The sequence below is a fragment of the Streptomyces sp. CNT372 genome, assembly GCF_000377145.1.
Map to the genome: position 1 here is coordinate 1 of NZ_KB897788.1, position 55798 is coordinate 55798.

Annotated in this window: 50 protein-coding genes, 1 other RNA gene, 2 pseudogenes and 1 riboswitch; of the genes and pseudogenes, 25 read left to right on the plus strand and 28 right to left on the minus strand. The window is 74.5% G+C overall.

All coding sequences use genetic code 11. The features are described from left to right. Positions 1–75: 75 nt before the first annotated feature. From C593_RS0123475 to C593_RS0123490, 4 genes are all read right to left on the minus strand, one after another. Positions 76–891: a bifunctional DNA primase/polymerase gene (locus C593_RS0123475; protein WP_018849774.1), complete on the minus strand. Its 816-nt coding sequence runs from the start codon at positions 889–891 to the stop codon at positions 76–78. Between the two features lie 346 nt (positions 892–1237). Next, the gene (locus C593_RS0123480; protein WP_018849775.1) at positions 1238–1918 is read right to left on the minus strand and encodes a TetR/AcrR family transcriptional regulator; all 681 of its coding nucleotides are present in this window, start codon (positions 1916–1918) and stop codon (positions 1238–1240) included. 446 nt (positions 1919–2364) lie between these two features. Continuing rightward, positions 2365–3429, minus strand: coding sequence for a small ribosomal subunit Rsm22 family protein (locus tag C593_RS0123485; RefSeq protein WP_018849776.1), 1065 nt, complete (start codon positions 3427–3429; stop codon positions 2365–2367). 109 nt (positions 3430–3538) lie between these two features. Continuing rightward, a complete protein-coding gene (locus C593_RS0123490; RefSeq protein ID WP_020610378.1) occupies positions 3539–5011 on the minus strand; it encodes a Bcr/CflA family efflux MFS transporter in 1473 nt (490 codons plus the stop codon). A 141-nt stretch (positions 5012–5152) separates the two neighbouring features. On the opposite strand from C593_RS0123490, the gene C593_RS0123495 reads away from it, so the two are divergent. Then, positions 5153–6193 (plus strand): Gfo/Idh/MocA family protein, encoded by a 1041-nt coding sequence (locus C593_RS0123495; RefSeq protein WP_018849778.1) that lies wholly within the window; start codon positions 5153–5155, stop codon positions 6191–6193. 172 nt (positions 6194–6365) lie between these two features. Further along, on the plus strand, positions 6366–7124 hold the full coding sequence (locus tag C593_RS0123500; protein ID WP_199790078.1) for an SDR family oxidoreductase: 759 nt from the start codon (positions 6366–6368) through the stop codon (positions 7122–7124). A gap of 93 nt (positions 7125–7217) precedes the next feature. On the opposite strand, the gene C593_RS0123505 is transcribed toward C593_RS0123500, so the two are convergent. From C593_RS0123505 to C593_RS0123515, 3 genes are all read right to left on the minus strand, one after another. Next, complete coding sequence (locus tag C593_RS0123505; protein ID WP_018849780.1) at positions 7218–7874, minus strand: class I SAM-dependent methyltransferase; 657 nt, start codon at positions 7872–7874, stop codon at positions 7218–7220. 67 nt (positions 7875–7941) lie between these two features. Next, entirely contained in the window at positions 7942–8148 is a 207-nt protein-coding gene (locus tag C593_RS0123510; RefSeq protein ID WP_018849781.1) for a DUF397 domain-containing protein, read from the minus strand. After that, complete coding sequence (locus C593_RS0123515; protein WP_018849782.1) at positions 8145–8975, minus strand: Scr1 family TA system antitoxin-like transcriptional regulator; 831 nt, start codon at positions 8973–8975, stop codon at positions 8145–8147. The genes C593_RS0123510 and C593_RS0123515 overlap by 4 nt, the downstream gene beginning before the upstream one ends. Positions 8976–9151: 176 nt before the next feature. Between C593_RS0123515 and C593_RS0123520 the strand changes: the two genes are divergently transcribed. After that, the gene (locus C593_RS0123520; protein ID WP_026278005.1) at positions 9152–9742 is read left to right on the plus strand and encodes an ATP-binding protein; all 591 of its coding nucleotides are present in this window, start codon (positions 9152–9154) and stop codon (positions 9740–9742) included. Between the two features lie 425 nt (positions 9743–10167). Here the strand turns inward: C593_RS0123520 and rnpB are convergent. Both rnpB and C593_RS0123530 read right to left on the minus strand, forming a co-directional pair. Further along, positions 10168–10565, minus strand: an RNA gene (rnpB, locus tag C593_RS31095) — RNase P RNA component class A. A gap of 43 nt (positions 10566–10608) precedes the next feature. Continuing rightward, positions 10609–11187, minus strand: a complete 579-nt coding sequence (locus tag C593_RS0123530; RefSeq protein ID WP_018849785.1) for a Uma2 family endonuclease — start codon at positions 11185–11187, stop codon at positions 10609–10611. 177 nt (positions 11188–11364) lie between these two features. On the opposite strand from C593_RS0123530, the gene C593_RS0123535 reads away from it, so the two are divergent. Both C593_RS0123535 and C593_RS0123540 read left to right on the plus strand, forming a co-directional pair. Then, a complete protein-coding gene (locus C593_RS0123535) occupies positions 11365–12258 on the plus strand; it encodes a MerR family transcriptional regulator (RefSeq protein ID WP_018849786.1) in 894 nt (297 codons plus the stop codon). Continuing rightward, positions 12255–12965 (plus strand): hypothetical protein, encoded by a 711-nt coding sequence (locus C593_RS0123540; RefSeq protein ID WP_018849787.1) that lies wholly within the window; start codon positions 12255–12257, stop codon positions 12963–12965. Before C593_RS0123535 ends, C593_RS0123540 begins: the two co-directional genes overlap by 4 nt. 24 nt (positions 12966–12989) lie before the next feature. Here the strand turns inward: C593_RS0123540 and C593_RS0123545 are convergent, their stop codons facing one another. Further along, entirely contained in the window at positions 12990–14447 is a 1458-nt protein-coding gene (locus tag C593_RS0123545) for an RNB domain-containing ribonuclease (protein ID WP_018849788.1), read from the minus strand. Between the two features lie 370 nt (positions 14448–14817). Here C593_RS0123545 and yaaA point away from each other — a divergent pair, with 370 nt between their 5' ends. Further along, entirely contained in the window at positions 14818–15618 is an 801-nt protein-coding gene (gene yaaA / locus C593_RS0123550) for a peroxide stress protein YaaA (protein WP_018849789.1), read from the plus strand. Positions 15619–15932: 314 nt separating this feature from the next. Here the strand turns inward: yaaA and C593_RS33455 are convergent, their stop codons facing one another. Together C593_RS33455 and C593_RS0123560 are read right to left on the minus strand one after the other, a co-directional pair. Continuing rightward, positions 15933–16070, minus strand: a complete 138-nt coding sequence (locus C593_RS33455; protein ID WP_018849790.1) for a hypothetical protein — start codon at positions 16068–16070, stop codon at positions 15933–15935. Then, positions 16067–16642: a DinB family protein gene (locus C593_RS0123560; protein WP_026278008.1), complete on the minus strand. Its 576-nt coding sequence runs from the start codon at positions 16640–16642 to the stop codon at positions 16067–16069. Before C593_RS0123560 ends, C593_RS33455 begins: the two co-directional genes overlap by 4 nt. Positions 16643–16817: 175 nt before the next feature. Between C593_RS0123560 and eda the strand changes: the two genes are divergently transcribed. Further along, positions 16818–17462: a bifunctional 4-hydroxy-2-oxoglutarate aldolase/2-dehydro-3-deoxy-phosphogluconate aldolase gene (gene eda / locus C593_RS0123565; protein WP_018849792.1), complete on the plus strand. Its 645-nt coding sequence runs from the start codon at positions 16818–16820 to the stop codon at positions 17460–17462. An 82-nt stretch (positions 17463–17544) separates the two neighbouring features. Here eda and C593_RS0123570 read toward each other — a convergent pair whose 3' ends face one another. Genes C593_RS0123570 through C593_RS0123580 form a run of 3 tightly spaced genes read right to left on the minus strand, consistent with a single transcriptional unit; the run spans position 17545 to position 20545 of the window. Beyond that, positions 17545–18966: a bifunctional RNase H/acid phosphatase gene (locus tag C593_RS0123570; RefSeq protein ID WP_018849793.1), complete on the minus strand. Its 1422-nt coding sequence runs from the start codon at positions 18964–18966 to the stop codon at positions 17545–17547. Continuing rightward, positions 18966–19709 carry a CT398-like coiled coil hairpin domain-containing protein gene (locus C593_RS0123575; protein ID WP_199790080.1) on the minus strand — a complete coding sequence of 248 codons (744 nt, stop codon included), beginning with the start codon at positions 19707–19709 and terminating at the stop codon, positions 18966–18968. Before C593_RS0123575 ends, C593_RS0123570 begins: the two co-directional genes overlap by 1 nt. Next, positions 19706–20545, minus strand: coding sequence for a Nif3-like dinuclear metal center hexameric protein (locus C593_RS0123580; protein WP_018849795.1), 840 nt, complete (start codon positions 20543–20545; stop codon positions 19706–19708). The genes C593_RS0123575 and C593_RS0123580 overlap by 4 nt, the downstream gene beginning before the upstream one ends. A gap of 257 nt (positions 20546–20802) precedes the next feature. Between C593_RS0123580 and C593_RS0123585 the strand changes: the two genes are divergently transcribed. Beyond that, entirely contained in the window at positions 20803–22026 is a 1224-nt protein-coding gene (locus tag C593_RS0123585; RefSeq protein ID WP_018849796.1) for a hypothetical protein, read from the plus strand. Between the two features lie 534 nt (positions 22027–22560). Next, a pseudogene (locus C593_RS0123595) lies at positions 22561–22998 on the plus strand (response regulator); the annotation flags it as partial. Between the two features lie 97 nt (positions 22999–23095). On the opposite strand, the gene C593_RS0123600 reads toward C593_RS0123595, so the two are convergent. Further along, positions 23096–23503 carry a RidA family protein gene (locus tag C593_RS0123600; protein WP_018849799.1) on the minus strand — a complete coding sequence of 136 codons (408 nt, stop codon included), beginning with the start codon at positions 23501–23503 and terminating at the stop codon, positions 23096–23098. 119 nt (positions 23504–23622) lie between these two features. Between C593_RS0123600 and C593_RS0123605 the strand changes: the two genes are divergently transcribed. Next, positions 23623–24039, plus strand: coding sequence for a winged helix-turn-helix transcriptional regulator (locus C593_RS0123605; RefSeq protein ID WP_018849800.1), 417 nt, complete (start codon positions 23623–23625; stop codon positions 24037–24039). A 70-nt stretch (positions 24040–24109) separates the two neighbouring features. On the opposite strand, the gene C593_RS0123610 is transcribed toward C593_RS0123605, so the two are convergent. After that, a complete protein-coding gene (locus C593_RS0123610; protein WP_018849801.1) occupies positions 24110–25561 on the minus strand; it encodes a DHA2 family efflux MFS transporter permease subunit in 1452 nt (483 codons plus the stop codon). A gap of 484 nt (positions 25562–26045) precedes the next feature. Between C593_RS0123610 and C593_RS0123615 the strand changes: the two genes are divergently transcribed. After that, complete coding sequence (locus C593_RS0123615; protein ID WP_018849802.1) at positions 26046–29390, plus strand: RHS repeat-associated core domain-containing protein; 3345 nt, start codon at positions 26046–26048, stop codon at positions 29388–29390. 60 nt (positions 29391–29450) lie between these two features. Beyond that, the gene (locus C593_RS0123620) at positions 29451–29636 is read left to right on the plus strand and encodes a hypothetical protein (protein WP_018849803.1); all 186 of its coding nucleotides are present in this window, start codon (positions 29451–29453) and stop codon (positions 29634–29636) included. Between the two features lie 300 nt (positions 29637–29936). On the opposite strand, the gene C593_RS0123630 is transcribed toward C593_RS0123620, so the two are convergent. From C593_RS0123630 to C593_RS0123645, 4 genes are all read right to left on the minus strand, one after another. Then, positions 29937–30293 carry a hypothetical protein gene (locus tag C593_RS0123630; protein ID WP_020610380.1) on the minus strand — a complete coding sequence of 119 codons (357 nt, stop codon included), beginning with the start codon at positions 30291–30293 and terminating at the stop codon, positions 29937–29939. Between the two features lie 100 nt (positions 30294–30393). Continuing rightward, on the minus strand, positions 30394–30663 hold the full coding sequence (locus C593_RS0123635) for a hypothetical protein (protein WP_158686870.1): 270 nt from the start codon (positions 30661–30663) through the stop codon (positions 30394–30396). A 458-nt stretch (positions 30664–31121) separates the two neighbouring features. Continuing rightward, the gene (locus tag C593_RS0123640; protein WP_018849807.1) at positions 31122–31391 is read right to left on the minus strand and encodes a DUF397 domain-containing protein; all 270 of its coding nucleotides are present in this window, start codon (positions 31389–31391) and stop codon (positions 31122–31124) included. Continuing rightward, positions 31351–32199, minus strand: coding sequence for a Scr1 family TA system antitoxin-like transcriptional regulator (locus C593_RS0123645; RefSeq protein WP_018849808.1), 849 nt, complete (start codon positions 32197–32199; stop codon positions 31351–31353). Before C593_RS0123645 ends, C593_RS0123640 begins: the two co-directional genes overlap by 41 nt. A gap of 137 nt (positions 32200–32336) precedes the next feature. On the opposite strand from C593_RS0123645, the gene C593_RS0123650 reads away from it, so the two are divergent. The 4 genes from C593_RS0123650 (at position 32337) to C593_RS0123665 (ending at position 35373) form a co-directional block, all read left to right on the plus strand. Beyond that, positions 32337–33017, plus strand: a complete 681-nt coding sequence (locus tag C593_RS0123650) for a class I SAM-dependent methyltransferase (RefSeq protein ID WP_018849809.1) — start codon at positions 32337–32339, stop codon at positions 33015–33017. Between the two features lie 59 nt (positions 33018–33076). Next, complete coding sequence (locus tag C593_RS0123655) at positions 33077–33946, plus strand: N-acetylmuramoyl-L-alanine amidase (RefSeq protein ID WP_078521839.1); 870 nt, start codon at positions 33077–33079, stop codon at positions 33944–33946. Positions 33947–34104: 158 nt separating this feature from the next. Continuing rightward, on the plus strand, positions 34105–34914 hold the full coding sequence (locus tag C593_RS0123660; RefSeq protein ID WP_018849811.1) for a DUF5336 domain-containing protein: 810 nt from the start codon (positions 34105–34107) through the stop codon (positions 34912–34914). A 168-nt stretch (positions 34915–35082) separates the two neighbouring features. After that, on the plus strand, positions 35083–35373 hold the full coding sequence (locus tag C593_RS0123665) for a hypothetical protein (protein ID WP_026278010.1): 291 nt from the start codon (positions 35083–35085) through the stop codon (positions 35371–35373). Between the two features lie 485 nt (positions 35374–35858). On the opposite strand, the gene C593_RS0123670 is transcribed toward C593_RS0123665, so the two are convergent. The 3 genes from C593_RS0123670 to C593_RS0123680 all read right to left on the minus strand — a co-directional run bounded on the left by C593_RS0123670 (position 35859) and on the right by C593_RS0123680 (position 39203). Beyond that, the gene (locus C593_RS0123670; RefSeq protein ID WP_018849814.1) at positions 35859–36986 is read right to left on the minus strand and encodes a prenyltransferase; all 1128 of its coding nucleotides are present in this window, start codon (positions 36984–36986) and stop codon (positions 35859–35861) included. Continuing rightward, the gene (locus tag C593_RS0123675; protein ID WP_018849815.1) at positions 36983–37714 is read right to left on the minus strand and encodes a class I SAM-dependent methyltransferase; all 732 of its coding nucleotides are present in this window, start codon (positions 37712–37714) and stop codon (positions 36983–36985) included. Before C593_RS0123675 ends, C593_RS0123670 begins: the two co-directional genes overlap by 4 nt. A 178-nt stretch (positions 37715–37892) precedes the next feature. Then, on the minus strand, positions 37893–39203 hold the full coding sequence (locus C593_RS0123680) for a glycosyltransferase family 4 protein (protein WP_018849816.1): 1311 nt from the start codon (positions 39201–39203) through the stop codon (positions 37893–37895). A gap of 234 nt (positions 39204–39437) precedes the next feature. Between C593_RS0123680 and C593_RS30360 the strand changes: the two genes are divergently transcribed. The 6 genes from C593_RS30360 (at position 39438) to C593_RS0123710 (ending at position 47219) form a co-directional block, all read left to right on the plus strand. After that, entirely contained in the window at positions 39438–40196 is a 759-nt protein-coding gene (locus tag C593_RS30360) for a TetR family transcriptional regulator (RefSeq protein WP_078521825.1), read from the plus strand. A 149-nt stretch (positions 40197–40345) separates the two neighbouring features. After that, positions 40346–40417, plus strand: a riboswitch (cobalamin riboswitch). Positions 40418–40557: 140 nt separating this feature from the next. Continuing rightward, positions 40558–41811: an SCO2321 family membrane protein gene (locus C593_RS0123690; protein ID WP_018849818.1), complete on the plus strand. Its 1254-nt coding sequence runs from the start codon at positions 40558–40560 to the stop codon at positions 41809–41811. Further along, complete coding sequence (locus C593_RS0123695) at positions 41811–42494, plus strand: SCO2322 family protein (protein WP_018849819.1); 684 nt, start codon at positions 41811–41813, stop codon at positions 42492–42494. The genes C593_RS0123690 and C593_RS0123695 overlap by 1 nt, the downstream gene beginning before the upstream one ends. 863 nt (positions 42495–43357) lie before the next feature. Beyond that, on the plus strand, positions 43358–44512 hold the full coding sequence (locus C593_RS31080) for a CbiQ family ECF transporter T component (protein WP_078521841.1): 1155 nt from the start codon (positions 43358–43360) through the stop codon (positions 44510–44512). Then, positions 44509–46308: an ABC transporter ATP-binding protein gene (locus C593_RS0123705; RefSeq protein ID WP_018849821.1), complete on the plus strand. Its 1800-nt coding sequence runs from the start codon at positions 44509–44511 to the stop codon at positions 46306–46308. The genes C593_RS31080 and C593_RS0123705 overlap by 4 nt, the downstream gene beginning before the upstream one ends. Next, positions 46305–47219: an ECF transporter S component gene (locus tag C593_RS0123710; protein ID WP_018849822.1), complete on the plus strand. Its 915-nt coding sequence runs from the start codon at positions 46305–46307 to the stop codon at positions 47217–47219. The genes C593_RS0123705 and C593_RS0123710 overlap by 4 nt, the downstream gene beginning before the upstream one ends. A 179-nt stretch (positions 47220–47398) precedes the next feature. Here the strand turns inward: C593_RS0123710 and C593_RS0123715 are convergent, their stop codons facing one another. Further along, complete coding sequence (locus C593_RS0123715; RefSeq protein ID WP_018849823.1) at positions 47399–49498, minus strand: bifunctional glycosyltransferase 87/phosphatase PAP2 family protein; 2100 nt, start codon at positions 49496–49498, stop codon at positions 47399–47401. 415 nt (positions 49499–49913) lie between these two features. Here C593_RS0123715 and C593_RS0123720 point away from each other — a divergent pair, with 415 nt between their 5' ends. Next, entirely contained in the window at positions 49914–50585 is a 672-nt protein-coding gene (locus C593_RS0123720; protein ID WP_018849824.1) for an O-methyltransferase, read from the plus strand. 65 nt (positions 50586–50650) lie between these two features. Continuing rightward, positions 50651–50998, plus strand: a complete 348-nt coding sequence (locus tag C593_RS0123725) for an antibiotic biosynthesis monooxygenase family protein (protein ID WP_018849825.1) — start codon at positions 50651–50653, stop codon at positions 50996–50998. Positions 50999–51081: 83 nt separating this feature from the next. Here C593_RS0123725 and C593_RS31085 read toward each other — a convergent pair whose 3' ends face one another. Together C593_RS31085 and C593_RS0123735 are read right to left on the minus strand one after the other, a co-directional pair. Then, positions 51082–51951 (minus strand): hypothetical protein, encoded by an 870-nt coding sequence (locus C593_RS31085; RefSeq protein ID WP_018849826.1) that lies wholly within the window; start codon positions 51949–51951, stop codon positions 51082–51084. Beyond that, positions 51951–52604, minus strand: a complete 654-nt coding sequence (locus C593_RS0123735) for a hypothetical protein (protein ID WP_018849827.1) — start codon at positions 52602–52604, stop codon at positions 51951–51953. The genes C593_RS31085 and C593_RS0123735 overlap by 1 nt, the downstream gene beginning before the upstream one ends. Before the next feature lie 401 nt (positions 52605–53005). Here C593_RS0123735 and C593_RS33925 point away from each other — a divergent pair, with 401 nt between their 5' ends. Further along, entirely contained in the window at positions 53006–53470 is a 465-nt protein-coding gene (locus C593_RS33925; protein WP_026278012.1) for a GNAT family N-acetyltransferase, read from the plus strand. 20 nt (positions 53471–53490) lie between these two features. Here C593_RS33925 and C593_RS0123745 read toward each other — a convergent pair. Then, a pseudogene (locus C593_RS0123745) lies at positions 53491–55659 on the minus strand (MDR family MFS transporter); the annotation flags it as partial. Positions 55660–55798: the final 139 nt, after the last annotated feature.

Sequence of the window (55798 nt, forward strand, 5' to 3'; positions counted from 1 at the left end):
GGGGCGGGCGGCCGGTGGCGGGTGGCGGGGCGCGGGGCGGGCGCCGTATGCCGGGCGGGCGGCGCGACCGAGGGGCTAGCGGCGGCCGAGGGGCCAGGCCGGCTCGTGGTGCTCGGCGTCGAGGCCGTTGCTGCGCCGGTCGTCCGCGTACCGCGCGCACGCGTCGGTCAGGGTCTCCAGCAGGGTCAGCGGGTCGGGCAGCGGGTTCTCCACCCCGCGTACCCAGGCCACGCCCCGGTCGCCGTCACCCGGCAGCCGGGCGGGCGGTACCAGGACGTAGCTGCCGCGGCAGTGCCAGCGCAGGCCCGGGTGCTCGTCCATGGTCTCGGGGTGGCAGTCCAGCTCGCACGGCCACCACTCGTCCTCGTCCTCCGGGGTGCCGCGGGTGGCGGTGAAGAACAGCATCCGGCCGTCCTCGCCGTGCTCGTCGAGGACGGCGACCGGGCCCACCTCGACGCCCTGCTCCAGCAGCCTGCGCAGAGCACTGCGACCGGCCTCCAACGGAACGTCCAGGACGTCGTGGACCATGCCGGTCGCGGTGACGAAGTTGGCCTCGGGCTGGTTGCGGGACCAGCGCTCGATCTGGGCGCGGTCCGTGGTGGACTGCGTCTGCCAGGCGAAGGAGAGCGGATGCGTCGCGGGCGTGGGACAGCCGATCCGCTCGCAGGAACATCGGAAGCCGACGGGATGCGCGGCCGGGGCGAGCGGCAGTCCGGCGGCGGCGGTGGCCAGCAGCAGATCCTCGCGGCGGGAGTGCTCCGCCTCGGCGCTCCGGGCCTCGGCCCCGGCGCGGCGGCGCAGCCACTGCGCCAGCCTGCCCTCCCGGGACCGGCCGCCCTCCTGGGACCGACTGCTCTCCGTGCCGCGGATCCGACCGCTACCGTCGCCCATCTATCCCCTCACACCTCACGCATCGTCCGTGCGGACACTGCTGCCATGGTCCCACCATCCTGCGCCCCCGGTGGACACTGTCCCCAACCGGGGTACCGGCTCATCTGTTCCCGCGTGTTCCCGGCGTGTTCCCGGCGCGAGGGGGCGCACGGTGGCAGCTCCCGAGCGCACGGGCCGCGCCCCGGGACGGGAGGGGGTCGCAGCGGTGTCGGGGCGGCGGCGGGGCGGACCGTGCGCCGGGTGCGCGGGGCCGGGCACGGGGCCTGGGCGCGGAGGGGGCGCGCCGGGTCAGGAACGGGGCGCGCCAGGGGCAAGGCGGGGCGGGTCAGGAGCGGAACGGGGCGGGTCAGGAGCGGGGCGCGAGGCCGTACACGGCGTAGTCGACGATCGTGTCCGCGTACGCGTGCGTCAGGGGCAGGGTACGCAGCAGCCAGCGGTGGGCGAGGGGCCCGACGAAGAGCTCCAGGGCGATCCGGGGATCCAGGTCGGCCCGCACCCCGCCCGCGTCCCGGGCCGCGTTCAGCCGGTCCGTGTACAGCCGGAGCTGGGGTTCGAGGAGCTTCTCGACGAACACGGCGCCGACCTCGGCGTCCAGGATGCCTTCGGCGGTCAGGGCGCGGGCGGGGGCGTCGTAGACGGGACTGTTCATCTCGTCGACGGTCGCCCGCAGCACGAGACGCAGGTCCGCGGCGAGGTCGCCGGTGTCCGGGATGGCGTACTCCCCCGGCCCGCCGGGCTGCCCGGGGCCGCCCGCCTCCCCCGGCACCTGTGCCGCCTCGGCCGCTTCGGCCGCTTCCGCGGCGGCGCGGTCGGCCAGGTCGAGGAACGCCTCCAGCAGAACGGCGCCCTTCGACGGCCACCAGCGGTAGATGGTCTGCTTGCCGACGCCGGCCCGGGCGGCGATGCCCTCGATCGTGGTCCGGCCGTACCCGACCTCCCCGACGAGCGCGAGGGCCGCGTCGTAGATCGCACGGCGCGAACGCTCACTGCGGCGGGAGGAGTCGGGGGCGGTCCTGGCGTCGGTCATGGGGCCAACGTAGCAAGAGGAGAGACGAGACGTCTCGGACAGGCGGGCGGGCCGACGCGCATCCGCGGCGCGCGACCGGATCCGGCCCAGGGCGGGCCGGGGCCCGGGCCCGTCGGGCGTGGGCCCGGCCCGGAGGCCCGGCACCGCCCCGTCCGCAGCGGGCCCGGTGCGCGACGCCAGCCGGTCCAGGGTCGGCCCGGTCCGGACGCCCGGACGGGCAGGACGCCCACCCCGTCCCGCGTGAGCCCGGTCCGGCGTGAGCCCGGACCCGCGTGGACCCGGACCCGCGTGGACCCGGACCCGCGTGGACCCGGACCCGCGTGGACCCGGACCCGCGTGGACCTGGACCCGCGTGGACCTGGACCCGCGTGAGCCCGGACCCGCGTGGACCCGGACTGCCCTGAGCCCGGCACCGCCACGTCCGGAGCGAGCAAGGGCCCGCCCCGTCAGGCGTCCGCCGCACCCTCCGCCTCCGGAGGCCACGCCTCGCCCCACGCCGTGTCGCGGGCGGCCCGGTACAGCGGGCCGTGGCGCTTGGTCACGGTCTCCCGGCGCAGCCCCTCCGCCTCCGTGCACAGGTCGAGCAGGACCAGCCCCTTGCGGATCTGCGGTCTGCGCACGACCCGGGCCGGGGCGGGAGCCACCGGACCCGGAACCTCCGCGTCGCCGCCCGCGCCGCCCTCGCCGGCCCCGCCCCCGCCCCGCACCGCGGCCACATAACTGAACTTCTCGTCCTCGTACGCCAGCGAGCCGCCCTTGATCTGCCGGTGCAGAGAGGAGCGCGAGACGCGGGCCGCGAAGTGGCACCAGTCGGAGCCGGGCACGATCGGGCAGGCGGCACTGTGCGGACAGGGCGCGGCGACGGTCATACCGGCCGCGACGAGGGCGTCCCGGGCGCGGATGATCCGCTCGTAACCGTCCGGAGTGCCGGGTTCCACGATGACCACGGCCCGGGCGGCGCGGGCGGCCTCGGCGACGACCACGTCCCGGTCCGCTTCGCTCAGCTCCTTGAGCACGTACGACACCGTGACGAGATCACTGCTCTCGATACGGAGCGCCGCTCCAATACGAGAGCGCTGCCACTCCACGGCACCGAGCGACGGCACGCCCGAGGCGCGGGCCAGTTCACGGCCGAGGGCGAGCGCCGGCTCGGCCCAGTCCAGGACGGTCGTCGACGGCGGCCGCTCGGCCCACGACTCCGCCACGGCCCAGCTCGCCGCCCCCGTCCCGCCCCCGATGTCGGTGTGCGTCACGGGCGCCCACCCGGGCACGGCCTCCCGCAGCGCGTCCAGGGCCGACCGCACCGCCTCGTAGGTCGCGGGCATCCGGTACGCGGCGTACGCGGCGACATCCGCCCGGTCGCGGAGGACGGGGGCGTCGGTCGGGGTGGTCCCCCGGTAGTTGGCGATCAGCCGGTCGACGGCCCGGGCGGTCTGCGTGGGCGGCAACCCGGCCAGCAGCCCGGCGAGGGTGTCGCGCAACGTCTCGGCGGTGGGGGTGGTGGCGTTCACCGGAAAATCCTAGTCGTCCCCGTCGAATGACCGGGGCGCCCGCCCTCCGGTGCCCTGCTTACCCAGGTGGCTTACCCAGGTGCCCTGCTTCCTCAGATGCCTTGCTTCCTCAGATGCCCTGGTTCCTGCGCTGCCAGGGGCGGCACAGCACCAGGAAGCAGGTCACGGCGGCCAGGGCGCAGGACAGTTGGACCACCGCCATCGGCACCGCCGTCCGCTCCCCCGCGATCCCGACCAGCGGCGAGGCGACGGCACCGACCAGGAACGACGAGGTGCCCAGCAGCGCCGACGCCGAACCGGCCGCGTGCGGGGTGCGCAGCAGGGCGAGCGCGTTGGTGTTCGGCATCGCGAGACCCATGGCCGACATCAGCACGAACAGCCCGGCCGCCACCGGCACCAGGCCGACCTCGCCGAAGAGCCCGGACGTCATCATCAGCAGCGCGGTCGCCGCCAGGGTGATCACCGTGAGCCCGAAGCCGAGCGCCTTGTCCAGCGACACCCGCCCGACGAGCACCTTTCCGTTGATCTGACCGACGACGATCAGCCCCACCGAGTTGAGCCCGAAGAGCAGACTGAACGTCTGCGGCGAGGCCCCGTAGATCTCCTGCACCACGAACGGGGACGCGGCGATGTACGCGAAGAGCGCGGCGAAGGCGAGGCCGCCCGCGAGCATGTAGCCGGTGAACACCCGGTCCGCGAGCAGGCCGCGCATGGTGCGCAGGGCCTCGCCAACCCCGCCGGAGTGGCGTCGCCCGGGCGGCAGGGTCTCGCCGAGCCACTTGACGACGACCAGGGTCAGCAGCAGGCCGACACCGGTGAGGACGACGAAGATCCCTCGCCAGTCGGTGATCCGCAGCACCTGGCCGCCGATGAGGGGCGCGACGATCGGCGCGGCTCCGGAGATGAGCATCAGGGTGGAGAAGAAACGTGCCATCTCCACGCCGTCGTACAGGTCGCGGACCATGGCGCGGGCGATGACGATGCCGGCCGCGCCCGCCAGGCCCTGGACCAGCCGGAAGGCGATGAGGAGTTCGGCGGTGGGGGCGAGGGCGCAGACGGCGGTGGCGAGGACGTAGAGGACCATGCCGGCGAGCAGGGGCCGGCGGCGGCCCCACCGGTCGCTCATCGGGCCGACGACCAGCTGCCCGAGGGCCATGCCGGCGAGGCAGGCGGTGAGGGTGAGCTGCACGGTCGCGGCGGGCGCGGAGAGCGAGTCGGTGACGGCGGGCAGGGCGGGGAGGTACATGTCCATGGACAGGGGCGGGAGGGCGGTGAGCCCGCCCAGTACGAGGGTCACCACCAGCCCGGCCCGGCGGGCCCCGGCGCCGTCCCGGCCGGCCGCCGTCGTACCCACGCCGTCCCCGCCGGCGGTCCGGACGTCCCCGGCCTCCGGGCCGGACCCGGACGCCGCCGGACCGGACCCGGACGCCGCCACCGCCCCGCCGCCGGAATCGGCCCCGGGGAGGACCCCGGAAACGGCGGCCCCGGGGACGGCCCCGGGAAGGGCTTCCGTCCCCGGGACGGCGACCGCCCCGGGGAGGGCGGCGGCCTCGGCCACGGGCTCGGGGTGTACGGCGGACATCTCGGGGTGTACGGCGGGTACGGGGTGGTGTCCTTCGTGGCTCTGGCCGCGGTCCGGCATCGACAGCTCTCCTGTTCCTGGTTTCAACGAACTATGCTCTCAGCCCGATCGCTTGATCGAATCCATTCGGACGGGGCGCCCGTGCACACCACCCGCACCACCATCACCCCCGACGGAGCCGCGGCCACGGCCTCCGACCGGAACCGGCCCCTGCGCTGGGGCATCCTGGCCACCGGCGGCATCGCCGCCCGCTTCACCGAGGACCTGCTGCGGATGCCCGACGCCCGGGTGGTCGCGGTGGCCTCCCGCAGCGAGTCCTCGGCCCGGGCCTTCGCCGACCGGTACGCGATACCCCGCGCCCACGGGAGCTGGGCTGGGCTCGCGGCGGACGAGGATGTGGACGTCGTCTATGTGGCCACACCACACTCCGCGCACCGGGCGGCGGCCGGTCTCTGTCTGGAGGCGGGGCGTCCGGTGCTGTGCGAGAAGCCGTTCACGCTGAACGCGGCGGAGGCGGCCGAACTCGTCGCCCTCGCCCGCGCCCGGGGCACGTTCCTCATGGAGGCCATGTGGATGTACTGCCATCCGGCTGTCCGGAAACTCACTGAGCTCGTCCGGGACGGCGCGATCGGCGAGATCCGCACCGTGCAGGCGGACTTCGGCTTCGCCGCGGCGCCGGACGCCGCACACCGCCTGCGCGATCCGGCCCTCGGCGGCGGCGCCCTGCTCGACCTCGGCGTCTACCCGGTTGCCTTCGCCCAGCTCCTGCTCGGCGAACCGGACCGCGTCCGGGCGGACGCGCTGCTGAGCGAGGAGGGCGTCGACCTCAACACCGGGATGCTGCTCGGCTGGGACGGCGGCGCGACGGCGCTGCTGAGCTGCTCGATCACGGCCGCCACCCCGGTGACCGCCTCGGTGAGCGGGACCCTGGGCCGGATCGACGTGCCCGACGGCTTCTTCCACCCGGAACGCTTCGTGCTCCACCGGACGGGCGCGGAACCGGAGGAGTTCACCTTCACCGGGCGCCGCGACACGATGGAGCACGAGGCGGCCGAGGTGACGCGCGCGCTGCGGGCGGGCGAGACGGAGTCCCCGCTCGTCCCGCTGGACGGCACCCTCGCGGTGATGCGGACACTGGACGCGGTGCGCGCGCGGATCGGGGTGCGCTTCCCCGGCGAGTGACCGCGCCGGGCCGGGTCCGTTCCCCCCTCGCCGCCCCGCGTCCGCATGGCGCTCGGCCGCCCCGGCCCCCGGTGTCCGGCTGTCCGCCTCACCGTCCCTCCGCCCCCTCTCCGCGTCCGTATGGCGGTCGGCCGCGCCCCGCTTGCCGCGCCGGCCCGTACGCTGCGCAGCCATGAGCGCTGTACGGAAGATCGCGGTGGTGACGGGAGCGGGCTCGGGGATCGGCCGGGCCGTGGCGCTGGAGCTGGCGTCGGCCGGCTGGTCGGTGGCCCTGGCCGGGCGCACGGCCGGCTCCCTGGACGAGACCGCGTCCCTCGCCGGCCCGGACGCGGACGTCCTGGCCGTCCCGGCGGACGTGACGGACCCGGACGCGGTGACGGCCCTGTTCACCACGGTCCGCGAGCACTTCGGCCGCGTGGACCTCCTCTTCAACAACGCGGGCACCTTCGGCCCGGGTGGCATCGGCTTCGCGGACCTCCCGTACGGGGCGTGGCGCAAGGTCGTCGACGTCAACCTGAACGGCGCGTTCCTCTGCGCCCAGGCCGCGTTCCGCCAGATGCGCGACCAGGACCCGCGGGGCGGCCGGATCATCAACAACGGCTCCGTCTCCGCCCACGCACCCCGCCCGGACTCGGCCCCCTACACCGCGACCAAGCACGCGCTGACGGGCCTGACCAAGTCCATCTCCCTCGACGGCCGCCCCCACCGGATCGCCTGCGGCCAGATCGACATCGGCAACGCGGCCACCGACATGACCCGCGCCATGCAGCAGGGCGTCCGCCAGGCCAACGGCGACCTCGCCCCGGAACCGGTCATGGACGTCACCGACGTCGCCCGCACGGTCCGCCACATGGCGGACCTCCCCCTGGAGGCGAACATCCCGTTCGCGACGGTGATGGCGACGAACATGCCGTACATCGGGCGGGGTTGACGCCGGAGCGGGCGGCCCCCGGGCGGCGCGAGGCACGGCGGCGGTGCCGTCCGCTGCCCCCATCCCGAAATCCTCCGCCGGGGCCCGAGTCCGTCAAGGAGCCACCGCGCGGACGATGAGCGTTCCGATGTGCCCGGGGTGAGGCGCGTCGAGGACCCGCACCTCGGCCGTGGCGAACCCGGCCCGGGTGAGCAGTCGCTCCCACACCGGCGGGCGGTAGCTGTACCGGTACGTGGACATCGCCTTCCCGGCGAAGCCGCCCTTGTACATGCCCTGGGGCCCGTACGCGCCGGGGATGGCAGGCGGCTGCGAGAACACGAAGACGCCGCCCGGGCGGAGCCGTCGGCGGACGAGGGGGAAGAGGCGGCCCGGGTCGGTGAACCAGGCGGCACCGAAGATCGAGTAGACGGCGTCGTACGTCTCCTCGTGCGCGCTCAGGAACTCCAGCACCTCGGAGCACACGAACTCCGCGCCGGTTCCTTCCCATTTCGCGGTGGTCTTCTCGACCATGACGGGTGACAGGTCGACGCCCCGGGCGGCGATGCCGCGCCGGGCGAGGTGGGCGAGGGCCCGGCCGGTGCCGCAGCCGATCTCCAGCACCGAACGCGGGGCGCCCAGCAGTTCCGGGCCCGGTCCGTGTCCGGAGTACTGGGTCCAGCAGAAGCCCGGTTCCGCGTCGTCCTTGAAGGCGGAGGCGGCGAAGGTGTCCCACAGCTCCGTCTCGGCGGCGATGTCGTGGTGTGCGGGCAAGGCGGTTCCTCTTCGCAAGGGACCGGCCCTCGCCCCCAGGAAGTCGGGGGCGGGGCCGGCGCGTCCGTCAAAGGGCCGCGAAGTGGACGAACGCGGTCCAGGCCGTGGGGGCCACGGCGAGGGGGGTGCGGGTGGTGTCCTTGGAGTCGCGGACGTGGACGGCGTCGGGGCCGGTGGCGACCTCGACGCACTCGCCGCCGTCACCGGCGCTGTAGCTGCTCTTGATCCAGACATCTTCGTCCGGGCAGAGCCCGGCCGTCGTCTCCCCGCTCATCTCTCTCCCAACAGCTTCTCGATCAACGCGCCTGATTCTGCCGGAGTATGGGCCTGTGCACGCAGGGACCCATACGTGCGCTCAAGCTCACGGACCCTCTGACGATCCACGTGGACCCGACTGTCGCCCTGCACCTCCGCGTAGGCGATCCTGCGCCCGTCCTTCATCTCCATCAAGGTGAACGGGCCTGCCAATCCCGCATGCTCTTGGCGGGAGAGCGGCATCACCTGGATCTCCACGTTTCTCTTCTCTTTCAGAAGCAGGAGCTGCTCCAACTGCGCCCTCCACACCGTCAGGCCCCCCAGCGGACGCAGGAGCACGGCCTCCTCGATGACGAAGCTGACGTGCGGCGCGGGCCGCCGGTCGAGGACCTCCTGACGGGCCAGCCTGGCTACCAGGCGCTGCTCGATCACATCATCGTCCAACTGAGGACGCCACATGGAGAACACCGCACGCCCGTACTCCTCGGCCTGCAGGAGCCCCGGCACAGCCTGCGTGGCGTAGACGTGAAGCACAACCGCCTGAGCCTCCAGCTTGGCCGCGCCCTGGAAGAACGGCGGATACTGAGCCCGCGCCACCTCCTCCGCGCTCGCGCTCAGCACCCCACCCGCGCCGAGCACCTCGTCCGCCAGATCGATGAACGCCGTCGGCGGGATGCGTCTGCCCTGCTCGAAGGCGGCGATGGTCGAGGCCGAGTAGCCGGTCAGCGAGCCGAGCTTCGCCCGGTCCATTCCCGCCCGCTCCCGACACAGCTTCAACTGCCGGCCGAAGACGGACACCATGCCCGTCCCGGCCTCGTTCTCCGGTTGCTGCACCTCGTCGTCCACGCCGCAACTCCTCCCGTCCGACGACCACCGCCACGCCACCGAACCTGGTCCAACGTGCCGCCTGCGAACCGGTCACGCCCGCGCCGCACACAAGCGCGCAGCCCGCGCGTACAGCCCGTACTCGTCGGCGCAACGCTCCTGTTCAACGCTACGCACGGTCCGCGAGCGTTGGCCCCATGAAGTCAGCAACTCCCCCGAACGGGCATATGCCGCAGGAGCCCGCGCCCGAGCGCGAGTTCACCATGCGCTTCACCTCGACGCCCCGTGGCGCCCGCCTCGCCCGCCGGCTCGTCTCGCACCGGCTGAACGACTGGGGCCACCCCTACACGACTCCGGCCAACGAGGCACTCACGCTCATCGCTGCGGAACTCACCGCCAACGCCGTACGGCACGGACACGTCCCCGGGCGGGACTTCCGCGTCCGGCTCACCCTGACGGAGGGCACCTTCCGCATCGCGGTGACCGACACCCGGACCGAGAAGCTGCCTCCCACGAATGCCCCGTCACCCGACTCCTCGTCCGAGTCCGGGCGTGGACTGCACCTCGTCGCCGCCCTCGCGGACGACTGGGGCGTCAGCCCTCGCGAGGCAGCACCGGGCAAGACCGTGTGGGCGGAGCTGTGTACACGGCAGCAGGGCCACCCGCGCACAAGGCGAGTGGTTCCCGACACGACGGACGTCGATCTCCTGCTGGCTACTGCTTCACTGCTGCGCGACGGCCCCGGGTCGCGGCCGGAGGACGCCAGGCGAGGAGATCGTCGTCCGTGAGCCCGTGCTCGCGCTGCTTCTGCCCGGCGGTAATCGGCGGTGGCGTCGATGCGCTTCTGGACGATGCCGAAGCAGGGGGCGGGCCAGTGGGCGAGGATCTCCGTGAAGGTCCCCGGCCCAGGGGTGCGCGCCCGGCCTGCGGGCCGGGGCGTTCTCCTCGTTGGCCTCGATGTACTGGTGCTCCACGCCGCCGCACAGCCGCCAGAGAGCCGTCGGCTCGGCGGAAAGACCGAAGCCGAGGTGCTGCCTCAGCCGGGCGTCGGCGGCCCCGCGTGAGCGACAGGGGGCGGCCAGGACTGCGCGGGCCCCGTACCAGCCCCGGCCGCCGCCCTGCGGGCGCGGCGGAGCAGGTGGGCCCCCGCACCAGCCCCAAGGGCCTCCGACGCAGGTCGGAGGCCCTTTCCGGGGCAAAGCGGCCGGAGCGGCAGACGAGTCGGGCATACGCCGGGTTCTGTACCCCGGGACCTCGCGGTCGTCGGGGTGACGGCCATCCATCTAGGGCCGGCGTTGCCGCCGGCCTCGTGCGGTCTACCCGCGGACTCGGGCGGGCAGCCCTCGAACGTCCGCGCAGGAGCGCCGGGGCGCTCCCTCTTGACCTTGCTCCGGGTGGGGTTTACCTAGCTGCCCAGGTCACCCTGGGCACTGGTGGTCTCTTACACCACCGTTTCACCCTTACCGAGGACCGAGGTCCCCGGCGGTCTGTTTTCTGTGGCACTGTCCCGCGGGTCACCCCGGGTGGCCGTTAGCCACCACCCTGCCCTGTGGAGCCCGGACGTTCCTCGGGAGGATCCGGGGATCCCCACGCGGCCGCCCGCCCGGCTCGTCTGCCGTGCGCACCATGCTACCCGCCGGCCGGGGGCGGTCGGTCAGGCGAGGTCGGCGGTCTCCAGGTCGAAGCCGAAGGGCTCGGGGAGGGTCAGGGGCTTGCCGAACGGGAGGGTGGTGAGCTGGCGGTAGTCGCCGTTCTCCGGGTCGGAGAAGAGGGTCAGGGCGGAGGCGTCCCGGTCCACCAGGAGGTACAGCGGGATCTCCGCCCGGGCGTAGCAGCGGCGCTTGGCCTCGCGGTCCGCGTGGGGGCGGGTCGAGGTCACCTCCAGGACCAGGGCGACGCCGTCGCTCGGCATCCAGGGCTCGGCACCGCGGAACAGCCGCAGGTCCCGGCGTGCGAAGGTGCCGTCCGGGATGACGTGGTTGCGGGGGCAGTCCGGGGCGCTGCGCAGCTTCAGCCCCTTGTTGCCCGAGAACTGCATGTCGGTTCGTGAGCGCCGGATGACTTGGTGGGCGATCACGTCGATGTAGTCCTCGTGGTCCCCGTCCGGCGGCGGTGTCACAACGATCTCCCCCTCGATCAGCTCCGCCCGGAAACCCTCCGGCGTGTCCAGCGCCAGGAAGCCCTCCAGCAGGACGTCGTCCCGCGTGAGCGGTTCATGCGGCACGGCAGTCATGTCGCGCTCCTCCCTCGGTCGCCGATCATGCTCGGACATCGCTGCTCCCGCCGTCCCGGACATGGGGGTCGTTCCCTCGATCGTGGCACATGGTCAAGGGGTTCCGGAGGCACCGCGAGGCCGGGGCGCCGGTGGTGGCTTGACCCTGTCGCAGCGTCATGGTTTCCACTGGACGCCATGAGGATCGGAGAGCTCGCCGCACTCGTCGGCGTCACACCGCGGACCGTTCGGCACTACCACCAGCAGGGGCTGCTGCCCGAACCCGTGCGGCGCGCCAACGGGTACCGCGAGTACGGGCTGCGGGACGCCGTGGTGCTGGCCCGGATCCGGCGGCTGACCGAGCTGGGGCTGGGGCTCGCCGAGGTGCGGGACGTGCTGGCCGACGACGCCGGGCGGGAGCTCGCCGAGGTGCTGGAGGAGCTGGACGCCGACCTCGCCGCGCAGGAGGCGGCGATCGCGCGGCGCCGGGCACGGCTCGGGGAGCTGGTGGCGCAGGCACGGGACGGGCGGCTGCCGGTGGAGGGCCCGGTGTCGGCGGAGCTGACGGTTCTGCTCGGGGCGCTGGGGCCGACGGACTCCCCCATGGCGGCCAAGGACCGCGAGCACCTGGCGCTGATGGACTCACTGGTTCCGGACGAGCAGCGGGCCGAACTCTTCGCCCTGCTGGGGCCGTTGGCCGGTGACGAGGGATACGCGGCGAGAGTGCGGGCCCTGTACGGGCGGCTGGACGAACTGGCGGACGCGGCGGCCGACGACCCGCGCGTGGAGCCGCTGGCGGCGGCGCTGACGGACTCGGTGCCGGATGCGCTGCTGGCGTTGATGAACGAGGAGGAGCGGAAGGGGAAGCAGGGGGGCGGCCCGTTCGAAGCCGCGGACGGGCCGTTCGCGGGCGCGTTCGGGGAGGCGTTTCTGGCGGACTTCGCGCCGGCGCAGGCGGCGGTGGTGCGGCGGATGCTCGGGCTGCTGAAGGAGAGGGCGGACGGCGCGGCCGGAATCGGGCCGGGGGCCCAGGGCAAGCAGGGCGGGCAGGGAGACCGGGGCAAGCAGGGCGGGCAGAGGGCGGGGCGATGACGGTGGGACGGGGCGCGGTGCGGGACATGGGGCTGAGGACCTGGCGGGCGCTCCTCGGGGTGCTGCCGGTGAAGGCCGCGCGGCTGCTGGAGCACGAAGTGCGCGGGGTGCACAGCCTGGTGCTGTGGGTGGCGCGGCGCAGGCACGGTGTGCCGGCGGGGGCGTACGCCGGCGCGTACACCGGGCCACAGGCGGCGATGATGTGGGGCCTGATCTTCGTCGCCGTCGTGGAGGCGGTCGCGCTGGCCGTGTTCATCCCCTGGCCGCTGGTGCACGGGATCGTGCTGGTGGTGGATGTCTACGGTGTGCTGATCGCGGTGGCGATGCACGCGGCCTGTGTGGTGCGGCCACATGTGGTGGAACCGGACGGGTCCCTGCGGCTGCGCTGGGGCGCGCTGGTGGACGTACGGGTGCCGGTGGACGCCGTCGCCCGGGTGCGGGTGGAGCGGCGCTTCCCCGACGGGAAGCTGGTCACCCTGCGCGAGGACGGTTCGGTGGAGCTGGTGGTCGGCGGGCAGACGACGGTCGCGGTGGACCTGGTCCGACCGGTCCCGTTCGTCCGGCCGCTGGGTGCGCGGGCGGTCGCGGAGGGAACGATCCGCTTCCACGCCGACGACCCGGCCGCGTTCGTCGCCGCGTACCGGAAGGCCGGTGAAGGCGACGGCGACGGCAGGGTCGAGGGAGCGGGAGCGGTCGCGCCGGGGTGAGGGCCACGCAGGGGTGCTGAGGGGCTACGCCGGGGCGAAGAGGACCGAGGGGGTGGCCGGGTCGGCGTGGGTGAGGCGGACGGGCAGGCGCTCCCCCAGCGGCAGCGCCACCCCGTCGCCCTCGATGCGGGCCACCACCGCCGGGTACGCCAGGTGGACGGTGCCCACGTCGGGGGAATTGTCCTTCACGTCCACCACCACGCCGTCGAAGACCTCGCCCACCCGGTCGCGCAGCACCGCCGCCTCGACCAGGTCGACGCAGGCACGTTCCACCGCGTTGGCGCGCCGGGACCCTTCGGCCATCTCGCCCGGCAGGGCCGGGAGCGCGGCCGTCACCCACTCCGGCGGCTCCCGCCCCGCGACCGCCGCCACGCACAGCTCGCCCGCGTACCGGTCGACGAGCCGGCGCAGTGGCGCGGTGCAGTGGGTGTACGCGTGCGCGACGGCCGCGTGCACGAAGGGCGTCGGCAGCTCCCCGCCGGTGAACGCGCTGTAGCCGGCCCCGCGCAGCAGCGTCGTGCACTCCTGGAGGAAGGCGGCGTGACGCGGCTCGCGCGCGTCGAGGGAGCGGACGAGGGCCGCGTACGAGACGTGGTGCGGCCACTCGATCCCCAGCGCCGTCGCCGAGCGGCGCAGCCGGGCCACGGCCCCGTCGGGTGCGGTCGGCAGGGTGCGCAGGATGCCCGTACCGGACGCGATCATGACATCGGCAGCGGCCATGCCGGTGAGCAGGGAGATCTGGGCGTTCCAGCCCTCGGCGGGCAGCGGGGCGCGGTACGCGAGGACGAAGGTGCCGTCGCGTTCGTTGATCTCCTGCTCGGGGACGTCGAGCGAGATGCCGCCGCGTGCCGCCTCCAGCGCCTCGCGCAGCCGTCCGATCTCCCGGAGCAGGGCGAGGGGCTCCTCGGCGGCGCCGGTGTCGATCTGCCGCTGTACATGGGCGTAGTCGAGGCGGGCGCGGCTGCGGACGAGGGTGCGGCGCACCTCGGTGCCCGCCGCGGTGGCGAGGGGCGCGCCGTCGGCGTCGAGGTCGATGCGCCAGAGCAGGGCGGGGACGGTCCGGCCGGGGAGCAGGCTGGCCGCGCCCTCGGAGAGGACGGGCGGGTGCAGCGGGACGTGCCCGTCGGGGAAGTACAGCGTCTGGACGCGCCGGTGAGCTTCGCGGTCCAGCGGGCCGCCGGGGGCGACGAACGCGGCGACGTCCGCGATCGCGTAGTGCACGCGGTAGCCCCCGCCGGGCCGGCGGGCCAGGTGCATCGCCTGGTCGAGGTCGGTGGAGCCGGGCGGGTCGACGGTCAGGAACGGCAGGTCGCTGACGGGGGTGTCGGGGCCGATGGCGGGGGTGCCGGCCGCCGTCTCCGCCTCGGCCAGGGCCTCGGGCGGGAACGGGCCCGGTACGTCGGGGGTGGTGCGGATCTCGCGCAGTGCGGTGCGCAGCGTGGCCTCGGCTGCGCCGGTCAGATGCATGGGGCGGCGGGGCATGGACCGAGCGTATGGCGGGGTGGAGGTGGGAGCACGTCGGAGCAGGGGGCGGCGCCGGGCTGGCCGGGCGCGCAGGCGGGGTGCGCCCGGGGCGCAGGCTGGAGGCGCCCGGATGGGGCCGGGTTCGGGTGGGTGCGGCTGGGGTGCGCAGGCGGGGGCGGATTGAGGCAGGGGGCGCCTAGGCGGGGGCGGGTTCGGGTGGGGTTCGGCCGGGGGCACGCGGGGCGGGCGGCCGGGCGCGGGTTCGGCTGGGGGTCGGCAGTGGGCACGGGAGTCCGGGGCCACGGGGGCGGACTGGGGTCGGGCGCGGGGTTTGTAGGGTTGCCGGGGGGCCGCACCCCCTCCCCGTACGTCATGAAGGAGAACCGCCGTGCTCGTGCTGCTGCCGCCGTCGGAAGGCAAGGCCCCCGCCGGGCGCGGAGCCCCGCTGAAGCCGGAGTCGCTGTCCCTGCCGGGGCTCTCGGAGGCGCGGGCGGCGGTCCTGGACGAACTGGTCGAGCTGTGCGCGGCCGACGAGGCCAAGGCGCAGGAGGTCCTCGGGCTGAGCGACGGCCTGCGCGGCGAGATCGCGAAGAACGCGGAGCTCCGGACGGCGGGGGCGCGGCCGGCCGGCGAGCTGTACACCGGGGTGCTGTACGACGCGCTCGGCCTGGCCACCCTGGACGCGTCCGCCCGGCGCCGGGCCCGGGAGTCCCTGCTGGTGTTCTCGGGGCTGTGGGGCGCGCTCCGGATCGGCGACCGCGTCCCGCCGTACCGCTGCTCGATGGGCGTCAGGCTGCCCGGGCTGGGCGCGCTCGGCGCGTACTGGCGGGGGCCGATGGCGGGGGTCATGCCGGAGGCGGCGGGCGGCGGTCTGGTGCTGGACCTGCGGTCGTCGGCGTACGCGGCGGCCTGGAAGCCGAAGGGGGCGGTGGCGGACCGGACGGCGACGGTCCGGGTGCTGCACGCGCAGGTGGTGGACGGGGTGGAGAAGCGCTCGGTCGTCAGCCACTTCAACAAGGCGACGAAGGGGCGGCTGGTGCGGAGCCTGCTGGAGGCGGGAGCCGTCCCGCGGACGCCGTCGGCGCTGGTCGAGGCGTTGCGGGACCTGGGGTACACGGTCGAGGCGGAGGCGCCCGCGCGGGCGGGGCGGGCGTGGGGGCTGGACGTGGTGGTGACGGAGATCCACTGAGTTGCCGACAACGTGAAACCCCAGGTCAAAGAGCTGGTATGACCGATCTCGAAGTGCTCGTCCTGGTCGTGGGCAGGAGCCCACGGAGAAGCTCATCCGTCTGCGGTTGATCTCGAGGTTCGTCAGGACGAGCAGGGCGCGCAGGAGGCGGGTGGCGCGGGCGGGATCGGTGCGGACCATGGTGAGGACGCGCCAGTTCCCGGGGTGGGCGAAGCCGTGCTCAACCGGTGCCCATCCGGCAGCGAGAACACTGTTGGCCTCCTTCTGGCCTCGAGTGAGCTTGTGGGCACGAGTGGCGATGTACCCGGTGACGATCACGGGATCGCGTACGTCGTTGTCCCGGCCGCCGAGCCGAGGTCGGCGAGGGCGCCGAGGCGGTCGGCGCGCAGGTGGGCCAGGACGTGGTCGTGGCTTCTCCCGCCTCCCGGATCCGTACGGCGGGATGTGATCACTGGCCTACTCGGCCGTCGATCCGCTCGCGAAGGAGGTCGGCGTGGCCGCAGTGCCGTGCGTATTCGGTGATCTGCGCCACCAGGATCTCGCGCAGCGGCGCCTCCCCGGTCCGCGTGCCGAGGTCAGCGAAGCCAGCGATGAAACGGTCGGTCACCTCACTCTCGGCTCGCCACTGCCGCCAGGCGTCCTCCACGACCGCCGGGTCGGCGACCGCTCCGTTCCAGTCGCCGTCACGGTCTTCAGGAGTGCGGTAGATCCTGGGCGAGTTCTCGCCGGCCATCCGGCGAAAGTGCCGTTCGTCCTCGGCCATGTGCCGTACCAATCCGAGCAGGGACATCGTGGACGGTGGTACGGAGCGCCGGGCCATCTGCTCGGCATCCAGGCCCACACACTTCATCTCGATAGTCAGGCGGAAGTAGCGCAGACTCTCCAGCAGCGTGCCACGCTCGTCGACCGTCTCCACTTCCGCCTCGCGCGGATCGTCCTCCGGATCGACCCACATGTCGGGGTAGATGGTGGATGGAGTCCACCGAGACACCGCTGCTTCGTTGTTGTGCTCGCCTGAGTCCATGATCGCATCGTGGTGCGCATCGACTCCGTCTGCCACCGAATATCGCCATCCGATTCGGCCGGCGGCCGACCAGCGACATCCCGCTCTTCCGCAGCGGCAGGTGAGGATTGAGCCAGGCGTTGCACCCTGCACAACGCTCGTTGCGCAGGGAGTGGCGGGTGGGCAGGATGGCGGCATGAGTTCCGTGCCGCCCTCCACCGTGCTCGACCTCGCGCCCGTGCTGCCGGTGGTCGTGATCGACGACGCCGAGGACGCGGTGCCCCTCGCCCGGGCCCTGGTGGCGGGCGGGCTGCCCGCGATCGAGGTCACGCTGCGGACGGCCCCCGCGCTGGACGCGATCCGGGCGATCGCGGCGCAGGTGCCGGGGGCGGTCGTCGGGGCGGGCACGGTCGTGACGCCCGCGTCGGTGGAGGCGGCGGTGGCGGCGGGGGCACGGTTCCTGGTGAGCCCGGGGTGGACGGAGACGCTGCTCGGTGCGATGCGGGCGTCCGGAGTCCCGTTTCTGCCGGGGGTGTCGACGGCCTCGGAGGTCGTGGCGCTCCTCGAACAGGGCGTCCACGAGATGAAGTTCTTCCCGGCGGAGGCGGCCGGGGGCACGGCGTACCTGAAGTCCCTGGCCGGGCCGCTGCCCGGGGCGCGCTTCTGCCCGACGGGCGGGATCACGGTGGAGTCGGCCGGCGCGTATCTCGCGTTGCCCAATGTGGGGTGCGTGGGCGGGTCGTGGCTGCTGCCCCAGGACGCGGTGCGGGCGAAGGACTGGGGGCGGGTGGAGGCGCTGGCGCGCCGGGCGTCGGGGCTGCGGGGCACGGCCGCCGGGTAGCCGCCGCCCGTGCGGGCGTTGCTCGTGCGGGCACCGGTCCGGGAGCTTGCACGGGCCGGCAGGTGCCGGGGCGGCGCCGGTGTCAGCGCAGGTGCGAGGTGTCGTTGAGGAGGCGGAGGGACGCGTTGCCGTCCGCGTAGTACGCCACCGCCGAGACCGACGCGGCCGAGAGCTCCATCCGGAACAGGGACTCCGGCGGGGCGCCCAGCGCCAGGCGGGCCAGGGTCTTGATGGGCGTGACGTGGGTGACGAGGAGGACGGTGCGGCCCCGGTGCGCCGCGATGAGGCGGTCACGGGCTGCGGAGACCCGGCGCGCCACGGTGGCGAAGGACTCGCCGCCGCCGGTGGGGGCCGCCTTCGGGGACGCGAGCCAGGCGTTCAGGTCGTCCGGGTGGCGCTCCCGGACCTCGGCGAAGGTCAGGCCCTCCCAGGCGCCGAAGTCGGTCTCGCGCAGTCCCTCGTCGACGGTGACGGGCAGCCCGAGGCGGGTGGCCACGGCCTCGGCGGTCTCGCGGCAGCGGCGCAGGGGTGAGGTGACGATCGTCTGGACGGTGCCGCGCGCGGCCAGGGCGGACGCGACGGCCTCGGCCTGGCGGCGACCGGCGTCGGAGAGGGCGGGGTCGCTGCCGCCGCTGCCGGAGAAGCGCTTCTCGGGGGTGAGGGCGGTCTCGCCGTGGCGGAGGAGGACGAAGGTGGTGGGGGTGCCGAGGTCCGCCGCGCTTCCCCAGCCGGGGGTGGTGCCGGAGGCGGGGGTGGCCGTCCCGGCCGGGGCCCCGGCCCCGGTGGGAGAGGTTCCGGACCCGGCCCCGGTGGGAGCCTGGACCGAGTTCGCCGAGTTCGCCGAGGTCGCCGAGGTCCCGCCGGCCGCGGAGGCCGCCGCCCCGGTGGCAGTCCCGGCTTCGGCGCGGGCTCCGGCCGTGTGGGTCCCGGCCGAGGAGGTCCCCGCCGAGGAGGCCCCCGTGCCGGCGGACCCCGTCGAGGTCGCGCCCGCCAGGGCCTCGCGGGCGCGGGCCGCGCCCGCCGCCGCGTCGCCGACCGTGCGGGCCGCGCCCGCGTCCAGGTCGGCGGTGGAGCGGGACGGCTCCCACTGCCGGCCCTGACGCCCCGCGTCCATCGCCTCGTTGGCCAGCCGGTCCGCGTGCTTGTTGCGCTCGCGCGGGATCCACTCGTAGCGGACCCGGCCGGCCGGGAGGACGCGGGCGGCCTCGGCCGCGAGGGGCTTCATGTCCGGGTGCTTGATCTTCCAGCGGCCGGACATCTGCTCGACGACCAGCTTGGAGTCCATCCGGACGCGGACGGTGGCGTCCGGGTCCAGGTCCCGGGCCGCCTTGAGGCCCGCGATCAGTCCCCGGTACTCGGCGACGTTGTTCGTCGCCGTGCCGATGAACTCGGCGGCCTCGGCGAGGGTCTCGCCGGTGACCGGGTCGAGGACGACGGCGCCGTAGCCGGCGGGGCCCGGGTTGCCCCGGGAGCCGCCGTCGGCCTCGACGACGAACTCCGCCACTACAGGCCCGATTCGGAGGTGCGGACCAGGATGCGGCGGCAGTTCTCGCAGCGCAGCACCGCGTCGGGGGCCGCCGCGCGGACCTCGTTCAGCTCGGTGATGTTCAGCTCCAACTGGCAGCCCTCGCAGCGCCGCTGGTAGAGGCGGGCCGCGCCGACGCCGCCCTGCTGGGCGCGCAGCTTCTCGTACAGCTTGAGGAGGTCGGCGGGCACGGCGGCGGAGACGACCTCGCGCTCCTTGGTGACGCTCGCGGCCTCGGCGTCCAGCTCCTGCTGGGCGGTGTCCCGGCGGGTGGTCGCGTCGTCGACCTTGGCCTGCACGGACTCGACACGGCCGGTCAGTTCGGCGGCGCGCTCCTGGGCGGCCTCGCGGCGCTCCATGACCTCCAGGACGACGTCCTCCAGGTCGCCCTGGCGCTTGGCGAGGGAGACGATCTCGCGCTGGAGGTTCTCCAGGTCCTTGGGCGAGGTGACCGCGCCGGAGTCCAGGCGCTGCTGGTCGCGGGCGGCGCGCTGGCGGACCTGGTCGACGTCCTGCTCGGCCTTGGTCTGCTCGCGGGCGGTGTCGCTCTCCTCGGTCTGCGCGGCGACGAGGAGGTCACGGAGCTGGGAGAGGTCCTTGTTCAGCGACTCCAGCTCGGCGTGCTCGGGCAGCGAGGCCCGCTTGTGGGCGAGCCGGGCGAGCCGGACGTCCAGGGCCTGTACGTCGAGGAGTCGGATCTGGTCGGCGGGCGCGGCGTTCAGTTGGGGGCTCCAGAGGAATCGTGGTGGGAGGACCAGGGGTCGGTGACCGTCTTCGAGACATGGACCCGCAGGTCCCAGCCGTGCCGGTCGGAGATCTCGTCGAGCTGGGCGGCGGCCTGCTCGCACCAGGGCCACTCGGTGGCCCAGTGGGCGGCGTCGACGAGGCCCAGCGGGGTGTGCTGGACGGCCTCGGACACCGGGTGGTGGCGCAGGTCGGCGGTGAGGAAGGCGTCCGCACCGGCGGCCCGCACCTGGCCGAAGAGGCTGTCGCCGGAGCCGCCGCTGACGGCGACGGTGCGCACGAGGGCGTCCGGGTCGCCGGCGACGCGGACGCCCTGCGCGGTGGCGGGCAGCCGCCCGGCGGCGCGGGCGGCGAACTCGGCCAGCGTCTCGGGGTGGTCGAGTTCGCAGATCCGGCCGAGGCCGCGGCGGCCGGCGGGGTCGGTCGCGTCCGGCACCAGGGGGCGCACGACCCGGAGGCCGAGGGCGCCCGCGAGGGCGTCGGAGACGCCGGGGTCGGCGGTGTCCGCGTTGGTGTGGGCGACGTGCAGGGCGATGTCGTTCTTGATCAGGGTGTGCACGACGCGGCCCTTGAAGTGGCCGGCGGCGACGGTCGTCGTCCCGCGGAGGTAGAGCGGGTGGTGGGTGACGAGGAGGTCCGCGCCGAGGCGGACGGCTTCGTCGACGACGTCCTGGACCGGGTCGACGGCGAACAGTACCCGCGTGACCTCGGCGCCGGGCTCTCCCACGACCGTCCCGACGGCGTCCCACTGCTCGGCCCGCTCGGGGGGCCAGAGGGTGTCGAGCGCGGCGATGACTTCAGACAGACGGGGCACGCCCCACAGGCTACCCGCCCGGCCGGTGGCCCAGGGCGGCCGCCCGGGCCGCCCCCGCCCCTGGGGGACGCCCGCCCCGCCCGGCCCCCGCCCCCGAGGGGCGGAACGCGTGCCTCCGGCGGGGCGGCGGGAGCACAGCCGCCCGCCCCCGCTCAGGCGAACCGCCGGACCGCCACCCTTATGTGTGAAGACGGGTGGCTCGTGTTGTTCGGCAGGAAGTGCGATACCTAGCTTCGGTTGCCGGAGGTGAGGTACCGATGACTGCCTGTGCCATCGAGGCCGCCGCGGAGGACGGGGCGGCGGACCGTCCGGGGACCGCCGGGGCGGCGGCGGCCGCGTTCGTGATCGCCGCGGACGGGTCGTACGCGGCCCGCCTCGCCGGGACCGGTGACGCGCTGTTCGCCGAGCGCTGGACCCTCGGCGGGCCCGAGCCGTACGCGGTGCCGCTGCCCGTCGGACAGCCCGAGGAGCCGGACACCGGGGTGCTGCCGCTCGCGGACGGCCGGGTGCTGGTCGCCCGCCGGGTCGACGGCCGGTACACGTTCTCGCTGCTGTACCCGACCGGCCCCGGGACCGGGGAGCTGGCCCTCGGGGCCGTCCCCGCCGAGGAGTTGACGCTGCTGCCGCCGTCACCGGACGGCGCCCGCGCCTACGCGCTGGTGCCCGGCGCGCACGCCACCGCCGTGTGGCTGGTGGCGGGCGGCCCCGCGGGGCCGGAGCGGGTCGCCCGGGTGCCCGGTCACTGCTCCGGCGGCGCCTGGCTCGACCGGGAGGGACGGCTGCTCGCCCTGGACCGGCGTCTGCCCGGCGGAGGCCCGGTCAAGACGGTCGCCGTGGACCTGGCGCGCGGCGGGGAGGTCACCCCGCTGCTCCAGATCACCGAGTCCAGCGACGACCGGCTGCTGCTCGCCGACCCCGACAGCGGTCTGATTCTGGTGCGTTCGGACGCGCCCACCCCCGGACGGGACCGGCTCGGCTGGGGCGTCCTCGGCAGCCTGCGTCCGGCGCGGTTCCCGGAGAGCCTGCGGTTGCCGGACGCGCTGGTGACGCCGTTCGCCGTGCAGCCGGGCCAGGTGCTGACACCGGAGGGCTGCGCGGTCGCGCTGCGGATCGACGGCCCGGCGGGAAGGTGGGTGGGGGTGTGGCGGCCGTCCGGCGGGCGGGTGCACCAGTTCGCGCCACCCGCGGGGTGGTTGGCGGGCGTCGGCACCTGGACGCGGGAGGGGGAGCTGCGACTGCCGTACGCGACGGACGGGGTGCCCTGCGGGGTGGCGAGGGCCGTCCCTGGAGAAACCTTCGGCCAGGACCGGACCGTCGCCCGGAACGCACCCGCCGCGACGGGCGGCACGGCGCCCGCCACGGAACCCGCACAAGCGGAACCCGCAGGTGGGGAACCGTCCGACGCTCCCCGGGGTCCTGCCGTGTGCAAGCCCGTCCCGTTGCAGCAGGCTCCCCTGACGGGTCGGGTCGCGGCTGGTTAAGATCAGCGGCGGGGCTACGCATCCGCACCGTCCGTGCGCCGGCGGTGACGGGTTCCGCGGTGCGGCCGGGGCCCTGTGACAGGCCATCAGCGATCACAACGGGGTGACTTCCCACATGTCCGAAACCCGAACCGACACGCTCCCCGAGCACCCGCGGCCCGCCTCCGCGGACGGGGCGCCCCAGGCGGCCGAGGCCGGACCCGCCGGAGCGGGCCGGCACCGGGGCGGCGCGGCCCCGGAACACGAGGCGCCGGCCGCCGAGGCCGCCCACGGCCGCCACCGGAGGCCGTCGGCGGCGTGAGCCGTGCCGGGGTCCGGGCCGTACCGGGCGCGGAAGCGACAACGGGGGCGGAACCGGTAACAGGGGCGGAACCGGTAACGAGGGCGGGGCGGGTGGCGCGAACAGGCGCCGCCCGCCCCGCCCTTCGTCGCCCCCGGCAGCACGGACCGCACGGAGGACAAGGAAGGCGGACCGCACGGGGCAATGAAGCGCCCGAACCGACAGGAATAGCCCAACCTGCATAATCTGGGCGAATGGACGAGATGCCGAAGGACCACAGACCAGCCCGGTCCCTGCGGGTGCTGATCGCCGAGGACCGGGTCACCACGCGCGGCGCGCTGGGCCTGCTGCTCGGGATGGAGCCGGATATCGAGGTGGTGGCCCAAGTGGCCCGGGGCGACGGGATCGTGGACGCGGCGCTCGTCGCACGGCCCGATGTCGCCCTGCTGGACGTCGAACTGCCCGGCCTCGACGGGGTGGAGGCGGCGGCGCTGCTCCGGGACGAGGTGCCGGACTGCCGGGTGGCGATCCTGACGACCTACGGCCGGCCCGGCACGCTGCGCCGCGCGCTGGCGGCCGGGGCGGTCGGGTTCCTGGTCAAGGACGGGCCGGTGGACGACCTGGCGGACGCGATCCGCCGGATGGTGCTCACCGGCGAGACGGTGATCGACCCGGTCCTCGCGGCCGCCGCCGGGGAGGAGGCGGGCACCGCCCCCTGAGCCCTGCCGCCCCGCCCCGTCGCCGCCCGGGCCCCGGCCCCGATCCCGGCCCCGGCCGTGACCGGCCGCGTCAGTCCAGTACCGCGACGGCCTCCACCTCGACCAGGTGCTCCGGCACGTCCAGTGCCGCGACTCCCAGCAGTGTGGCCGGCGGCACGGGGGTCTCCCCCAGCCTCCGGCCCGCGCGGGCGATGCCGTCCAGGAGCTGGGGCATCTTGCCGGGCGTCCAGTCGACGACGTACACGGTCAGCTTCGCCAGGTCGCCGATACCCGCGCCCACGCCGGCCAGGGCGGTGGTGACGTTGAGGTAGCACTGCTCGACCTGTGCGGCGAGGTCGCCCTCGCCGACCGTCCTCCCGTCCGCGTCCCAGGCGACCTGGCCCGCGAGGTACACCGTCCGCGACCCGGTAGCGACGGCGGCCTGACGGTAGGCGTCGATCGCGGGCAGACCGTCGGGGTTCACCAGAGTGATGGCCATGGCGTGTGCCTCCATGCGCTCGGAGCACAGCTCCCCGTGCTCTCTTTCGGTTACTCGGGAACCATAGGAGAGTGTACGCTGACGTGGAAGAACGCACTTTTCGGTAACGGGGGCACCTGATGGTGACCAAGCAGTTCAACGGCACGGGCGGTACGGCGGACGCGACCGGTCCGGCGTGCCCGCCGGATGCGGCGGACCTCCGCCGGGCGGACTCCCTGGCCCGGGAGGTCTTCTCCGACGTGGCCAACAAGTGGGCCCTGCTGATCATCGAGGCCCTCGGGGAGCGCACCCTGCGCTTCAGCGAGGTGCGGGCCGAGGTGGACGGCATCAGCCACAAGATGCTCACCCAGAATCTGCGCATGCTGGAGCGGAACGGCCTGGTGGAGCGCACGGTGCACCCCACCGTCCCGCCGCGCGTCGAGTACACCCTCACCGAACCGGGCCGCGGGCTGCGGGCGACGGTGGACCTGATGTGCGACTGGACGCACCGGTACTTCACGCAGATCGAGGCCGCCCGCCGCGGCTTCGACGGCTGAGCGGCCCGGGCCCGACCACGGTCCGCCGGGCTCGATCCGCCCGGCCCGCCCCGGCCACGGACCCCGGGGCTCAGTCCGGCTCCGGCGCCCCGGATCGTTTCGGCAGCCACAGCAGCATCAGCACCGCCGCCGCCAGCAGTACCCCGCACCCGGCACGGAAGGCGAGCGCGTATCCGGCGGTCAGCGCCTCCGGGGCGGTGGAGCCGCCGGTGCGGGCGGCGGCCACGGTGGAGAGGACGGCGAGGCCCAGCGCGCCGCCCATCGTCCGCGAGGTGTTGACGAGCCCGGAGACCAGGCCCGCGTCGCCCGGGGCCGCGCCGGAGGTGGCGAGGGAGGCGAGCGGGGTCATGGCGAGGCCGATCCCGGCCATCATCAGCATGCCTGGCAGCGCGATCGTGGTGACGTACGCGCCCTCCGTGCCCATCGTCGACTGCCAGCCGAAGCCGGTCGCGGCGACCAGCGCGCCGAGGACGGCGATGTTCCGGGCGCCCGCGCGGACCATCAGGCGGGGCGCGGCCTTGGAACCGACGATGACGCTCAACGAGCTGGGTATCAGGGCGAGTCCGGCTTCGGTGGGGGTGTAGCCGAGGACGTTCTGGGCGTAGACCGTCAGGAAGAACCACATGGAGAAGGTGACCGAACCGGTCACCAGCATCGCCACGTTGGACGCGGAGACCGCGCGCGAGCGGAACAGCTGCAGCGGCATCAGCGGGGCGGCCGCCCGTGACTCGACGGCCACGAACGCGGCGAGCAGCACGAGGCCGCCCAGGAGCGGGACGAGCGCGGCCCGGGTGCCCCAGCCGGTCTCCTCCGTCTGCACGATGCCGTACGCGACGGCCGCGAGGCCCCCGGTGGCGAGCAGCGCGCCGGGTAGGTCCAGCCGGCGGCCGGAGCCGAGGCGGCTCTCGTTCAGCCACAGGAGCGCGGCGGCGATCACCAGGACGCCGACGGGGACGTTGATCAGGAGCACCCAGCGCCAGGACAGCAGGTCGGTCAGGACTCCGCCGACGAGCCCGCCGGCCGCCCCGCCCGCGGCGCCGACGGACGACCAGGTCGCGATGGCCCGGGTCCGGGCGGGTCCGGGCGGCACGGCGGCGGTGATCAGGGTGAGCGTCGCGGGGGCGAGGACGGCCGCGCCGAGCCCCTGGACGCCCCGCGCGGCGAGGAGTTGCCAGCCCTCCTGCGCGAGCCCGCCCGCGAGGGAGGCGGCCGTGAACAGCCCCAGCCCGGCGAGGAACATCCGCTTGCGCCCGTACATGTCGGCCGCCCGGCCGCCGAGGAGCATGAACCCGGCGAACGCGATCGCGTAGGCGTTGAGCACCCACTGCAGCCCGGCCGCGCTCAGCCCGAGGTCGGCGCGCATCGACGGCAGGGCCACATTGACCACGGAGACGTCCAGCACGACGAGGAACTGCCCCGCGCACGAGGCCAGCACCACCGCCCAGGTGCGCGGCGTCGGAGGGGCGGGCTGCGGGAGGGCGGGCGCGTCACCGCGCGATCGGGCTCGGACCATGCCCGCCATGCTCGCACCCGCCCCCTGCCCCGCACATCGGCCCCCGGCCCGGTCCCGCAAGGCGTTGGTCCTCGGCCTCCGGACCCACGCCCACGGCCGGACCCCACCGGGTGACACCTGTTCACGTCGTCCGGTCGGCCGCGCCTCCGAACAGTCGCCCCCCGGACGGCCCGGCGGTTGGCGAAGCCCCGTGCCTGCTGTGGCCGGGCCTCCTCACCGCAGCGGTTCCGGTCATGGTGCGTGGGCCTTTCGGTGCTGACTGGACGGCGAACGTGCAGGTGGTGGCGGTGTCAGCGACACGGGCACGGCAGGAGCGGTCGGCCGGTTCTCGTCCGTGTCCCAAAAAAGATCGGGGGCAGCCCCCGGCTTCCTGTGAAGGAGCTGTGGCAGCGTGTGCGGCTCCAGTGGCCGCTGTGGCTGCTGTGACGGCTCTTCTCGTGGGGGGAAGCGTATGCATCCGCGTGCTTCGGGCACGTCTCTTCGGCGTGCCCGCATGTCCGCAAGAACCTCGTTCAGCGCGGCAGTCGCCGTACTCGCGCTGGGCGCGGGGGCCCTGCCGGCCCTGGCCGCGCCCGGACCGGGTGCCGGTCCGGGTGGCGGTTCGGCCTGGGGGCGGGAGGCCGAGCCGCTGGCGGTACCGCCGGTCAGGGTCGGTGTGACCGAACCGGTCGCGAACGAACCCGCCGCCGCGCCCTCGGCGGCCGAGGCCGCCTGGCGCGACCAGCAGAGGGGCCGCCTGGCCGGGAAGGCACCGAAGGCACCGACCATCTCCGCTCGCTCGTCGGCCGGGACCATGTCCTGGGTGCCGACGGGTCAGGGGGCGGTGCCCTGGCACCAGTTGTCGGATGTCCGGATCACCGACAGCCTGGTCGCCCGCATCAACCTGTCCAACGGCAACCTGATGCTCGCCGCGACCAACTTCGAGATCGCGGGTGTGGGGAAGTCGCTGCGTCTGGCGCGCACCTACAACTCGCTCAGCGGGCCGTTCGGCAAGGTGTCCGACCCGTGGTGGCAGGAGTACGAGCGCTATCTGAGCACCCATTTCACCAGCTCGCTCATCGCCCACGACGCCACGGGCGCCTCGGTGCGTTTCGCGAAGAACGCCGACGGCACGTTCACCACCCCCGAGGGCTACGCGAAGGACCTCAAGAAGAACGCGGACGGCACGTACACGCTGACCGACCGCAAGTCCGGGTCGAAGGACAGCTACGACGCGAACGGCACCCTGGTGAAGGTCACCGACCGCAACAAGGGCGCCGTCACCGTCGACCAGCACGACGAGACCGGTGAGCACAAGGGGTTCAAGGTCACCGAGACCCGCTCCGGCCGGTGGGTCGACCTGGTGAAGACGTACCCGGACCAGTGGCAGGCGAAGGACCACACCGGCCGCACCGCCGTCTTCGACCTCGACCACGACGGCAACCTGACCCGCACCGCGGACACCGAGGGCAAGGTCACCCGGTACGGATACGACGCGGACGGCCGCGTCACGAAGATCACCAATCCGGAGGGCCGGGTCACCGTCTTCACCTACGACGCCGAGGGCCGCGTCACCTCCATGCTGCGGGCCACGGCCCTGGACGGTTCCGGGCACACGGGCCCCACGTTCACCTACGCCCACTCCGCCTCCTCGCCGTTCGCGGCCGGCACCACGACCGTCACCAACCCCGAGGGCCACGCGACGAAGCACGAGCACGACGGGGACGGCCGGATCACCAAGGTCACCGATCCCCTGGGCCATTCACGGTCGAAGTCCTACGACGCCAACCACAACGTCGCCACCGCGACGGACGCCATGGGCACGGGCGGCGTGGGCGGCAACGTGACGGCCTACGGCTGGGACGCGCGCTCCAACCCGACGTCGGCGAAGCTGCCGACCGGCGCGACCGCCTCCCTGACCGGCTATCAGACCATCGCCGGGGCGGACCTGCCCGGCTCGATGACCTCCATGGACGGTGAGAAGACCGACTTCACCTATGACGCGGCCGGCAACACCACCTCCGTCGCCGTCACCGGCACCGGGGGCGGCACCCGGACCTTCGACCACAACCCGGCCACACCGGCCTGCGGCGGCTACGAGGGCCAGCGCTGCAAGGCGACAACGAAGCTCAGCGCGTCGAAGTCGGTCTCCACCGCCTTCACCTACGACGCCAAGGGCAACCTGACCAAGGTCACCCCGCCCGCCCCGCTCGGCACCACCACCTACACCTACGACGATCTGGGCCGCCCGGCCACCGTCAAGGACGGACGCGGGGTCACCACCCTGTACGAGTACGACGAACGCGACCGTGTGGTGAAGGTCGACACCTCCGGCTACGCCACCGTTACCTACGCCTGGGACGGCGACGGCAACCTCACCCAGCGCTCCGACGGCACCGGCGTCACCGGCTACGCGTTCGACCCGCTCTCCCGCGAGACGGTCCGCACGCTGCAGAACGGCTCGCAGACCCGGCTCACCTACACCCCCGCCGGCAATATCGACACCTACGAGGACCCGGCCGGCGTCACCGACTACACCTGGGACAAGGCCAACAACCTCACCCATCTGAAGGACCCGACGGGCAGGACGACCACCTACGCGTACGACAACAACGACGCCCGGACCACAACCACCTACCCCGGCGGCACGGTCCAGAAGGTGACCCTCGACAGGTCCAGCCGCCCGGAGAGGATCAGGGCGACCTCACCCAAGGGCACCCTGGTCGACCTCGCCTACACCTACAGCGACGCGGGCAAGGACGGCGCCAAGATCCGCACCAGGACCGACACCGTGAGCGGCCACACGACCACCTACACCTACGACGGCGCCGGGCGCTTCTCCTACGCCCGGGACGAGAAGAACGGCACGATCGCGGACTCCTGGCAGTACTGCTACGACCAGGCCGGCAACCTCACCAGCCAGGGCACCTCCCCCGGCTGCCCCCGCGGCACCACCTACACCGTCAACGACGCCCAGCAGATCACCTCGAAGTCCTCCGTCACCGGCACCTGGTCCTACGACAAGGCGGGCAACGAGACCTCAGCCGCGTCCGACGCCGACTCCGTCCGCACCGCCGGACGGTGGTCCGACTACTCCCAGATGACCTCGGTCACCGTCAACGGCACGACCTACGCGGGCCAGTACGGCTCCACCGACCAGAGCGAGCGCATCAAGCTGGGCGACACGTTCTTCCACAACGGCCCGCTCGGCCTGTCCGCGAAGACCACCGCGGGTGTGGACATGGGGTTCAACCGGGAGCCCGGGGGCACCCTCAACTCCATGACCACCGGGGGGAAGTCCTACTACTACCTGACCGACGCGCTCGGCAGCGTGGTCGCGGTGGCCGACGGAGACGGCACCAAGGTCAACACCTACACCTACAGCCCCCGCGGCGTCCGCCTCCTGGCCCGCTCCAGCGAGACGGTTGCCCAGCCCTACCGTTTCGCCGGCGGCTACCAGGACCCCACCGGCCTCTACCACAACGGCGCCCGCTACTACGACGCCAACATCGGCCGCTTCACCCAACCCGACCCCTCAGGCCTGGAGAAGAACCCCTACCTCTACGCCGAAGGCGACCCCGTCAACCGCATCGACCCCCAGGGCACTCTCAGTTTCGACGGCATCGGCAACGCTCTCGGCATAGGGAACATCATCTACGCAGGCGTGACCGGTGGCGGGGATGCCGCTGAGGCCGCCACCGCGGCAATGATCGCGGATGTCGGCATCACTGCCCTGTGCACAGCGGGAGCGGCGGCCACCACGGCTGCCGGAGCCGCCGCCGCTCTGCCCTACTGCATGGCCATCGGTGCCGCGGCAGGCACCTACGTGGGAGCCAACTACCAGAACGACCTGAGCTGACCGAGCCAACGAAGGCCGGGGACTTTCGCTCCCCGGCCTTCTCGACCAGGAAGACGGACCATGCTCTACCCAGGACGTCAACGCACCCTTGCGCCGCTCGGTCTCCTGCAGGTGGTCTGCGGACTGCTTCTCGCCACGATGTTCAGTAGGACCACCTTGACGACGGCCGGCGGCTTCGTCCTCATTCTGGGCGGTGCCGTCACACTGGTGCTCGCCTACCTGAGCAGGAAGAAGGAACAGCGGTGAACCGAGCCGCCCCCTTTCCGCTGGAGTCGGCCGAATCCGGCGTTCTGTTCGTCACCCTGTTCGTCATCGTGGTCGTGCCGTTGATCGCATGGTTCCTCTACCGCCGGTAGTCGGCAGGGCTCAGTGCGGCCGAACCACCGTGCACTCCCGGTGCGTCCCCCGGGCGCTGCCGTCTTCGTGAACCGCGGCCACCGCGCGATCATCACGGGTCCACACGGGCCCGGGTGATCACGCGGTGGCCGTCTCGTGTCCTGCGGGGCCCGCTCCCGCATCGCCGGGCCGGGCCGGGCCGGAGGAGGACTACTTGGTGAGTGGCGACCGATCCCGCATGTAGCCGATCACGACCTCCCCCACTGCTTTGGTGACCCCTCCCGCGATCACTGCCTTGATGCCCCAGCCCACGACGGGGAACCACACCAGCGCGGCCTCCGACGCGCCGCGTCCGGCCACCGCCCCTCCGATGGCCGCACTGACTCCTTCGATGCTGAACGACTGCACCCGGTAGACCTTGGCGACGTCGTTCACCATCTTCATGTCCGCCATGCCGAGCACGAACGTGCTGCCCGGCACCCAGCTCACGGCCGTGGCCGCCGCGCACCAGCCGTGCACGATGTTCCGGGCCTTCCGGTCCGCTTCCTCGATCGTCTTCACTGCCATGAGGCTCCAGTCCATGCCAAGGCCGCAGCCGTGCGGGCCGCACCGAGCCCGACAGGGCCTGCGGCATGCGGTGAGTGGGAAAGTGGTGAAGCCCCGGACCTCAGAAGAGGTCGTCGTCCATGTCGTCGAAATCGTCCATCTCGTCGACGTCGTTGGACGGGTCGTAGGCGGTGGAGTTGGACTGGTCGGAGTCGTCGTGATCGGCCGTCGGGATATCGGTGCCCGCGGCGGTCGCGTCCGCACCGGCGGACGAGCCGGACTGCGCCTGTGCGGCGTCCTGGCGGTCGTAGAACTCCTCCGCGTCCGCGAGCATCTTGTCGCTGAACGCCTGGTACTCATCTGGTGTCATGCTGCCCGGATCGACCGACATGACCACCCCCCTTGCTTCTCACGGCCCCCGCCGAGGCTCTGCTCGCCCCGGCAGAAGTATCGGCACATGGTGTATGCCACTGGCGCGTGCCGGGCAAACCCACCTTCATCACGCTACGGTGGGTCACCCCGGAGAGAACTGCCCTACAGGCAGGCCGAGTTGTGAGTACGCAGGGAGCGGACCGTCCGCGCGGACGCCCGTCGCGTCGGCGGCTGCCCGCGCCCCGGACGACGGAGAAGACAGGCCCGCGGCAGGCCGCTTCAACACACCGACGCGACGCACCGGATCGATGGCATCGGCGCGGCTGCGGCACTCCCGTTCGCGGCTGCTGCGGGCATGCTGACCCTCGCGGTCCCGATGGGACGCGTGACCGGCCCGCCGTCGGGCAGGCCAGGTCATCGGCCGGGCCCGGTCGGCGGCGGGCCCCGGCGGCTGGCCCCGGCGGGGGCCCCGCGGGTTCAGCGCGCGGCGGCGGCCCCCACGAACGCGGCGAAGGCGGCCGGGCTCACGGTGAGGACGGGGCCCTCGGGGCGCTTGGAGTCGCGGACGGCGATGTGCGGGACGAGGTCGGCGACCTCGACGCACTGGCCGCCGGTGTCGGAGCTGTACGAGGACTTCTGCCAGGCGGCGGTGCCCAGGGGCGCGCACTCCACGCACTCGCCGCCGGTGTCGCCGCTGTACGAGGACTTACGCCACCGTGCTCCGGTCAGATCCAGGTTGGTGTCCATACCGTTCCTCCATCACGCGGGCGATCAGTGCCGCCGACGCGTCGAGGGAGAGGGCGGCGGCCTGTACGTGATCGTAACGGAGTGAACCCTCCCTGAGAGCACCCGAGTCGGCCGTCATATGGCCCTGGACGAAGTCCTCGGTGTAGACGATGTCGGGGTCGTCCTCGAAGCGGAGCAGGGTGAAGGAGCCCATCAGTCCGGCGTGCTCTCCCACGGCGAAGGGGAGGATCTGGACCCGCACCCACTCCCGCTCGCGTAAGGCCAGCAGATGGGCGAGCTGTTCGCGCATCACGGCCCGGCCGCCGATCTCCTGGTGGAGGACGGCCTCGCTGAGGACCACCCACATCAGGGGCGGCAGTTCGCGGTCGAGGATGCGCTGCCGCTCGATCCGGGCGGCCACCCGTGCGTCCAGCCGCGACTCCTCCCGGACACCCAGCACCGCGCGGGCGTACTCCTCGGTCTGGAGGAGGCCGTAGACCAACTGCGCCTGGAAGGTGGAGATATAGGTGGCCTTCGCCTCCATCTCCGCGTACGGCTGGAACCAGTTGGGGAGCTGGCTGCGCAGGACCAGGCCCACGAGCCGGGAGAACATGCCGTCCGTGCCGAGGGCCGCGTCCAGGCGTTCGCTGAACTCACGGGTGGGGACCTTCTTCGCCGTCTCGATCTGGCCGATGAGGGAGCCCGTCACATAGACCAGCGCGCCCAGCCGGCCCTGGCTGAGTCGGGCCGCTTCTCTCCTTCGACGGAGTTCGGCACCGTAGTAGTCGAGGGGGGATGCCGAGGGGTCGAGGCTGCGGATGTGCACCATGTGACCCAACGTAGTCGCGCGACTGCGGCCGGGTGAGGCTTCTCACTCAACTTCCCCCGCCGTTGCATCGGCTCCCGGCCCGTGCGGCACGATGGCCTCTCCCGTCACACGCCCGCGCCCGTGAGGACCGCCCCGCCATGCACCCCGCCGCACCCGCCGCAGCCACCCCACCCCCCGCCCCGCAGACCCTGACCGCCTTCCGGACCGCCAAGGGGTTCATGCCGGAGGACGAGGGGCTGGCCCTGTACGCCGCCGCCCGGGAGGCGGGCGCGGCGCTGGGGCTGCCGCTGCTGGAGGTGGGGACCTACTGCGGGCGCTCCACCCTGCTCCTCGCGGACGCGGCCCGCGCGACGGGCACGGTGGCCGTCACCGTCGACCATCACCGGGGCAGCGAGGAGCAGCAGCCGGGGTGGGACTACCACGACCCGGAGACGGTGGACCCGGAGGCGGACGGCCGGATGGACACCCTCCCCCTCTTCCGCCGCACCCTCTTCCACGCGGGGCTGGAGGAGCACGTGATCGCGGTCGTCGGGCGCTCGCCGCAGGTGGCGGCGGTGTGGGGCGGCCCGGTCGGGCTGGTCTTCGTGGACGGCGGGCACACCGACGAGCACGCCACCGCCGACTACGAGGGCTGGGCCCCGCACCTGGCCGAGGCCGGGCTGCTGGTGATCCACGACGTCTTCCCGGAGCCGGCGGACGAGTTCACCGGGCAGGCCCCGTACCGCGTCTACCTGCGGGCCCTGGCCTCGGGCGCGTTCGCGGAGGTCTCGGCGACGGGTTCGCTGCGGGTCCTGCGGCGCACCGGCGCGGGGATCTGAGGCCGGAGGCGGGAGGCGGTTAGGGTGCGGGCGTGCCGCTGTACGAGGAGAAGCACCGCATGACCGCCCGCTCGCGACGTTCCGTGCGGCGGTCCGCCGCCGTCGCCGCGCTCGTGCCCGCCGTGCTGCTCGCGGGCTGCGCGGGGGGCGACGGCGGGAGCGGCCGGGCGACGAAGCCCCCGCCCGCCGACGGCCGCTCCGGGGACAGCGCCGCGCCGCACCCGTCCCCCTCCCCCTCCGCTTCGCGTGCGGAGCGGCCACTCGCCGGGAAGGTCGTGGTCGTCGACCCCGGGCACAACCCGGGCAACTTCGAGCACCCCACGGAGATCAACAAGACCGTGGACATCGGAACGAACCGCAAGGAATGCGACACCACGGGCACGGCTTCCGAAGACGGCTACCGGGAAGCCGATTTCACCCTCGATGTTTCACGCCGTCTTCGCACCCTTCTCGAAAAGCAGGGCGCGAAGGTCGAATTGACCCAGGATGCCGATCGCCCCTTCGGCCCGTGCATCGACGATCGGGCACGGTTCGGCAACAACGCGGGCGCGGACGCCGTGATCTCCGTCCACGCGGACGGTTCGGCGGTGGGGAATCGCGGATTCCATGTGATCCTCCCGGCCCGCGTCAAGGAGGGCGGCGCGGACACCTCCGCGATCGTGGAACCCTCCCGTGAGCTGGGCGAACACCTCGCCACCGCCTTCGCGCGGGCCACCGGGACCGAGCCGGCCAACTACCTCGGCGACGGCAAGGGGCTGGACGTCCGGGACGACCTGGGCGGCCTCAATCTCTCCACCGTCCCCAAAGTCTTCGTCGAATGCGGCAATATGCGCGATCCGGAGGACGCGGCCCTGCTCTCCGAGGCGAGTTGGCGTCAGCGGGCGGCGGAAGGATTGGCGGAGGGCGTCAGCAGGTATCTCCAACGGTGACCCGGGAATCCGGATACCGGGAGGACGACCTGAACCGGCGGACGATAGATTCGCCTCTACGATGGGGAGTCACCCCCGAGCTCCGCGTCCGCGCACTCCGTCCCAACCGGGCGGAAGCGGCGACCGCCCCGATGAGACGACCTGAGAAGGACTGAAACGTGAACATCCGCTCCCTCACTCGAGGCGACGGCGTGGTGATCGGAGCAGCGGTGTTGCTGTTCATCGCCTCGTTCCTCAACTACCTGGACTTCGGCGGGGACGAGTCGCCGAACGCCTGGGACAGCCTGGGCACCGCCCTCGGCCTCTACCTGGTCGGCGTGCTCGGAGCGGCGCTCATCGTGCTCTCCCGCACGCAGCCGCAGCGCAAGGTCGCGGGCATCGACCTGGGCCAGTTCGGGGTCGCGGCCACGATCATCGTCGCCTGGACCTTCTTCTGGACGATCGTGGACCTGGACCGGATCGACGCCGGCGCCGGTCTGATCCTCGGCCTCATCGCCTCCCTGCTGCTCGCCGGCGCCGCGGTCGCCACCCCGCTGGTGCCCGCGCTGAAGGCCCCGCTCGTCGGCGCCCCGAGCCCGCAGGCCCCTCAGCCGTACGGCGGCCAGCCGCAGGGCGGCTACGGCTACCCGGGTGCCCAGCAGCAGCCGTACGGCGGCCAGCCCGGCCAGCCGCAGCCCTACGGCGCGCAGCCGGGTCAGCCCGGTCAGCCGCATGGCGGCGCGCAGGCGGGCGGCGCCCCGGCGGACGCGTCGCAGGGCGGCGCCCCGTCCGACTTCTCGCCGTTCTGGTTCGCGGTCCCGGTGGCCCGTCCGCTGTACGGCGAGGACGGTTCGCAGACGCCGGTCGCCGAGCTGGCGCCGGGCACCTGGTACCTCGCGGTCGAGCAGCGCGGTCAGGGCCTGGTCGCCCAGACCCAGGACGGCCGCCGCGGTGTCCTCCAGGACACCTCGGGCATCCAGCGCGGCTGATCGCACCCACCACCCCTTCCGCGCCCGCGGCCCCCGCCCCTCACCGGGCGGGGGCCGCGGGCGTTTGGGGGGCCGGCGATGCGGGGGCGGCCGTGGCCACCGGGTTTCCGCCACAAGCCTTCACAGAAGGGCGCGTTTCACAGGGGCACAAGGGGCAAGACGCGGGACATGACAACACGGACGAGAAGTTCCTCCACCGCGGGCCGCGTCATCGCGATCGTCGCGGACGTCATGGCCTTCGTGATCCTGCTGTGGATCCTGATGTACCTGCTGGACGCCAACCGCGCCAACGACTTCGTGGAGTTCATCCGCGACTGCGCGCGCTTCCTGGCGGGCTGGTCGCACGACCTCTTCACCTTCGACGAGGAGTGGGCGCGCGTCGTGGCGGGCTACGGTCTGGCCGCGGTCGTGTACCTGTTCATCGGGCACGCCATCGCGGGCCGGCTGCGCCGCGCCTGAACCGGGCCGCGCCGCACTGAACCGGGCCGCGCGCGGCGGAGCCGGGGCGCGCCCTACCGCGCCCGCGGAGCCGGGCCCGCCCCGGTGGGGTCGCACCGCGCAGGCCGGGCCCGCGCGAAGGAGCCGGGCCCGCCCCGGAGGGGTCGCACCGCGCAGGCCGGGCCCGCGCGAAGGAGCCGGGCCCGCCCCGGAGGGACCGGCCCTTACCTGAGCCGGGCGCCCGGAGGGCCGGGGCGCCGCTGGAGGAACCTGAACGCGCCTGCACCAGGCCGTCCGGCGGACCGCCCCCGTCGCGCCGGACGCGGCGGCGACCGACCGCGGCACCCCGCCGGCCGCCGGCCGCCGGTCCCGCGCCGCCCACGGCCCGGGCGCCGCAAGCCACGCGGGAGCCCCGGCCGTGGGCCGAGGCGTCGGGTGCCGAGCCTGACCAGGTGCCCGGCCGGGGCCGATGCGTCGGGCTGCGGCGCCGGGACGCCGGGTGCGCGTCAGCCCCGGGCGGGCCGGTCCGGGTCGACGTCCACGTCGGCTCCCGCGTCCGCGTGGCCGCAGCAGTCGCCGGCCAGGCCACGCGGCAGGCGTTCGCCGCCGAAGACCTCCACGGTGGCCTCGTCGCCGCCGAGGGCGGCCGCGGCCAGCAGCAGGGAGCCCGCGGTCCAGGTGGTCAGCTCCTCGGGCCAGACCGCGCGTTCGCCCTCGAAGACGTAGCCGGTCCAGTACATGCCGCCCTCGGCGCGCAGGTGGCCGATCGAGCGCAGCACGTCCAGGGCGCGGTCGGACTCGCCCACGGCCCAGAGGGCGAGGGCGAGTTCGCAGCTCTCTCCGCCGGTGACCCAGGGGTTCGGCAGGACGCAGCGCACACCGAGGCCGGGCACGACGAAGTCGTCCCAGCGCGCCGCGATGCGCTCCCGGGCGGCCTCGCCGGTCAGCGCGCCGCCGAGGACCGGGTAGTACCAGTCCATCGAGTAGCGGTCCTTGTCGAGGAACCGCTCGGGGTGGCTGCGGATCGCGTGCGCGAGGGCCCCGGCGGCGAGTTCCCAGTCGGGCTGCGGGTCGCCGCGCTCCTCGGCCGCCGCGAGCGCGCAGCGCAGGGCGTGGTGGACGGAGGAACTGCCCGTCAGCAGCGCGTCGTTCACCGCCGTGCCGTCGTCCTCCCGCTTCCAGCCGATCTGCCCGCCGGGCTGCTGGAGGGCGAGGACGAACTCGACCGCCGCGTACACCACGGGCCACATGCGTTCCAGGAACGCCTCGTCGCCGGTGCTGAGGTAGTGGTGCCAGACGCCGACGGCGACATAGGCGCAGAAGTTGGTCTCGCGGCCCCGGTCGGTGACGTCGTGCGCGTCGCCGTCCTGGTAGGCCGCGTACCAGGAGCCGTCCGGGTTCTGGTGGCGGGCGAGCCAGGCGTAGGCGCGGGCGGCGGCCTCGTGCTCGCCCGCCGCGTCCAGGGCCATGGCTGCCTCGGTGTGGTCCCAGGGGTCGAGGTGGTAGCCGCGGAACCACGGGATGGCGCCGTCCTCGCGCTGCGCGGCGAGGATGCCGGCCACCGTCTCGGCGGCCTGGTCGGCGGTGAGGACCCCGGGCAGGACCAGGTGGTCGGTGCGTCCGGGGCTGGTCACGCGGCGGCCTCGGGCAGGCGGGGCTTGGTGGCGTAGACGACGAAGCTCTTGCCGATGAGCGGGTTGAGGGCCTGCTCGGCGACCCGGGTGGCCAGCGGCTTCTTCATGATGTCCCAGACCAGCAGCTTGTGGTACGCCTTCACCGGCAGGGCCTTGTCGTTGTCCACGCCGAAGGCGCACTTGAGCCACCAGTAGGGCGAGTGCAGGGCGTGCGCGTGATGGGTGCCGTAGGGGCGCAGGCCCGCCTCGCGGATGCGGCCGAGGAGTTCGTCGGCCTTGTAGATCCGGATGTGGCCGCCCTCGACCTCGTGGTAGGCGTCGGAGAGGGCCCAGCAGACCTTCTCGGGGCCGTAGCGCGGGACGGTGACGGCGATCCGCCCGCCGGGGCGCAGCACGCGGACCATCTCGGTGAGGACGCCCTTGTCGTCGTGGATGTGCTCCATGACCTCGGAGATGATCACGACGTCGAAGGAGTCGTCGGGGAACGGCAGGTTGAGGGCGTCGCCCTCCATGGCGGTGGCGGTGGCGCCGGCCGGAGCCTCGCCCGCCTCCTTCATGGCGGCGAACCACTTGGCGACCTCGCGGATCTCCTCGGCGTTCTGGTCGAGGGCCACGACCTGCGCGCCCCGCCGGTAGCACTCGAACGCGTGCCGGCCTGCGCCGCAGCCCAGGTCGAGCACGCGGTCGCCCGGTGCGAGCGGGAAGCGGGAGAAGTCGACGGTCAGCACGGGGGTCTGCCTTCCTGCGGGCGGAGCTTCAGGGGTGGTTCGCGGTTCGGTTCGACGGCTGTTCGGTCTTCGGCGGGTGTTCGGTCTCGCAGGGTGTTCTGTCAGCGGTCTTCGGCGGGTGTTCGGTCGGCGGTCTTCGGCGGGTACGGGGGTCAGCGGTCTTCGGCGGGTACGGCGGTCAGCGGGCGCGGGCGGCGCCCCGGGCGGCGACGGCCTCGCGGTAGCGCGCGGCGGTGCCGATGGCGGCCTGCTTCCAGGTGAAGCGGGTCAGCACCCGTTCCCGGCCGGCCGCCCCGAGGCGGGCGCGCAGCTCCGCGTCGCCGAGCAGGCGGCGCAGGGCGGCGGCCAGCGCCTCGGAGTCGCCCGGCGGCACGGCGAGACAGGTCTGCCCGTCGGGTCCGGCGACCTCGGGGATCGCGCCGCCGGTGGTCGCGACGAGGGGGGTGCCGGTGGCCATGGCCTCGGCGGCGGGCAGCGAGAAGCCCTCGTAGAGGGAGGGGACGCAGGCGATCTGGGCGCCGCGGACCAGGTCGACCAGCTCCGCGTCGCTGATGCCCTTGACGAACTCGACCGCGTCCGCGAGGCCGTAGCGCTCGATCAGCCGGGCGACCGGGCCGTCCTCGGCGCGCTTGCCGACCACGACGAGGTGTGCGTCCGGCCGCTCGGTGCGCAGCTTGGCCAGCGCCTCCACCAGGTGCACCAGGCCCTTGAGGGGCACATCGGCGCTGGAGGTGGTGACGATCCGGCCGGGGACCTCGGCGACGGAGGGGTCGGGCGAGAACAGGTCGGTGTCCGCGCCGATGTGGACGACGTGGATCCGGTCCTCGCGCACGCCCAGGTGCTCGGTGATCTCCTGCCGGGAGGAACCGGAGACGGTGAGGACGGACGGCAGGCGGCGGGCGACCCTCTTCTGCATCCGGGTGAAGCCGTACCAGCGGCGCACCGAGAGGCGGCGGGTGAGGTTCTTCGCGGCGTCGAGGTCGAGTTGCCGGTCCACCGTGATCGGGTGGTGGATGGTGGTGACCAGGGGCGCGCCGACGTCGCCGAGGAGGCCGTAGCCGAGGGTCTGGTTGTCGTGGACGACGTCGAACTCGCCCCGGCGGGCGCGGAGATGGCGGCGGGCGCGCAGGGAGAAGGTCAGCGGCTCGGGGAAGCCGCCGGTCCACATGGTGGCGACCTCCAGCCGGTCGACCCAGTCCCGGTACTCCTCGCGCTTCGGGGTCCGGAAGGGGTCGGGCTGCCGGTAGAGGTCCAGGCTGGGCAGTTCGGTGAGCGGCACGCCCTCGTCGAGGACGGGGTAGGGCTGGGCGCCGATCACCTCGACCCGGTGCCCGAGGCGGGCGAGTTCACGGGAGAGATGGCGGACGTACACGCCCTGGCCGCCGCAGAACGGGTTCCCCTTGTAGGTGAGGAGGGCGATGCGCAGGGGCGCTTCGCCGTCGGCGGCCGCGCCCGCACGGGGGCCGATCTCTATGGCCTCTGCGGTCACCCACGGCCCCCTTCTCACTGCGTCCCGCCGGAGCGTAGTCGGTCGCGCTAATCTAGAACAAGTTCCAGACTTGATCGTTCGAGAGCTTCGAATCTACCGGCAGGTAGCGCAACTGTGACCGGCGGATCAGGTGATTCGCACCACGGCGGAGACGCGGCGCGCGCGGGGTGCGCGGCGGCACGGGAGACGCGGCGCGCGCGGGGTGCGCGGCGGCACGGGAGACGGGGACGGCAGATGAGAGTGGACGCCGGATCGGGCAGGGGGCCGCGCACGAGACCGGGGACTGGACCGCGGACCGCGGGGGCGGGCTCAGGGACGGGACCGGGGGCGGCGGCTCCGGGCGCGGGGGCCGGTTCCGCTCCGGGCGCGGGGGCCGGTTCCGCTCCGGGCGCGGGAGCGGACTCGCCGCCCCTGACCGAGCGCCAGGAGGAGCGCCGCCGCCGCATCCTGCGCGCCAGCGCCCAACTCGCCGGTCGGGGCGGCTTCGACGCGGTGCAGATGCGGGAGGTCGCGGAGGCGGCCGGGGTCGCGCTCGGCACGCTGTACCGCTACTTCCCGTCCAAGGTCCATCTGCTGGTGGCGACCATGCAGGACCAGCTCCAGCGTCTGCACACGACCCTGGCCAGGCACCCGCCGGGCGGGGACTCGGCGGGCGAACGGGTCGCCGCGACCCTGATGCGCGCGTTCCGGGCGCTCCAGCGGGACCCGCACCTCGCGGACGCCATGGTGCGGGCGCTCACCTTCGCCGACCGCAGCGTCAGCCAGGAGGTCGACACCGTCTCCCGGCAGACCACGGCGATCATCCTGGACGCGACGGGGCTGGAGCGGCCGAGCCCCGCGCAGCTCGCGGCGGTCAGGGTCATCGAGCACACCTGGTACTCGACGCTGATCACCTGGCTGTCGGGGCGCGCGTCGATCGCGCAGGTGCGGGCGGACATCGAGACGGCGTGCCGGCTGGTCGACCTGGCGGAGCCGGCGGAGGTCTCCGGCTGACGGGGGCGGCGAGGGCGGCCGGGATCGTCCGGCCGACGGGGGCAAGGGCCTCGGGGACGCCGGGCCGGACGACCCCGGCCGGTCACCTGGGGCCCGGGCCCCAGGTGACCGGCCGGTACAGTGAGCGGGTCGTCATCATGCCCGTACGGGGGGAAGCCGGTGCGAATCCGGCGCTGACCCGCAGCCGTCAGCCCAGGTGTCCTGGGTGAGCCGGAATGCCCCGTGCGCGGTCGTGACCGGCTCGTGTCACCGGCAGCCCGCCGGTGGCCGGCACCGTCGAGGCATACGGAGCCGGAGCCCGGTGCCCTCGTGCGCCCGTGCCCGGATCCCGCCGGGACCCGCAGGAGAGGCACAGCACCCCATGACCACCGTCCGCCGCGGCGCAGCCGCGTTCGCCGCCGCCGCCGTGCTCGCCACGGCCGCCGCCCCGGCCGCCGTCGCCGCGCCCTCCCCCTCGCCGTCGCCGTCTCCCGCGCTGCCGTCCGGCCTGTACGGCACGGGCGACCCCACGTACGACGGGGTGTGGCGGCAGTCCCTGGCGCTGCTCGCGCAGGACACCGCCGGGGTCGTGCCCGCGGCGAAGGCCGTGGACTTCCTGACCGGCCAGCAGTGCGCGGACGGCGGCTTCGCCTCGTACCGGGCGGACGTCTCGAAGCCTTGCGACGACAAGCTGCCGCGCGACACCAACGCGACGAGCGCGGCGGTCCAGGCGCTGGCGGCCCTCGGCGGGCAGGACGCGGTCGTGAAGAAGGCCGTCGACTGGCTGAAGTCCGTGCAGAACGAGGACGGCGGCTGGAGCTACAACCCGGGCGGCGGCAGCGACGCGAACTCCACCTCGGTGGTCGTCGGCGCGCTCGCCGCGGCCGGGCAGAAGCCGGCCGAGGTGACCTCCGAGGGCGGGAAGACGCCCGAGCAGGCGCTGGAGACCTTCGCGGTCCGGTGCGGCCAGGAGAACGGGGGCGCGTTCGTCTACCAGAAGGGCACGCCGGGCGCGGTGGGCGACTCCACGGCCGCGGCGGTGACCGCCCTCAACGGCGAGGGTTTCGTGGTCGCCCCGGTGAAGGACCTGGGCGAGGGCACGGAGTGCCGCAAGGGCGCGGCGAGCGAGACGGCCGCGCACAACGGCGGCGTCTTCCTGGCGAAGGAGCTGGCCGAGACCGGGCACCTGGACACCGCGCCGATGCCGGGCGCGGAGGACGCCGACCCGCAGCCCGACTTCGGCAACACCGCCGACGCGGTGGTGGCGCTGACCGCGCAGGGGATGGCGAAGCAGGCCGAGAAGCCGCTCCAGTGGCTGGAGAAGAACGGCGCGGGCTGGGCGAAGCAGGCCGGTCCCGCGGCGTACGCGCAGCTCGTCTTCGCCGCGCACGCGAGCGGCACCGACCCGAAGGACTTCGGCGGCACGGACCTGGTCGCGGCGCTGAACGCGACCGGGCCCGCGCCGCAGGGCGGCGCGGACGCGACCGGGAGCCCGTCCGCGTCCGCCGACGCCGGCAAGGACGACGCGAGCGACGACGGCGGCTCGGCGGCCACCTGGTGGATCGTCGGCGTCTTCTTCGTCGCGGCGGTGGGCGTCGGCTTCCTGTTCAGCGGGCGCCGGAAGTCGCAGTCCTGATGCGTCGCCGCCACCGCCTCGCCGCGTGCCTCGGCGTCCTCGGGCTCGGCGCGCTGCTCGCCGTGCTCCTGGCCGCCCCGGCGCAGGCGGCCGGGTACCGCTACTGGTCCTTCTGGCAGGCCGACGGCACGGCCTGGCGGTACGCGACCGTGGGCCCGGCGACGGCCGGCCCGGTGGACGGGTCGGTGGACGGCTACCGCTTCTCCGTCAGCCGCGACAGCGCGGACGCGGCGAAGCCGCGGCGGGCGCCGGAGTTCGCGACGGTGTGCGCGGGTACGCCGGCGAAGGAGGGCACCAAGCGGGTCGCCCTCGTCATCGACTACGGGACGCCGGCCGACGCGCCCTCGGGCGAACGCCCGCCGGCCCTGCGCACGGCCTGCGCCCGTGTCGCCCCGGACGCGACCTCGGCGGAGGCCCTGGCGTCGGTCGCCAAGCCGCTCCGCTACGACAGCAGCGCGATGCTGTGCGCGATCGCGGGATACCCGGCGAAGGGCTGCGGCGAGCAGGTCCCGGACGGCCCTGCGTCCGCACCGGCCCCGGCATCGTCCGGGGACACCGCGTCGGACCCGGCCGGCTCCGGAGACGGCGGCTCGGGCCCCACTCTGGGCGTCGTCGCGGGTGCGGCGGCGGTCCTCGCCCTGGCGGGCGCGGCGCTCTGGCGCTCCCGCCGCCGCACCCGATGACGAGCGTCCCGGGCCCCGGCCGGGACTCGGTTCAGCGCCCAGGGCCGGGTCCGGGTCCGGGTCCGGCCGACCCCGTACCGGGCCGAGGCCCGGGCGACGCCGGCCCCGGCGTGGCGGCGCAGCCCGCCGAAGGCGACGGCGAACCCACGCCCCACCCGGGCGACGCCCCGGGCCCGGGCTCCGACCCGGGCCGGGCGGGCCACGGCGGGACGGCGCAGCGCGCCGAAGGCGGCGGTGCGGCCCCGGGCTCCGGCTCAGGCGGGTCGGGCCCCGGCACGCCCCGCCGGGCCGAGGCGGGTCGGCCGGACGAGGCGTCCGGGGCCACCGGCGGCGAGCGGGCCCCACGCCCTTCGCCTCCCGCCGGAGCCGGGCGGAGCGCGGCGGGTCAGCCCGCCTCAGGCAGCGAAGCCCGCCAAGGCCCGGAGCCCGGCGAAGGCGAGGTCCCGCCGCGCGCCACGACGGGACGGCCGCGCACGGCCGATCCCGAACCGGGCCGAGGCCCGGGCGACGCGGCACGCCCCGGCCCGGCCGGCCCCGCGCCGGACCTCGGCCCGGCCGGCCCCGCGCCGGACCTCGGCCCGGACGGGCCCGGCAGGCCGGACCGGAGCGAGGCCGCCCGGCACGCCGAAGACGGCAACGAACCCACGCCCGGCCCGGGCGACGGCCCGGGCCCGAACCCGGGCTCCGGCCCGGGCAAGTCGGACTCCGGCACTCCCGCGCCCGGCCCGGGCGGGGCGCGGCGCGGCGGGGCGGCGCAGCCCGCCCAAGGCGTTGGTGCGTACCGGACCGTGCGGCGGCACGGACCTCGCGGGGGCGGGGCGGACGGGGGCGAAGTCCCCGGCGCGGCTCACGTCCCGCGCGCCGTGCGCGCGCTGCGCGCGCCCGTGGCGAGCCGGAGCAACGCGGTGCACGCCGGGGCCTGGTGGTTGTGGGCCGTCGGGCTGGCCGTCGCCGCGTCGCGGACGACGAACCCGCTTCTCCTCGGGCTGATCGTCGGCGTCGCCGGATACGTCGTCGCCGCCCGCCGCACCGACGCGCCCTGGGCCCGTTCCTATGGCGCGTTCGTCAAGCTGGGCCTGTTCGTGATCAGCCTGCGCGTCCTGTTCTCCGTGGTCCTCGGCTCCTCGATCCCCGGCACGCACGTGCTGTTCACGCTTCCCGGGGTGCCCGTGCCCGACTGGGCGGACGGCATCCGGATCGGCGGGCGGGTCACCGGTGAGCAGGTGCTGTTCGCGCTGTACGAGGGCGCCAAGCTCGCCACCCTCCTCATCTGCGTCGGCGCCGCCAACTCCCTCGCCAACCCGGCCCGCCTGCTCAAGTCCCTGCCGGGCGCGCTCTACGAGGCCGGCGTCGCCGTCGTCGTCGCCATGACCTTCGCGCCCAACCTCGTCACCGACGTGCTCCGCCTGCGCACCGCGCGCCGGCTGCGGGGCCGGGCCACCGGCGGGGTGCGGGCCGTCGCACAGATCGCGCTGCCCGTGCTGGAGGGCGCGCTGGAGCGGTCCGTGGCCGTCGCCGCGTCGATGGACGCCCGCGGCTACGGCCGCACCGCTCAGGTCCCGCCCGCCGTGCGCCGCACCACCAACGTCCTCACCCTGGGCGGCCTGCTCGGGGTGTGCGCCGGCTCGTACGGGCTGCTCGCGGCGGAGGGCGCGCGCTTCGGCGTCCCCCTGATGGCCGCCGGGCTGCTCGCCGCCGCCGGGGGCCTGTGGCTGGGCGGGCGGCGTTCCGTCCGCAGCCGCTACCGGCCGGACCGGTGGGGCGTCCGGTCGTGGCTGATCGCCGCGTCCGGCGGGGCCGTCGCCGCGCTGATGGTGCACGCCGCGACCGTCGCCCCGGACGCGCTGCGCCCCGGCGTCGTCCCGCCCACCTGGCCCGAACTGCCGCTGTGGCCCGCGCTGTCGGTGCTGATCGGCCTGCTGCCCGCGTTCGTCGCCCCGCTGCCGCCGGGGCCCGCCGCCGAGCCCGCCCCCGCCTCCGTACCCGTTTCCGCCGCCTCCGAGGAGTCGACCCCGTGATCCGCTTCGACGACGTGACGGTGACGTACCGGGACGCCGGCGCGCCCACCCTGGAGCGGCTGGACCTGACGGTCCCGGAGGGCGAACTCGTACTGCTGGCGGGCCCGTCGGGAGTCGGCAAGTCGACACTGCTGAACGCGGTGTCCGGGCTGGTCCCGCACTTCACCGGCGGCACCTTGCGCGGCCGGGTCACCGTCTGCGGCCGTGACACCCGCACCCACAAGCCGCGCGAACTCGCCGACGTCGTCGGCACGGTGGGCCAGGACCCGCTGGCGCACTTCGTCACCGACACGGTCGAGGACGAGCTCGCGTACGGGATGGAGTCCCTCGGCCTGGCACCGGGCGTGATGCGGCGGCGCGTGGAGGAGACCCTCGACCTGCTGGGCCTCGCCGAGCTGCGGGAGCGGCCGATCGCGACGCTCTCGGGCGGCCAGCAGCAACGCGTCGCGATCGGGTCCGTGCTGACCACGCACCCCCGGGTGCTGGTCCTCGACGAGCCGACCTCCGCACTGGACCCGGGCGCGGCGGAAGACGTGCTGTCGGTGCTCCAGCGGCTGGTGCACGACCTGGGCACCACGGTCCTGATGGCGGAGCACCGGCTGGAGCGGGTGGTGCAGTACGCGGACCGGGTGGTACTGCTGCCGGGGGTGGGCGAGGCGCCGGTCGTCGGCGCGCCGGCCGAGGTGATGGCGGTCTCGCCCGTCCACCCTCCGGTCGTGGCCCTCGGCCGTCTCGCGGGCTGGGCCCCGCCGCCGCTGTCGGTGCGGGACGCGCGGCGCCTGGCCCCGCCGCTGCGGGAACGTCTGGCGGGGCTGGCCCCGCCGTCCGCCCCGGCGGGCCGCGCCCTGCCCGCACGCCCATCGCTCCCGGAGCCCGGCCCCCGCCCGGGCCTCCTGAGCCGCGCGGTCACCCGCCTGCGGCCCACGCCGTCCCCCGCCCGGAGCACGACCCCGACCACCACCCCGGCGTCCGGCCCGGCGACCGGCCCGGCGACCAGCTCGGCGACCGGCCCCGCCGAGGTGGCCCCCGCCCGGGTGCGCGGGCTCGGGGTGCGGCGCGGGCGGGTGGAGGCGCTGCGGCGCGTCGAGCTGACCGTCGGCGCGGGCGAGACCGTCGCGCTCATGGGCCGCAACGGCGCCGGCAAGTCCACCCTGCTCGGCGCCCTCGTCGGCATGGTCGAACCCACCGCCGGTTCGGTGAGCGTCGGCGGGCACACGCCGCACCGCACCCACCCCCGGGAGCTGATCCGGCACGTCGGCCTGGTGCCGCAGGAGCCCCGGGACCTGCTGTACGCGGACACGGTCGCCGCCGAGTGCGCCGCGGCCGACGCGGACGCGGGGGCCGAGCCCGGCACCTGCCTCGCCCTCGTCGCCACACTCCTCCCCGGCGTACCGGACGCCACGCACCCCCGGGACCTGTCCGAGGGGCAGCGCCTCGCCCTCGCGCTGGCGATCGTCCTCACCGCCCGCCCGCCGCTGATCCTGCTCGACGAGCCGACCCGCGGCCTGGACTACGCGGCGAAGGCCCGCCTCGTCGGCGTGCTGCGCGGACTCGCCGCGGAGGGGCACTCCATCGTCCTCGCCACCCACGACGTGGAACTCGCCGCCGAACTGGCCCACCGGGTGGTCATCCTGGCGGACGGGGACGTGGTCGCCGACGGCCCGACCGCCGAGGTCGTCGTCTCCTCGCCCGCGTTCGCCCCGCAGGTCGCCAAGGTGCTCGCGCCGCAGCCCTGGCTGACCGTGCCCCAGGTGGCGGCCGCGCTGAGGGACTCCGGACCGGAGGACGACCGATGACCCGCGCGACCCCGCCCGGACCCGCCGTCCCGCCCGGACCCGCCGTCCGGGCCGACCGCGCCGTGCGGGCCGTGCGCCTCGGCCCGCGTTCCGTCGTCGCCCTGGCACTGGTCAGCGCCGTCGGCGTCGTCTTCTTCGGCTGGCCGCTGCTCGCCGACTCCGGGTCGGAGCTGACCGCCCACGCGGGCGACGCGCCCTGGCTGTTCGGGGCGCTGCTGCCGCTGCTGGTCGCCGTCGTCGTGGCGACCGTCGCGGACAGCGGTATGGACGCCAAGGCGGTGGCCATGCTCGGCGTCCTGGCGGCGGTCGGCGCGGCGCTGCGGCCGATCGGGGCGGGGACGGCCGGCCTGGAGCCCATGTTCTTCCTGATGGTGCTGAGCGGCCGGGTCCTCGGCCCCGGCTTCGGGTTCGTCCTCGGCGCGGTGACCATGTTCGCGTCCGCGCTGCTCACGGGCGGGGTCGGGCCGTGGATGCCGTTCCAGATGCTGGCGATGGGCTGGTTCACCATGGGCGCCGGGCTGCTGCCGGGCCAGGACCGCCTCCGGGGGCGGCCGGAGCTGGCGATGCTCGCCGCGTACGGGGCGGTGGCGGCCTTCGCGTACGGCACGGTCATGAACCTGTACGGCTGGACGATCGTGCCCGGGATGGCGTCCGGGATCTCCTTCCAGGAGGGCGCGCCGCTCCACGAGAACCTGGTGCGCTTCCTCGCGTACTGCCTCGCGACCTCGCTCGGCTGGGACCTGGGGCGGGCGGTGCTGACGGTCGTGCTGACGCTGACCCTCGGCGCGACCCTGCTGCGCGCGCTCCGCCGGGCGACCCGGCGGGCGGCCTTCGAGGCGCCGGTCACGTTCGAGGGCCCGGACGCGCCGCCTCCGGGTGAGGCGCCCCCCAGGCCGCACGCCCTCCTCTAGGGCCTCCCCGTACTCCGACGCCCCGGCCGCTCCCCCGCCCCTCACCCGAGTGGCGCGACCCGCCCGCCTGCCGGACCATGGGCGGAACGCGACGATCCACCCCGGCGCTCCCGGGGCTCCCGCCCCGGGAGCGCCGGGGCTCGCGTGTGCGCGGGGGCGCCGGGTCCGCGCGGGGGCGTTCAGGCACGGGCGGGCTCGGGGCCCTGGGGTTCCGCGGCGCCCGGTGGCGAGACGGGGTCCGGACCGGACCCGTCGGGCCCTGCGGCGACCGAGGCCGCGGCCGGCGCCGGTTCCGGGGCCGCGCCCCGCGCCCGTGGAAAGACGGCCGGGGGCACCAGGAGACGGCGCGGACCGGCCAGGACGTACGTCAGGCCGAAGCCGGCCGCGACGACCGCCGCCCCGCCGGCCGCGTCGAGGACCCAGTGGTTGGCCGTCGCCACGATCGCGCAGACCGTGAACAGCGGGTGCAGCAGCCCCAGCAGCTTCATCCACAGCTTCGGCGCGAGGAACAGCACGACCAGCCCGCACCACAGCGACCAGCCGAAGTGCAGCGAGGGCATCGCCGCGTACTGGTTGGTGACGGCGGTCATCGCGCCGTAGTCCGGGTTCGCCAGGTCCTGCGGGCCGTGCACGGTGTCGATGTAGCCGAGGGCGGGCATCAGGCGCGGCGGTGCGAGCGGGAAGAGCCAGAAGCCGAGCAGCGCCAGCAGGGTCGCGAAGGCGAGCGAGGTGCGCGCCCAGCGGTAGTCGGAGGGGCGGCGGACGTAGAGGACGCCGAGGATCGCCAGCGGGACCACGAAGTGGAACGACGTGTAGTAGAAGTTGAAGAACGCCTCCAGCCACGGCGTGTCCACCACCGCCCGGTTGACCCGGTGCTCGATGTCGATGCCGAGGGCGCCCTCGACGGACAGGATCTGCCGGGCGTGCGACTCCGCCGCGTCCACGCTGCCGGTCGCGGCGGCCCGGATGTGCGAGTACACCGAGTACCCGACCCGGATGACCAGCAGTTCCAGCAGCAGGTTGGGCCGGGACAGCACCCGCCGCCAGAACGGCAGCAGCGGCACCCGGCGCAGCCGGGCCGGGACCGGCTGCGCGTGGACCGTGGGCACGGGCCGCCGGAAGCAGGGCGAGCCGAGGCTCAGGAACGGGACCGCGACGGCGGCGGCCAGCGCCGCGACCAGGAGCGCGTTGTCCCGCAGCGGGTGCAGCGGCACCAGGTTGGGCAGCAGCATCTTGCCCGGCAGGGTGATCACCAGGACGACGAGGACCGGCCACAGCATCCGGTCGGAGGCCCGCTTGCCGACCCGGCCCACGACGGCGAGCAGCACCCACAGCAGCTGGTGCTGCCAGGCCGTCGGGGAGACGGCGACCGCGACGCAGCCGGTGATCGCGACGGCGAGCAGCAGTTGCCCGTCACGGGCGTAGCGGACGGCACGGCGCAGGCCGAACACCACCACGGCGGCGGCGAGAGAGAGATAGAGGGTGATCTCCAGCGGGCCGGAGAGCCCGAGGCGCAGCAGCGCGCCGTGCAGGGACTGGTTGGCGAGGCTGTCGGGCCGGTCGCCGAGCCCGGCGCCGGCCGCGTGGTGCACCCAGTACGCCCAGGAGTCGGCGGGCAGCGCGGCCCAGGACAGGGCGGTGAGCCCGGCGAAGGTGCCCGTCGCCGTGACGGCTGCGCGGCGGCGGCCGGTGAACCAGAGGAGGGGTGCGAAGAGGAGGACGGTGGGCTGGAGGGCCGCGCCGATGCCGACGAGCAGCCCGCCCGTTCTCTCCCCGCGCGCGGCGAAGCAGCCGAGGAGGACCAGCAGCACCGGGATGATGCTGGTCTGCCCGAGGTGGAAGCTGTTGCGCACCGGCAGCGACAGCATCAGCAGGCTGATGGCGACGGGCGCGGCGAGCAGGGTGCTGCGCCGGGAGACCGGCGGCGGCAGGGCGCGGGCGACGACCAGGCCGAGGGCGGCGACGAGCAGCAGGGTGCCGAAGGTCCAGGCGATGCCGAGGCTCTGCTCGGCGGCCCGCGCGAACGGCTTCAGCACCAGGCCCGCGAAGGGGGTGCCGGTGAACCGGTCGGTGTCGTAGAGCGGGCCGCCGTGGTGCAGGACGCCCTGCTCGCCGACCCAGGTCTCCAGGTCGGTGAGCCGTTCGCCCGGTGGCCGGGTCAGTACGGCCGCCGCCTGCCGTGCCGCGAGCACCGCCGCGACGACCCACAGGGCCGTCCTGGCCGCACCGACCCTCGAATCCGCCGCGCTCCCGCGCACGCTGTGCTCCGCGTTCACCACGTCGCGCCGCGCCTCCCCACCATGGTCCGTCCGCCGTCAGGGCGTCCACGGAGCGTCGCAACGCCCCGTGGAGAAGACTCAGGCAACCCCCCATTCGCCTGACTGTCACCCCGAATACTGTCCGATCGTCGCTTCCCGGTCGCACCCGCAGGGCGGCGGCGGGCGGGAACCGCCAGGTCGGCGGCCCCGTCGCAGGAGGTATGCGGGGGAACATACAAGAACGCGGGGCGCCCGCGCGCTCGCTCACGGTGATCCCGGCGCTGCCGGCCCGCCGCCTCGGCGCGCCCACCGCCCCGGCGCACGCCTGCGGCCGGGGGCGCGGGGCTGCTCGCGGCGGGGGCCGCGTGGCTGGTGCGGCTGCGCCGGGGGCGCGGAGCGGGCACGGCCGATGAGAGCCTCAATTAGGTTGGCGCTCATGACACAGGATCAGTGGAACTCCGTCGACCACTACGTCAGCGAGCTGCTCGTCCCCGAGGACGAGGCCCTGACCGAGGCCCTCGCGGCGAGCGACGCGGCCGGGCTGCCGGCCATCGCCGTCGCCCCCAACCAGGGCAAGCTGCTGCACCTGCTGGCCCGTATCCAGGGGGCGCGCACCGCGCTGGAGATCGGCACCCTCGGCGGCTACAGCACCATCTGGCTGGCCCGCGCCCTGCCCGAGGACGGCCGGCTGATCTCCCTGGAGTACAGCCCGGAGCACGCGGACGTGGCCCGCGCCAACCTGGCCCGCGCCGGTCTCGACACGATCGCCGAGGTCCGCACCGGCGCGGCCCTCGACCTCCTCCCCCGCATCGAGAAGGAGCCGGGCGCGGGCCCGTTCGACATGGTCTTCATCGACGCGGACAAGGCCAACAACGCGCGCTACGTGGAGTGGGCCCTGCGCCTGACCAGGCCGGGCAGCGTGATCGTCGTGGACAACGTGATCCGCGCCGGCGCGATCACCGACCCTGCCACCGACGACCCCGCGGTGCGCGGCACCCGCGAGCTGTTCGACCTCGTCGCCGACGACCCCCGCCTCGACGCGACCGCCGTCCAGACGGTGGGCACCAAGGGCTGGGACGGGCTGCTGGTGGCGCGGGTGGTGGGGTAGCGCGCCCGGGGGTCCCGGCGGGGCCGGGCGGACGGAGCGGGCGGGGCTGCGGGAGGATGGGCCGTATGAGCATCGTGAAGATCAATGTGCTGACCGTGCCGGCCGAGCAGCGGGAGGTTCTGGAGAAGCGGTTCGCCTCGCGGGCGGGGGCGGTCGAGTCCTCCGACGGGTTCGAGTGGTTCGAGCTGCTGCGCCCCGTCGAGGGCACCGACCGGTACCTCGTCTACACCCGCTGGCGGGACGAGGCGTCCTTCCAGGCGTGGATGGAGGGCCCGATGAAGGCGGCCCACCAGGGAGGCGCCGGGGCGGGTGCCGGTGGAGACGCGGGCGGGGAGCGGCCGAAGCCGGCCGCGTCCGGGTCGCAGGTGTGGTCCTTCGAGGTCGTGCAGCAGGCGGCTCCCAAGTCGGCCTGACGCCCCGTGCCGTGAGCACGGCAGAGGTCCCCGTGGTCAACCACGGGGACCTCTGCCGTCACCGGCGGAAGGGGGCGCCGGGGTCATGCTCCGAGCAGGCGTTCCGTCACCTCGCGGTAGGTCCGCAGGGTGAGCCGGAGCTGCTCGGTGTCGGCGGCGCGGTCGCGGGCGTCGCCGTTCTTCTGCCAGCCCGCGCGCAGGGCGGTGCGGCGCTCCTTCAGGGAGGCGAGGAGTTGCTTCTCCGCCTCGTCGAGGACCTCGGCCGCCTCCGCGACCGAGTCGCGCGGCGAGTCCACGAACCCGGCGAGCGCGTGGTGGAGGCGCTCCCCCAGGCGGTCGCGGTCGGCGTCGTCGAGCAGCCGCACGCCGCCGGGGCGGGAGCCGTGGGCGTCGGCGCGGTGTGCGTCGGAGCCGTGGACGTCGGCGCGGTGTGCGTCGCCGGTGTGCTGACGGCCTTCCGTACCGGCTGCGGTGCCGGTGGCCGGGTCTCCCTCGCCGTAGGACCGGTGGTCCACGGTCTGCGAGACGCCCGTGCCGTGGGCGTGGTGGTCACCGCGCTCCGCCCGGCCCGTGCCCGTGCCGTTGCCCGTGGTTCCGGTGGGCCCGTCCGCCGTGTCCCGTCCGCGCGGCGCGGCGGGGGTCGCGGCGGGCGCCGGGGTGCGGCTCCCGTCGTTCCGGCCCGTGGCACCGGGGTCGTCGGAGGGTGCGGCGGAGAGCGGCGCCTGCGACAGCGGCGTCGCCGGGGGCCCGGTGACCGGCGGCGCGGGCGACGGGGAGGTCGCGGACGCCGGCGGGGCGACGGGCGGCGGCGGTGCCGTGGGGTGGCCCGTGCGCTGGGTGGGCACGGCCGCGTCGGGGGTCGTCCGCCCGTCGTCGGCCGGGGCGGCCGCCGGGTGGCGTGCCTCGTCGCCGCCGCTGCCCGTGGTCCACCGGTCCCGGTTCTCGCGTGCCATCACGCACCACTTCCCTTCGGCTTGAGCAGGTGACCGCGACGCCCCGCGGACTCCTTCCGCCGGTCGTGCCGGCGGTCGTGCGGGCGGGCTTCGGCGCGGGGCGCCGTACCCGGCCCGGTCTCGGTCAGGTCCTCGAACAGGGCGCGCGCGTGGACCAGCGCCTCGCGCAGCTCCTCCGTGGACGCGGACCCGGTGCGGGCCGTGCGGCGGACCGTGCGCAGGCTGTCCACATGGTGCGGATGGTGCACGGACAGGGCGCCCAGCTGGTCCTCGGGGCTGTCGGCGGCCGGGAAACCCCGGGTCGCGGCGACCCGGGCGAGCAGCTGCTCGGCGTCCGCGACGGCCTGCCGCGGCGCGTCGACGAAGCGCTCCTGGAGGGTGGTCCACTGCGCGGTGTACTGCTCCCGGGCGGCCGGCTCCAGCGGCAGCGGCGTGATGCCGCCGTACCGCTCGACACGGTCGCGCAGGTCGCGGTGGGCGGCCTCCTCGTCGCCGTCGTGCTGTGCGAGGGTGCGGTCGTACTCGGGGCCGAAGCGCCGCTTGAGCGAGCGCGTGCCGCTGCCCGTGCCCGTACGGGCCCGGAGCAGGACACCGGCCGCCAGCAGCGCCGCGACCACCGCCGCGATGATGAGAACTGTGGTCAGGGTCGACATGACTGCCTTCCTGGGTCGTGACTCCTGGCTGGCTGTTCGTCACTGCTTGGGAGCGCTCGACGATGCGGCTTGCCCCGTATCCGGCGTCCAAACCCGAAACCCGGATGCTCCGCCCGCCCGGCGGGAGCCAGGATGTGCGCATGGCAACGACAGGCACGGGGCGGACGGCGGGTACGGCGGACGCGGAGCGAGCGGCGCAAGCGGGACGGACAGCGCACGCGGAGCGCGCGGCGGACGCGGGACGGACGGCGCACGCGGGACAGCCCGCGGACGCGGGACGTACGACGCACGCGGCGGACGCGGGACGGGCGGAGCGCGCGGGACAGCCCGCGGACGCGGGACGTACGACGCACGCGGCGGACGCGGGACGGGCGGAGCGCGCGGCGGGCACGGCGTGGACCCTGGCGGCGGAACGGTTCGACTCCGCCGACGGCCTCGCCCTGCGCCGGGACTACTACGGCGACGTGGCCGGGAGCTACTGGGGACGGCCCGCGACCGTGGCCGAGATCGACGAGGGCCTGGCGGACGACGGCGCGGAGCTGCTGACCCCGCCCACCGGCCGTTTCGTCGTCGGCCGGTGGGCGGGCGAGCCCGCGGCCTGCGGGGGCGTCCTGCTGCTGGACGCGGAACGGGCCGAGCTGACCCGCGTGTTCGTCCGCCCCGGCTACCGCGGCCGGGCGGGCGCCGGACTGCTGCTGCGCCGGCTGGAGGACGAGGCCCGGGCGCTGGGCGCCCGCCGGATGGTGCTCAACACCCGGCTGGACCTGACCGCGGCGCGGGCGCTGTACGTGCGGCACGGGTACACCGGCATCCCGGCGTACTGCACGGGCCCGTACATGGAGGTCTGGTACGGCAAGGAGCTGTGAAGGCGGGCGAGCGGACCGGTTCAGTCGGGCCGAATGCCGTCCGGGTGCCGGTCCGGGTACGCCGTCGCCGGGCGCTCGTGGTCGCCCCGGACGTGCGTGTGCGGGCCCTCCTCGTCCGAGCCGCCCAGCTCCGCGCCGAGTTCGTGCACCAGCTGGACGAGATCGGTCGGGCGGTCCGGGCCCCACCAGTCGCCGAGAAGTTCCGCGAGCGACTCCTCCCGGGCCGCGCAGAGCCGGGCGGCGGCCGTCGCCCCGCTGTCGGTGAGCATCAGGTGCAGGCCCTCGCGGCGCGCCAGCCCCCGGCCCTCGATCTCGCGGGCGGCCTCCGTGATCGAGCGCAGCGGCACGGGTGTGGTCTCGGCCAGCCGGGCCGGTTCCACGATGCCGTGGCGTTTGATGCGCAGCAGCAGCCAGCTGGAGGCGGGCAGCAGGTCGTAGCCCGCCCGGGCGGTGATCTTCTCGTAGATGTGGCGGCGGCCCTCGCGGGAGCCGAGGACGGACAGGGCACGGGCGCACTCGTCGCGGGAGGAACGTTCCACCGGATTGGAGGCGACGGTCTGACTGGCGTCGGGTGCGGTGACCGAGCCGCGCAGCTTGTCCTCCTTCAGGAACCAGGCGACGACGAACGCGACCACGACCACCGGCACCGCGTAGAGGAAGACGTCCGTGATGGAGGTCGCGTACGCCTGGACGACCGAGGGGCGCAGCGCGGCGGGGAGTTCCGCGATGGCGCGCGGGTCGGCGGCCAGCTCGGAGGCCCCGGCGCCCGGTGGGACCTGCTGCCCGGCCAGGGCGTCGGCGAGCTTGTCCTCCAGGCGGTTGGTGAAGATCGTGCCGAAGATCGCGACGCCGAAGGAGGCCCCGATGGACCGGAAGAAGGTCGCCCCGGAGGTGGCCACGCCCAGGTCCTCGTAGCCGACCGCGTTCTGCACCACCAGCACCAGGACCTGCATCACCAGGCCCAGGCCCATGCCGAAGACCAGGAAGCACAGGCTCATCCGCCAGTCGGAGCTGTCCTCGGTGAGGGTGTGCAGAAGGAGCAGGCCGATCGCGGTGACGGCCGTGCCGGCGATCGGGAAGACCTTCCAGCGGCCGGTGCGGCTGACGATCTGGCCGGAGAGGGTCGAGGTGAGCAGCAGCCCGAACACCATCGGCAGCATGTGGACGCCGGACATGGTGGGCGAGACCCCCCGCACGACCTGGAGGAAGGTCGGCAGATAGGTCATCGCGCCGAACATGGCGAAGCCGATGACGAAGCTGATGACCGCCACCAGGGTGAAGGTCCGGATCCGGAACAGCTTCAGCGGGATGACGGGCTCGGCCGCCCGGCGCTCCACGGCGACGAACGCGACGAGCAGGACGGCCCCGAGCACGGCCAGGCCGATGATCTGCGGCGAGGACCAGGCCCAGGTGGTGCCGCCGAGGGAGGCGACCAGGACCAGACAGGTGGCGACCGAGGCGATGAGGAAGGTGCCCAGGTAGTCGATGGTGTGCTTGCGTGCGTGGGCCGGGATGTGCAGGACGGCGGCGATGACGAGGAGGGCGACGACGCCGACGGGCAGGTTGATGTAGAAGACCCAGCGCCAGCTGAGGTGCTCGGTGAAGAAGCCGCCGAGGAGCGGGCCGAGGACGCTGGTCGCGCCGAACACCGCGCCGAACAGGCCCTGGTAGCGGCCGCGTTCCCGGGGCGGGACGATGTCGCCGACGATCGCCATCGACAGCACCATCAGCCCGCCGCCGCCGAGGCCCTGGAGGGCGCGGAAGCCGATGAGCTGCGGCATGTTCTGCGCGATGCCGCACAGGGCGGAGCCGATGAGGAAGATGACGATGGCAGTCTGGAACAGCTTCTTCCGCCCGTACTGGTCGCCGAGCTTGCCCCAGAGGGGGGTGGCGGCCGTGGAGGCCAGCATGTAGGCGGTGACGACCCAGGACAGGTGGTCCATGCCGCCGAGTTCGCTGACGATCGTCGGCAGGGCGGTGGCGACGATGGTCTGGTCGAGGGCGGCCAGCAGCATGCCCAGCAGCAGGGCTCCGATGGCGACGAGTACGGTGCGCCGGTTCTGTCCCTCGCCCGGCGCCGGCGGTGTCGTCGCCGGCCTGACGTGCTGGGCCATGCGGTCTCTCCTTTGCGCGGTCGTGCGCGGTGCGCTCGGGGTGGTGCGGTGTGCGCACGGGGTGGTGCGGTGTGCGCACGGGGGTGCGCATTGCCTCCATCGTGGTCGGTGGGACGGGTTACGGCCTGCCGAGCCCGGCGCGCGCCGGGGCGGTCCCGTGGAGTGGGCCGGTCACGCCACCGGAGCCTTGACGCGAGTCACACCGCCGGAGCTC

What these genes read in the sequence shown, in the direction of transcription:
- C593_RS0123665 (WP_026278010.1), top strand. Translation starts at nt 35,083, where the DNA reads ATGACAACACGGACGAGAAGTTCCTCCACCGCGGGCCGCGTCATCGCG.
- C593_RS0123605 (WP_018849800.1), top strand. Translation starts at nt 23,623, where the DNA reads ATGGTGACCAAGCAGTTCAACGGCACGGGCGGTACGGCGGACGCGACC.
- C593_RS0123535 (WP_018849786.1), top strand. Translation starts at nt 11,365, where the DNA reads ATGAGGATCGGAGAGCTCGCCGCACTCGTCGGCGTCACACCGCGGACC.
- C593_RS0123690 (WP_018849818.1), top strand. Translation starts at nt 40,558, where the DNA reads ATGACCACCGTCCGCCGCGGCGCAGCCGCGTTCGCCGCCGCCGCCGTG.
- C593_RS0123615 (WP_018849802.1), top strand. Translation starts at nt 26,046, where the DNA reads ATGTCCGCAAGAACCTCGTTCAGCGCGGCAGTCGCCGTACTCGCGCTG.
- C593_RS0123645 (WP_018849808.1), bottom strand. Translation starts at nt 32,199, where the DNA reads ATGGTGCACATCCGCAGCCTCGACCCCTCGGCATCCCCCCTCGACTAC.
- C593_RS30360 (WP_078521825.1), top strand. Translation starts at nt 39,438, where the DNA reads ATGAGAGTGGACGCCGGATCGGGCAGGGGGCCGCGCACGAGACCGGGG.
- C593_RS0123720 (WP_018849824.1), top strand. Translation starts at nt 49,914, where the DNA reads ATGACACAGGATCAGTGGAACTCCGTCGACCACTACGTCAGCGAGCTG.
- C593_RS0123560 (WP_026278008.1), bottom strand. Translation starts at nt 16,642, where the DNA reads ATGGACTCAGGCGAGCACAACAACGAAGCAGCGGTGTCTCGGTGGACT.
- C593_RS0123655 (WP_078521839.1), top strand. Translation starts at nt 33,077, where the DNA reads ATGACCGCCCGCTCGCGACGTTCCGTGCGGCGGTCCGCCGCCGTCGCC.
- C593_RS0123490 (WP_020610378.1), bottom strand. Translation starts at nt 5,011, where the DNA reads ATGTCCGCCGTACACCCCGAGCCCGTGGCCGAGGCCGCCGCCCTCCCC.
- eda (WP_018849792.1), top strand. Translation starts at nt 16,818, where the DNA reads ATGAGTTCCGTGCCGCCCTCCACCGTGCTCGACCTCGCGCCCGTGCTG.
- C593_RS0123520 (WP_026278005.1), top strand. Translation starts at nt 9,152, where the DNA reads ATGAAGTCAGCAACTCCCCCGAACGGGCATATGCCGCAGGAGCCCGCG.
- C593_RS0123500 (WP_199790078.1), top strand. Translation starts at nt 6,366, where the DNA reads ATGAGCGCTGTACGGAAGATCGCGGTGGTGACGGGAGCGGGCTCGGGG.
- C593_RS0123710 (WP_018849822.1), top strand. Translation starts at nt 46,305, where the DNA reads ATGACCCGCGCGACCCCGCCCGGACCCGCCGTCCCGCCCGGACCCGCC.
- C593_RS0123510 (WP_018849781.1), bottom strand. Translation starts at nt 8,148, where the DNA reads ATGAGCGGGGAGACGACGGCCGGGCTCTGCCCGGACGAAGATGTCTGG.
- C593_RS0123650 (WP_018849809.1), top strand. Translation starts at nt 32,337, where the DNA reads ATGCACCCCGCCGCACCCGCCGCAGCCACCCCACCCCCCGCCCCGCAG.
- C593_RS0123610 (WP_018849801.1), bottom strand. Translation starts at nt 25,561, where the DNA reads ATGGCGGGCATGGTCCGAGCCCGATCGCGCGGTGACGCGCCCGCCCTC.
- C593_RS0123695 (WP_018849819.1), top strand. Translation starts at nt 41,811, where the DNA reads ATGCGTCGCCGCCACCGCCTCGCCGCGTGCCTCGGCGTCCTCGGGCTC.
- C593_RS0123630 (WP_020610380.1), bottom strand. Translation starts at nt 30,293, where the DNA reads ATGGCAGTGAAGACGATCGAGGAAGCGGACCGGAAGGCCCGGAACATC.
- C593_RS31085 (WP_018849826.1), bottom strand. Translation starts at nt 51,951, where the DNA reads ATGGCACGCGAGAACCGGGACCGGTGGACCACGGGCAGCGGCGGCGAC.
- C593_RS0123635 (WP_158686870.1), bottom strand. Translation starts at nt 30,663, where the DNA reads ATGTCGGTCGATCCGGGCAGCATGACACCAGATGAGTACCAGGCGTTC.
- C593_RS0123475 (WP_018849774.1), bottom strand. Translation starts at nt 891, where the DNA reads ATGGGCGACGGTAGCGGTCGGATCCGCGGCACGGAGAGCAGTCGGTCC.
- C593_RS0123545 (WP_018849788.1), bottom strand. Translation starts at nt 14,447, where the DNA reads ATGCCCCGCCGCCCCATGCATCTGACCGGCGCAGCCGAGGCCACGCTG.
- C593_RS0123480 (WP_018849775.1), bottom strand. Translation starts at nt 1,918, where the DNA reads ATGACCGACGCCAGGACCGCCCCCGACTCCTCCCGCCGCAGTGAGCGT.
- C593_RS0123735 (WP_018849827.1), bottom strand. Translation starts at nt 52,604, where the DNA reads ATGTCGACCCTGACCACAGTTCTCATCATCGCGGCGGTGGTCGCGGCG.
- C593_RS0123585 (WP_018849796.1), top strand. Translation starts at nt 20,803, where the DNA reads ATGACTGCCTGTGCCATCGAGGCCGCCGCGGAGGACGGGGCGGCGGAC.
- C593_RS0123725 (WP_018849825.1), top strand. Translation starts at nt 50,651, where the DNA reads ATGAGCATCGTGAAGATCAATGTGCTGACCGTGCCGGCCGAGCAGCGG.
- C593_RS0123540 (WP_018849787.1), top strand. Translation starts at nt 12,255, where the DNA reads ATGACGGTGGGACGGGGCGCGGTGCGGGACATGGGGCTGAGGACCTGG.
- C593_RS0123620 (WP_018849803.1), top strand. Translation starts at nt 29,451, where the DNA reads ATGCTCTACCCAGGACGTCAACGCACCCTTGCGCCGCTCGGTCTCCTG.
- C593_RS0123640 (WP_018849807.1), bottom strand. Translation starts at nt 31,391, where the DNA reads ATGGACACCAACCTGGATCTGACCGGAGCACGGTGGCGTAAGTCCTCG.
- C593_RS0123600 (WP_018849799.1), bottom strand. Translation starts at nt 23,503, where the DNA reads ATGGCCATCACTCTGGTGAACCCCGACGGTCTGCCCGCGATCGACGCC.
- C593_RS0123530 (WP_018849785.1), bottom strand. Translation starts at nt 11,187, where the DNA reads ATGACTGCCGTGCCGCATGAACCGCTCACGCGGGACGACGTCCTGCTG.